Origin of the sequence: Clostridium beijerinckii (assembly GCA_003129525.1) — a bacterium.
GTDB lineage: Bacteria > Bacillota > Clostridia > Clostridiales > Clostridiaceae > Clostridium > Clostridium beijerinckii_D.
Map to the genome: position 1 here is coordinate 1,407,501 of CP029329.1, position 57,671 is coordinate 1,465,171.

Genomic DNA, 57,671 nt, shown 5'->3' on the forward strand with positions numbered 1-57,671 from the left:
CGATCAAAGCACCATATGTGTGTGATGATGTGCTTTTTGTAGAACGAGCCAACGAGTTACGGTATGTAGCGAGGTTAAGTACTTAAGGTACGGAGCCGAAGGGAAACCAAGTCTTAATAGGGCGACTAGTTGCATGCTGTAGACCCGAAACCGGGTGACCTATCCATGGCCAGGTTGAAGCGAGGGTAAAACCTCGTGGAGGACCGAACCACGTTGCTGTTGAAAAAGCATGGGATGAGCTGTGGATAGCGGAGAAATTCCAATCGAACTCGGATATAGCTGGTTCTCCTCGAAATAGCTTTAGGGCTAGCGTCGGAAAATGTGAGTAGTGGAGGTAGAGCACTGAATAGGCTAGGGGGCATAGCGCTTACCGAACCTTATCAAACTCCGAATGCCATATACTATCAGTCCGGCAGTCAGACTGTGAAAGATAAGTTCCATGGTCAAAAGGGAAACAGCCCAGATCGTCAGCTAAGGTCCCAAAGTGTAAGTTAAGTGGAAAAGGATGTGGGATTTCTAAGACAACTAGGATGTTGGCTTAGAAGCAGCCACTCATTAAAAGAGTGCGTAATAGCTCACTAGTCAAGAGATTCTGCGCCGAAAATGTCCGGGGCTCAAACTTACCACCGAAGCTACGGGTTCACAATTTATTGTGAGCGGTAGAGGAGCGTCGTAATCGGGCTGAAGTCGTACCGTAAGGAGCGGTGGACTGATTACGAGTGAGAATGTTGGCATTAGTAGCGAGATGTAAGTGAGAATCTTACAGGCCGAATATCTAAGGTTTCCTGAGTAAAGTTTGTCTTCTCAGGGTTAGTCGGGACCTAAGGCGAGGCCGAAAGGCGTAGTCGATGGACAATTGGTTGATATTCCAATACCACTACAATCGTTATTATCGATGGTGTGACGGAGAAGGATAGGATGTGCTAGCTATTGGATGCTAGTCTAAGCGTTTAGGGAGTTAGGATAGGCAAATCCGTTCTAACAATTCTGAGGCGTGATGGGGAAGGTTCTACGGAACCGAAGTATCTGATTCCATGCTTCCAAGAAAAGCATCTAGAAAGAGAAGTAGTGCCCGTACCGCAAACCGACACAGGTAGATGAGGAGAGAATCCTAAGGCCGACGGAAGAATTGCAGTTAAGGAACTAGGCAAATTGACCCCGTAACTTCGGGAGAAGGGGTGCCTGCAGCAATGCAGGCCGCAGAGAATAGGCACAAGCAACTGTTTAACAAAAACACAGGTCTCTGCTAAAGCGTAAGCTGATGTATAGGGGCTGACGCCTGCCCGGTGCTGGAAGGTTAAGGGGAATGCTTAGCGGTAACGCGAAGGTGTGAACTTAAGCCCCAGTAAACGGCGGCCGTAACTATAACGGTCCTAAGGTAGCGAAATTCCTTGTCAGGTAAGTTCTGACCCGCACGAATGGCGTAATGACTTGTGCACTGTCTCAACTGCAAATCCGGCGAAGTTGTAGTGCGAGTGAAGATGCTCGCTACCCGCGATTGGACGGAAAGACCCCGTAGAGCTTTACTGTAGCTTAGCATTGAATTTCGGTATTGTCTGTACAGGATAGGTGGGAGACTGGGAAACCAGAGCGTCAGCTTTGGTGGAGTCGTTGTTGGGATACCACCCTGATAGTATTGAAGTTCTAACTGGATGCCATGAAACTGGTGACAGGACATTGTTAGGTGGGCAGTTTGACTGGGGCGGTCGCCTCCTAAAATGTAACGGAGGCGCCCAAAGGTTCCCTCAGAACGGTCGGAAATCGTTCGAAGAGTGCAAAGGCAGAAGGGAGCCTGACTGCGACACCTACAAGTGGAGCAGGGACGAAAGTCGGGCTTAGTGATCCGGTGGTACCTCGTGGGAGGGCCATCGCTCAACGGATAAAAGCTACCTCGGGGATAACAGGCTGATCTCCCCCAAGAGTTCACATCGACGGGGAGGTTTGGCACCTCGATGTCGGCTCGTCGCATCCTGGGGCTGAAGTAGGTCCCAAGGGTTGGGCTGTTCGCCCATTAAAGCGGCACGCGAGCTGGGTTCAGAACGTCGTGAGACAGTTCGGTCCCTATCCGTCGCGGGCGTAGGAAATTTGAGAGGAGCTGTCCTTAGTACGAGAGGACCGGGATGGACTGACCTATGGTGTACCAGTTGTTTCGCCAGAAGCATAGCTGGGTAGCTAAGTCGGGAATGGATAAACGCTGAAAGCATCTAAGTGTGAAGCCAACCTCAAGATTAGATTTCCCATAGCGTAAGCTAGTAAGACCCCTTGAAGACTACAAGGTTGATAGGTCAGAGGTGTAAGTATGGTAACATATTTAGCTGACTGATACTAATAGGTCGAGGGCTTGACCAATATATAATCAAGTTGTAAAATATACATTAATATCTATATGCAATTTTGAAAGAATAATATTCTTTCAATGGTTACATTCCGCGATAGCTCAATGGTGGAGCACTCGGCTGTTAACCGATAGGTTGGAGGTTCGAGTCCTCTTCGCGGAGCCATTTACATTTTATAAAGAAATTTAATAATTAATATATAACAAATTTAATTTGAAAATTTCATATAATATAGTAACTATATTTCTAAAGATGAATATTTTTAGTCGAGAAATCGGCTTTTTTTTGTTGTAGAAAATTACTTAGAAACTTATACTATATATAGATGTGAAAAATATTCTTAATATAATTATATTTAAAAGGAAAGATAATAAAATTCATTGAAACATGAGGGGTATAAGAAATGAAGCATAATTATAGAGACAATAAAAATAAAATAAAGAATATTAAAATTACTAGAACTACGATTTTATTTATTATTATTGTTGCATTTGTAGTTGGAGGGAGTTCTCTAATGGCTGTAAAGTTATCAAAGGATAAACAAGCAGTACAAGCGCTTGAAGTTAATAAAGAAGTAAGCTCAGAGTCAAGTAGTAAAGATAATAAAAATCAATCAAATAGTGCTTTATCTTTATTAGAAAATGATCCTGCAGCTGATGATATAGCTTTTGTAGAAAAATATTTAGATCAACAAATGAAAGGACAAATGCCTGATGGAGCAGATGGTAAAAAGGTTGTTTATTTAACTTTTGATGATGGACCATCAGAAACTGTAACTCCACTTATATTAGATATTCTTAAGGCTGAAAATGTACATGCAACTTTTTTTGTTGTTGGAAAGGCAGTGGATGAAAGTAAAATTACTAAAGATTTAATAAAAAGAGAAGTTGAAGAAGGAAATGCTATAGGAAATCATACTTATTCACACAATTATAATTATTTATATCCAAATAAAACTGTAAATGTGGATAACTTTATGGCTGATGTTGATAAAACTAATCAATCTTTAAAAAATGTTTTAGGTGAAGGTTTTTCAACTAGAGCTATTAGATTTCCTGGTGGACATATGACCTGGAGCGGAATGGACACAATGGATGCTGTTATGAAGGAACAAGATTATCACCAAGTAGATTGGAATGCGTTATCTAGAGATGCCGAAGGAGCTCCTAAGAAGGCAGAACAGCTGAAAGAGCAACTTATAAAAACTATAACTGGTAGACAAAAAGCAGTAATATTAATGCATGATACTTATGGTAAAGAAGAAACAGCAAAATCCTTACCTGAAATAATAAAGTACTTAAAGGAACAAGGATATGAATTTAGAACTATGAAATAAATTGTTTTTAGTCTGGGTATATGACAGAGATAAGTATAATTCATAAATTGTGTATATATAATTGAAGAAAATAAAAAACTATGTTAGTTTTCAGTTGAGTATTAGTATACTAGTATAACGAGATTTATACTATACTAGCAACTTTACTTGAAAATAGCATAGTTTATTTTTTATTTAAGATTTATATATGTTGCGTTAATAAATTTACAACTGAAGCTCTGTGAAGATAATTACGTAAAAATTATCTAAATGTAGGACTTTAATTACAACATATATAATTAAAAAAATATTTGAACGACATTCAGATATAGTATAATTGAAATAGAAATTATTAATGGTAAACTATTAATATATATTAGGATTATTATTATAAATAATAGAATTATAATAATATGTATATATATAGATATTTAAAGTGAAAACTAGACGTATGTATAAAAATAAAGATATGTAAATTTTATCATTAAAAATAAGGAGGACTAAAATGTTAGCAAAAAGTATTGCGTGTGAGATATTGGCAAAGTGTTTAGTAACTGGAGGAGACTTTGCTGAAATATTTGAAGAAGATTCGATAAATAACTCTATATCATTAGTAGATGGCAAGGTTGATGATGCTATAGGTGGAAGAAGCTATGGTATAGGAATTAGAATTTTTAAGGGATTAAATAGTGTATATGCATATACAAATAATAATAGTTTAGATAGTCTCTTAGATACTGCATATAGAGCAGCTTTAGCATTAGGCGATGTAAAAGAAAATAATAATTCAATTATATTAAATGAAAGGAAAATAGCTACAATACATCCAATAATTTATTATCCTAAAGATGTAGCATATGATAAAAAAATATCTATTTTAAAGAGTGCCTATAGTGGGGCGAAGAGTTTTAGTGAGGATATTTCACAAGTCATTGCAAGCTATGCAGACAAAGAACAAAATGTTCTAATTGCAAATACTGAAGGGTTATATATTCAAGATACAAGAATAAGAACAAGGCTGGGAGTAAGTGCAATTGCATCAAAGGGTTCGGAAAATCAAACTGGTTTTGAAGGACCAGGAAGACATATGGGAATTGAAATGTTTGATAATGTTGATCCTGCATATCATGGAAGAGAAGCAGCAAGGGTAGCACATACTATGCTTCATGCAAAGAACTGTCCAGCAGGTAATATGACTGTAGCTATAGATAATGGATTTGGGGGAGTTATATTCCATGAAGCTTGTGGTCATGCATTAGAGGCGAGTGCTGTTGCCAAAGGAAATTCAGTATTTGCAAATAAGCTTGGAGAGCAAATAGCATCAACTAAGGTTACTGCAATAGATGATGGAACAATGGCAAATGCTTGGGGATCATTAAATATAGATGATGAAGGTAATAAGACTCGAAGAAACGTATTAATTGAAAATGGTATTTTAAAAGGACATATGATTGATAAATTAAATGGAAGACGTATGAATATGGAGGCTACTGGTAGCTCAAGAAGGCAAAGTTACAAGTTCCAACCGACTTCAAGGATGACTAATACTTATATAGCTGCTGGAGATGATAAGCCAGGTGATATTATTAAATCTATGGAAGATGGCTTATATGCTAAGAAACTAGGGGGCGGTTCTGTTAATCCTGTAACTGGTGAATTTAATTTTTCTGTTCAAGAAGGATATTTAGTTAAAAATGGAGAAATTCAAGAGCCAGTTAGAGGGGCAAGTCTTATTGGTAAGGGCAGTGAAGTTCTAATGGATATAGATATGGTTGGAGATAATTTTGAAGTAGCCCAAGGCATGTGTGGATCATCTTCAGGAAGTATTCCAACTAACGTAGGTCAACCTATGATTAGAGTAAAGAAAATGACAGTAGGAGGTAGATAAGATATGGATTTCAATTTATTTAAAGAAATATTATTTAAAAACGCTAAAAATTCAGGGTTTGAAGAATTTGAAATATATTATTCTGATGCTGAAAATTTAAGTTTAAATATTTATGAAGGTGAAGTTGAGAAGTATAAATTAACTAATGCTTTTGGACTTTCATTTAGAGGAAAGATAAATGGTAAAATGGGATATTCTTATACTGAAATATTAGATGAAGATGCAATAGATACCCTTATAAAAAACGCAAAAGGAGCAGCACTTGCCATAGAAAATGAGGATGTGCAATTTATTTATGAAGGGGATAAAGAGTATAAGGAGCTAGATTGTTATAAAAAACAATTGGATAATGTAAAACCTGATGAACTTATTTCCCTTGCCTTAGAAATGGAAAAAGAATGTAAGAAGCAATGTGATAAGGTTGTAAACTTTCAAGGCTGTGGGATTGGGTATGGAAAAGCTACTTATGGAATAATAAACTCAAAAGGACTTAATTTAAAGAATGAAAGAAATAGCTTAACGGCATATGTAGTGCCTATAGTAGAAGAAAATAATGAAAAATACGATGGCATGGGATATGTTATAGCTAATAGTGTAGGAGATATTAAACCAAGTGAGTTAGCTAAGCAAGGTCTTGAAGAAGCACTTTCTAAAGTTGGGGGAAAGAGTATTCCATCAGGAACGTATAAGATAATTATAAACAATGAGGCAATGGTATCATTGCTTGGTACATTCTCAGGAATCTTTGATGCAGAGCAAGCACAAAAGGGATTATCTTTACTTAAGGGAAAAGAAGGTGAAATCATAGCATCAGATATAATAACTTTAATTGATGATCCTCATTTAGAAGATGGACTTGGAACAACTTCTTTTGATGATGAGGGGGTTGCAACTTATAAAAAAGAGATTATAACTAATGGAAAATTAAATACACTTTTATATAACTTAAAAACTGCGTATAAAGCTCAAGTTAAGTCTACAGGAAATGGATTTAAAGGTTCATATGCATCAACTGTAGGAGTAAGTGCAACAAACTTTTATATTAAGCCAGGAGAAAAATCTTTTGAAGAACTTTGTAATGAAGTGAAAGAAGGGGTAATAATAACAGAATTTGCCGGGCTTCATTCAGGAGCAAGTGCAATAACAGGAGATTTTTCCTTAGCAGCGAAAGGTTTTATGATTGAAAATGGAAAGAAGAGTTTTCCAGTAGAGCAAATTACGGTAGCAGGGAACTTCTTTACATTATTGAAAGATATTGAAGAAGTAGGAAGTGACTTAAAATTCCCAATGAGTAGTATAGGATGCCCATCTGTAATTGTAAAAGAACTTTCTGTAGCAGGAAAATAGTTGAATGAATGATTAATGACTAAGAAGAAACATTTATAATTAGAGGTCTAATGTATGAAGACGTGTTTACAAAAGTTGATGAATAAATATAATTATATTACAGAACATTCTTAATTTGTATAAAAACAGGGATTCCAATTTAATTTTAAAATTGGAATCCCTGTTTTTAGTGTATTCATATAGACAATTTAAAGTAATATAGCCTAATTAAGAAAATTTAGCTAACAAAGAAATTTTATTTAGTAAGATAAGCAAAATTCTCAGTAACCGGAACAACATAGTACCATTTATTTCGGTGTGTTATGCCCTATTTATGAGTATAATTTGCACGTATCATTTTATCTGAAATATCTAATGATTTCTTATAAACTTCTTTTTCTTTATCAGTAAGATTTTCTCCACCTTTAAGAGTTCCATTAGTTATTACAGCAAATGATTTATTTGTATTTAATAGATTTCTACCCAAAGCAGTATTTTCGTATTGCTCATTAGGAACTCCAAGTACATAAAGTAGTGTTGGCATTACATCAATTTCTCCATTATATAATTTGTCAAATGTTTTTCCTTCTTTTAAAGATGGATCATAAACTATAAATGGAACAGTAGGATTTCCAGTGTTTAAATACCAATCTTGTTTATTGGATAATTGGTTAATACTAGAATCATAATATTTATGAATTCCAGTATGATCACCCATTATAGCTATAACACTATTTTCAAGTAATCCTTCTTTATCTAACATATCAAGAAAATATCCTATTTGTTTATCTGTATAGTGGACGCTTTCAAAATATCCTCCAAGTTTACTTTCATCTAATTCAGGATCGAGTCCAAGTTCTCTGTATTCTTGAGGAATATCAAAAGGACCATGACTGGTTAAAGTTATAGTTTCAGAATAAAATGGCTGAGCCTGTTCTTTTAACATAGGAATAACTTGTTCAAAATAACTTTTATCACTTATACCAAGTCCTATTTCTTCATCTACATTAAATGAATAGTAATCATTAAATTTATCAAATCCAATTCCAATTAAACCATTTTTATAGTTCCAAAATGAACCTTTATCAGGATGGATTGCAATAGTACTATAACCTTGATTTTCCAAGATAGTTGGTAATGAATTGTAAGTATTATTTGGATATCTAAAGAATGTACTACCACTTCTTAATGGAAGCATAGAAGTATTGACTATTAAATCAGAATCTGAGCTTGTCCCTTCATTAACTTGCTCAAAAGTATTTGGAAAGTATAATGAAGATTGTACTAATTTATTTAAGTTGGGAGTAATTTCTTTATCATTGATTTTCTGTCCAATAACAAAACTTTCTAGGGATTCAACTTGGATGTAAATTAGATTTTTACCTTTTGATCTAGCAAAATATTCATTGTTAGGTAAGTTTTCCCTTTTAATCTCAAATAAGTTATTGATATCAGCTTTATCCTGATCAGTTAATTTATAAGCTTTAGAATCACGGTATACTGTATAACAATCAATTATGTGATATCCAATAGGCGAAAAATATCTAGCTGTATTTGATTTGTCATAATTATCAAAAAAATAAGCATTATGAACGTCTTTATTATTAAAAACAGTTATACTGAAAGGAACATAAATTATAAATAATATTGATAAAATGAAAGTACATAAGAAAGTCTTAATAGCACGTTTATGTTTTTTTGTATAAGATTTTCTAGTTATGTATGCATATGCAGCTAGTATTATAAAATCAAATAAAAATATAACATCTAATTTGCTAGTCATTGATAATATACTACCACTCATATTATCTAAATTAGCGGTTTGAGTTAACGCTAATACAGATGGAACCGTTAAGAATCCTCTAAAGTACCATGCATCAATTAGCATTATTAGTGTTAAAATACCATCAATTGCAAAAGTAGATATTATTCTACCTCTACCTTTAAATAAAAGGGAAAAGCTCAAAAATATTAAAGCAAAAGCTATATAATAATTTAAGCAGGGGTTAGCAGATTTATAACCTGCAGAAAAATTAAAAACATAAGGGTTTTGACTTGTAACAAAACCTTGAAATATAATTCCCTTCAACACTATAGAAGCTAAAGGGATTAAGAAGAAAATTAATCTTATTAGTGTATCTTTTGTTAAGTTATTTTGCAAAAATTTATTAAGTTTTGAGTTAAAAGAACTCATTGCTTCACCTCTATTCAATATAATCACTACATTATAGTATACATAAATTTATTAATTAAACAAATAAAAATTAATTTCAATATTGGTAAAAAAATCAAGTGAAATATTTTTATATATAAAAACAATATATAATCTAACATGGTATACTATTAATACAAGAAAATTTGATATAATCAAAGTATAGTAAGTTAATAATTTATTAAAGCGTATTAAAAAAATAACAAGTTAGTATGTTCACCGAATAGCTAACTATGAGGCACCTTACTTCATTATCTATGCAAAATGTACAGAGCAGTTTTGACTTGTTATTTTATTTCATATATATAAAACATTGAAAAGGGGTTATAAGCATGAAAGAAATAGATTGTAGAGGACTCTCTTATTTAAGAAGTATAAGAGAAATAAAAAAATATTTTAATTCAATTGGTGAAGGAGAAGCAATTATAACAGTAAATAGTGAACTTGGACGATCTAATGTTATAAGATATGTAACCCATAAAGGGTATCAAGTAGACCAAGAAGATGAAGAAAATAGGTTTAACATAAAGGTAGAAAAAAGAGGCTGTTTAGGAGTTGAAGAAGAGGAAAATATATTTTCGGTTTTGATAACATGTGACAAAATCGGATGTGAAGATAAAGATTTAGGAGAAATTCTAATGAGTGAATATTTTGAAGCATTAAATGAATGCGAAAGGCTTCCTAGAGAGATTTTATTCTTAAATTCAAGTGTTAAGTTATTTAAGAACGAATCTAAATCATTAGAAGATATAAGAATGTTATATAAAAAGGGTGTAATAATTTTAATAAATGACACATCTTTAGATTATTATAATTTAAAAGAAGATATTACTTTTGGAGAAATAGCTAATATGTATGATATGGTTATTGCTATGAAAAAATCCCCAAAATTAATAAAGATATAGACTTAATAAAAGATAAATTAGGTTCGTTAATGTATGGAGGGTAGAAGAATGTCAAATTATGATTTAATTATTATTGGAGCCGGAATATCTGGAATGACAGCAGCAATAGGAGCTGCCAAAGAAGGAATAAAAAAAATACTTATTATTGAAAGGGAATCTAATTTAGGCGGAATAATTAATCAATGTATTCATAACGGATTTGGAGAAAAGTTTTTAGGCGAACCTGTAACAGGGCCAGAATATATTGATTTTATAGAAAGACAATTGGATAAATCATGTATACAAATTATTCTAAATACTACTGTATTAGATATTACTAGAGAAATGGTAGTTACATATGTAAATTCTAAAGATGGTGTTAAGGATGTGACGGCTAAGGCAATTATATTTGCTATGGGTGCCAAAGAACAATATTTAGGGAATATTGTAATTCCAACAAATGAACTTACAGGAATATTTACCGTTGGAGAAGCTCATAGAATAATTAATTTAGATGGATATCTGCCAGGAAGAAAGACTATAATTATAGCAAAAGATAAATGGGGATTTATAGTTGCTAGAAGATTAATAATAGAAGGTGGAAATGTAGAAGGTGTAGTACTCGAGAAAGCCTTTGAGGATATTACGGACACTGAAATAGATAATATTATTGATGGTTTCGATATACCTATAATTGAAAATTCTAGAGTAATGGAAATTGAAGGTGAAACCAGAATTCAAAAAGTTAAAATTATTAATATTAATAATAAAGTAATAGAAGAAAAAGAATGTGATTCTTTATTATTATCAGTTGGTTTTGTACCTGAAAATTCTATTGTTAAGAAATTAGAAATTAATATTAATAGTGAAATATTAGGTCCTGAAGTAGTAGAGTTTGAAACATCAGTAGGTGGTTTTTTTGCATGTGGAAATATTATATACGGAGAGAAAGCGCTACATATGAAAGAAACAGATGGAATTGAATGTGGAATAAAAGCAGCTAAATACATACACCGCGAAAAAGAATGTTAAGCATAACCAAGAACTTATAATACAAATTACCAAGTAATTTAATTATTGATTGTGAATTAGATTAAAAAAAGCGGAGGGCTTCTTCATACAAAAGTTCATGGCCTAAAGATGTTAAATGAATTCCATCTAAATAAATATCATTTTCATATAAGGTTAATTCATAGAAGTTAATAAATTGTATTCCATTGTTAATACATAATTTGATAATCTCATCTTTTAATGTTACGAGTTCACTTTCGGCATAATCATATAGGTGAGAAGGTGAAAAAAGCGAATTGGCCATTTTACCAATAATTTTAGGGGGGATACCTATAATTATTTCTGAATTAATATTACAACTTTCTTTAATCATTAATTCTAAATTATCAATTATTGAAGATACTGATCTTCCGAGAAGAAGATCATTGGTACCACCCATTATGAAAATTTTAGATGGACGATAGATTAAAACATCATTAGAGTAGCGAAAAAGCATGGAAGTGGTAGTGTCTCCATTACATGCTTTATTCAATGATGAAGCAGAAAAGTTTTGTGTGAGTTTATATACCCAAGAATTTTGTTTGGGTACTCCATATCCAAAAGTTAGACTGTCTCCAAAGAAAATAATATCAAAGTTATTATTCATAAGAAGTTCCTCCATTGCTTAAAATAATTTATTAAAACATTTTTTACATATTAAAGTTTTTCCATTATCAGCTTTTAAATAATCATCTGAAGTAATAAGTTTATTACATATACTACAGAACTTAGTTTCTTTGGATGTAGTAGTTTTAGAAACTTTATCAGATTGTTTTAAAGGACTGTGGTTATTGGTGGAGGTTGTTTTATTCTTAGAATTAGCACATAAAGAAACCTTATTAGATCTATTAGTTAATAAATTATTTTTTATTGGAGAATATAATTTTGATTGTGTAGGAATAATTTTTTTTGTAATAGTATAATTAAAATCATATTCACTTTCAGAAAACAGTTCTAATTCAAATCTAGGATTTTCTTTATCGTAATACTCTTCAGTAAAAATTCTAGTTATTTGAGCATCATTTATTATAATGCCACTTTTTTCTATACCGTCAAATATACTTTTAGTAATATTAATAGTATCGGGATGACGTTTTTCACTTTTATAATAAACTTTTAATAAAGCTATTAAGCTTTCAGAAAAAATAATATCTGGATTTTGACTTCTTGCAATCAATGCAATTTCTTGTTCATATAATGCGTATCTATCATGATATTTTCCAGAACTATGTGGTAAAATAGCACGTCCATTTATATTATGTAATTTAAAATTTGATTTAGTGATTGGTGATCCATTAATTACTATCTTAGCATAATTAGACATTTTAATTCTCCTTGAGTGAGGCATATTAAAAAGATAACAAGTTAGTATGATAGTCTACATATGTTGCAATTATCAATACTCAATACTCAATGCTAAACTATAACTAGAATTTTACATAATTTTTGAAATTGAAAATGAATAATTATTTTTGCAACATATATATTTTGTCTAACACAAAATGAAATAGCATCTTTACAGGTTATTTTATTTCATATGCCTGAAAATTTGATTATTACTTAAAATATACATCATATGTACTTCTTATACAACAATTACATGTTGATTGCTTTTGTAAGAAAGTCAATTTACCTTTTATATATTCATAAGGCATATTAAAACAACAACAAGTTAGTATACTAGTGTATATAAATTGTACTTTGATTATATTGTATATATAAAGTATAATATTTGAGTAATTCACATTGATAAACAATGTATTTTAAGTGTTTAATATATTATTAAATCTTAAGAATATATTAAACAATATAGATAATAGAGGAATTTATCGATATTATAAGCTAAAATAGAACTTGTCATAGAAGAAAATATTATACTTAGAAAGTATTTTAATTTATTTGTAATTATAAATTAACCTAAAGTATATTTAAAAAAATAAAAAAAGAGGTATTAATAGGAATGAGTAAAAAAATAATCTTAGCAATAGAATCAAGTTGTGATGAAACAGCAGCTGCAGTTGTGGTAGATGGTAGAGAAGTTTTATCAAATGTAATTGCATCACAAATAGATACGCATAAAAAGTTTGGTGGTGTAGTTCCTGAGGTTGCATCAAGAATGCATATTAAAGTAGTAGATAGTGTAGTAAAAGCGGCTCTTGCAGAGGCTGAAGTTTCATTAGATGATATTGATGCAATAGGTGTTACTTATGGACCTGGACTTGTTGGAGCACTTTTAGTTGGGCTTCAATATGCAAAGGGCCTTTCATTAGGTTCAAAAAAACCATTGATTGGGGTTAACCATATCCAAGGGCATATTAGTGCAAATTTTATTGAACACAAAGATTTAAAGCCTCCATTTGTATCATTGGTAGTTTCTGGTGGTCATACATTTATAGTACATGTAAAAGGATATAGAGATTTTGAAGTTATTGCTCAAACAAGGGATGATGCAGTAGGAGAAGCTTATGATAAGGTAGCAAGGTCACTCGGACTTGGATATCCAGGTGGACCTAAAATTGATAAACTAGCTAAAGAAGGAAATGAAAATGCAATAGAATTTCCAAGAGCTAAATTTCAAGATGATACATTAGATTTTTCATTTAGTGGAGTTAAATCTGCAGTATTAAATTATTTAAATAAAGCTAAAATGAAAGATATAGAGATAAATAAGGCTGATATTGCAGCATCATTTCAAAAAGCGGTTATTGATGCATTAAAAACTAATTTATTTCTAACTTGTGAAAGACGAGGAATTAAAAAGGTTGCAGTAGCAGGTGGGGTTGCATCTAATTCGTGTTTAAGAGAAACACTTTTAAATGAAGGTGCAAAAAGGGGAATTGAAATTTTATTTCCATCACCTATATTATGCACTGATAATGCAGCAATGATAGGGAGTGCAGCTTATTTCAATTATCAAGAAGGAATAAGATCAGATTTAGATATAAATGCAAAACCAAACTTAAAATTAATTGAAAGGTAGATTCTAATATGAGGTTATTATCACATTCTAATGGGATACATAAAGTTGAGAAAGATAAAGTTAGTAAGCGGAAATTTTTAGAAAGTTTTATTATTTTCGTTGTAGGACTATTAATTTTTGGGTTTGCAATACAAATGATAACTAATATTTTTGATAATGCAAGATTAAAATCAAGATTTAAATATATTAGAATAGATGGAAGTAAAATGGAATATAAGCTTAAGTCAAACGGAGATTATACTGTGGTGTTTGATGGAGCAATTGGAGCGAATATGTATGAATGGGATACGGTTTGCAGAGAATTAGAAGATAAAAAGATATCAACATTTATATACAATAGAAGAGGGTATGGATTTAATGATGGAGGAGAAAATAGAACACCAGAAGAGCAAGCAAAAGATTTGAAAGTTTTGCTTAAAAAATCAGGAGCACCAGAACCCTACATTTTAGTTGGAGAAGAATATGGTAGTTTAGTTACGACTAACTTCGTTAGTTTATATTCAGATTCAGTTGCAGGAGTTGTGTTAGTTAATCCAATATCAGAAGAAAAGATTAAAACTAATGAATTTAAGGAAAGCATTAAATTTGAATATTATAGAAGTCAATTTGAGAAAATAGGTACTAATATTAGTTTAACTTCATTATTGAGTAAGATGGGGTTAACTATGGAAAATGATATTTTTAAAGAGCATTTAACTGAAAGTGAATTAGCTGAATTTAATAGTTTTAAAAATAATAAGAAATATAAGGAAGCAGTCTCAAATGAATTAAAAAACTTATATAAAGATGTATCAAATAGTCAAATTGACGGGTTATTACATAATAAACCATTATATTTAATAACTGATAATGAAGAAGATCCTATAAAAAAAATAGGTGATGCAAGAGTTACGACAATATATAAAGAAGAAATAGAAGGTTCACCATTTTCATTATTAGATTCAAATACAATTGTTAATGGAGTAAATAACGTTATTAAAGATGCAAAAAAAATAGCTAAAAAGTCATAAGAAAGTAGGATTAACTATATATTATTGTCATTTGTTTGACACACAATAACTTTATACTAAGATTATAGAGTTATTACTAGTGGATGTAGCATAAAGTATTTTGATATATATAAATGCTTACTCCTCTGACTTTATGAAGATGAGTTTAAAATATATACGAGAACGTTACGGATACTAGCTATCGGGAATTGTGCCACTTGAGGGTATAAATTAATGATTGATATAGTTGATTGCAAAATAGAAAAATAAAATCTGTGGATAATTTTTTAAAATTAAGATCATATCCACATAAAAAAGAGCATAACAATAAAACCTTTAATAAAAGGTTTAAAAAATCATAAAAATATATTTTGATTTGTGGATATGTTATTAAGCTGCAATTGCAATAAGTTTTCTAATGCTCCTAATATATTCGGGGTTATTTAGAGAATGAGACAATATAACGTTTATTAGTTTTGATATAGCTGTTAAATAAAGGTCAGAGCGCATAGTGGTTGTATTTACTGTATTGGGTGACTGTATGCAAGGATTAAACTTAAAACAAGATATTTCTCTTTCAATAATAGTACGTATTTTGTAAGTTTTAGCCCATTCATCGGAATTCCTTTGTATACCTGGATAAAGTCTGAAATCTTTATCCGGATAGACGTAAGTCATTCGACCACTTTTATTATCAGTACATGGAGTTTCACATGTAAGATAGCATTTGCCTTTCTTATCCCTATAAGATTTAGGACAGGTGAATTTATAGCGTACGCTTCGGTTTTTACCACCACAACTACCTTCTGATTTAAATTGTTCTTTGGTTAGCGGACATAATGGAATTCCCGATGTATTAAATTCTAAATCATTAATTTTAGTATTTTTTTGATTACGAGAGTTTAAGGGAATAAATACTTTTTGAAAATTAAGTTGTTTTAAAAGTCCGAAATTTTCATAACTATCAAATTCTGAATCACCTAAAAAAGTTTTAAATTGAAAATTAGTTTTTGATTTTAGATTATTTATAAATGGCTTAACAACTGATTTTAATGAAGCATTATCATAAGCATATTTTTGTTCTTCAGGAGTTTCAAATTCTTGTTTTACAGAAGAATAAAAGTTTTCATCAAAGAAGTTTATTCCAAGTGGAATTCCTAATCCGTTAGTTAAAATACCAAATTTATAAAAATATCCAAAATGACCATTAACAAAATCTAATTTTATACTAGGATTAGCTTCTGAAAATTTAGGCATGTTTTTATATGCCGCAGCGTATGCATTGTAATCTTTCTTCTTAATGGCTTTCGCGTACGATTTTTGCTTATTAATTTCAGAAACAAGGGTCTTAGGATTGTTTTCTTTAACTTTTGGCTTTAAGCCAGAAGTATCATATATAAGCATAGAATTACGGTCTTTATAGGGTGAATTATCCGGCAATGAAAGATTAAATTCGTTACAAATATCAATTACATTAGGAACTAAAGAATTAAATAAATCTGCTATATCTTTTTCAAAATCGGTTTTAAATCTACTAAAGTATGATTCAGCAGGAACAGAATCATAGAATCCGCAGAATTCTCTTATTTCAGTAGAAAATATAAGAAAAAGATGTAATAAAACATTAGTAGGAATATGAAATATTTGCATTAGTATTAGTGCAGATAATATTGAAGATAATTTATAATCTCTATCCCGGCCTAATGTAGAGTAATAGTGATTTGAGAAGGATTCTGGAATAAAACTTTCCAGGTCGAAATTATCAGAAAGTAAGTTTAAAAAACCTACTGGTTGTTTAGTTGAAAGATAGTTTAATTCGGAAACTTGATCAAACAAATTTAATTGCTTAATTTTATTAAGTGAAAACATGTTATTTTACCTCCATTTGTTTTTTATTTTTGTTGTTATTAATATTTTGACATACTGGAGGAAAATATAAATACCTAACTTGAAAAAAGTTAGGTAAATCAATGCTTGCGGAATTCCGCAAGCAACTATAATGATTGATATATAAGGAGGAAAATCTTATGAATAATAATGAGAATAATGGGAAATTTATCGATGTAGAATCTTTACCAGTAGATGAAGGACAACAAGTTGCTTGGAAAAATTGTTTTCAAAATAATAATTCAGCACCAAAGAAAAGAAAGGGAAGAGGCATACGTATATTAGGAAAGATTGCAGGGATTTTGCTTATTACAATGACAGGTGGAGTATTTGGGAGTGTAATTACTTACTCATTAATCAAGTCTAATAATATTGTTACTACAAAACAAATAACAAGCTATGTTCCACAATCATTTACAGCAAGTACATCAGATGCAATGTCAGCAGCTGATGCATTTAATAAGGTGGCACCAGCTGTTGTTATTGTTTCAACTAAAAGTACAGCCAATAATGGATTTACAACTGGAGAAGTTGAGGGGATGGGTTCAGGTTTCATCATAAATGAAGAAGGATATATATTAACTAATTATCATGTAATTTCAAGTGCTAAGGAAATCACAGTTACATTAAGTGATAATACTGAAGTTAGTGCAACTGTAGTTAATTATGATGCAGAAAAAGATATTGCAATGATTAAATTAAAAGAAGGAACTAAAGTTCCAGCAATTTCAGAACTTGGTGATTCTGATGAAATATATCCAGGTGCAGAAGTTATAGCAATTGGAACACCTCTTTCAAAGAATTTTGCACAAACACTTACAAAAGGAGTTATAAGTGGTAGCAATAGAACAATAGAAGGGCAAAGCGGAACAAGTGTGAATCTAATTCAAACAGATGCAGCTATTAATCCAGGAAATAGTGGTGGTCCATTAGTAAATGCTAAGGGGCAAGTTATAGGAATAAATTCTATGAAGATTGGTACTGAATCAGTAGGAACAACTAGTATTGAAGGGATAGGTTTCGCAATTCCAATAAATGAAGTGAAAAATAAAATAGATGCTTTATCAAAGCCTATCTTAAATTTAGGAATTCAAATAAGAGAAATTAACAGTGATACTGCTAAGAAATATGATTTAGCAGAAGGAATATATGTATCTTCTGTTGATGAATTCTCACCAGCTGAAAAAGCCGGACTTAAGATTGGAGATATTATTGTTAAATGTGATGGAAAATCAGCTAAGACATTTGCAGAGCTTAAAACAATAAAAGAAGGTAAAAATGCTGGTGATACTATGAATATAGAAGTAGTAAGGGATAAGAAAAATATTAGTGTATCAGTTATATTAGAAGAAAAAACTAATTAAGGTATCTGAAAATAATATTCCAATATTCCTAAATATATATGGGATTGATAAATGTATATTATGCAATTATCAGTCCTGTTTTTTTTAGAATCTGTGAATGTAAATTATCAATACGTAATTTAAATTGCAGAACTAAATCTTAAGGATATTCAAAAAGATAACAAATCAGTATGCCTAAAATTAGATTGTATTCTAGTATAATAAAATTAGAGTATTCTAATAAAACTTATATGGAAAAAAGAAACTATTAGGTTATTCTTTTAAAGATTAAAAAAAAGTAGTAGAATATAATGAATAAGGTAAGGCGTAGTTAAATTGTTATTTAGATGACTAATGTGAAAAGGGGATAAATATGGAAGAAATAATATTAAATATAATAATGCATAGCGGGGAAGCACGAAGTTATTCTATAGAGGCAATTACTTTAGCTAAAGCCGGAAAATTTAATGATGCAAAAGAATTAATAGTAAAATCTGATGAGGCATTAGGATATGCACATAATTCACAAACCAGCTTGATTCAAGGCGAAGCTGCAAATGATAATATAGAATTTTCATTGCTTTTAGTACATGCTCAGGATCACTTAATGACAACAATGACGTTTAAAGATTTAGCAGTGGAATTAATAGAAGTATATGAAAAAATAGATTCTATTAATTGTAGGTAGAATATATGAAAAGTAAAATTAAATATGCTTTTGTGTTTTCTATTCTTTTAGTAATAGGCATAATAAGTATTAATCTATATCAACCTAATAAAGAGCAACAAGTTAAGGGTAGTATAGAACTTCTAGTAAATGAAAGTTCTTATGACTACTTAGTTGAGTGTGCAAATAATTTCATGAAATTAAATGATAAGACTTTTATTAGTATAAAGAAGTTAGATAGTTATGATCAGATTAAAAATGCAGTGAAGGATAATAATAAAATAAAATTTCCTAATGTTGCACAAATTGATAGGTTCAATTTTGAAGAATTAAAATTAGATAATTATGAATATTATAATAAGGATAATAAGCTTTTAAATAATTATGCTAATAATTTTTCTAAATATAGAGTTACTCAAGTTAAGTATGGTGACAACTCAATAGGTATACCACTAACATCCAGACCTTTAGCTTTTTATGTGAGAGAAGATATGCTGAGGGAATATGGATATAAACGAGACAGTATGAATACTTGGGATGATGTTATAAAAATTGGTAAGGATATTTATATAAAAAGCAATGGAAAAGTAAGTATAATAAATGCAACGGGACAAGACTATGAAGATTTATTAGACTTATTAACCATGGAGAGCTTTAATGATGATAAAAGTGTAGAGCAAATAAAATCAGAAGTTGAAACTATGATTAAAAATTTAAAGGATAATAACATTTTAAATTTACAAAATGAAGGAGAATTTTTAGGAAGAATATCTTCTTTTAATGCTATGAAAGAGATAATGAAAATTGAAGAAAAGTGTGAATGGAGCATAGGGAATGTACCTAGTATTAAACCAGGAGCAAATAAGTTTTTTGCATCAGAAGGAGATAATTTATTAATATTAAATCAAAATACTGATAATGAAAAGCTAATTGAAAAATTTATGACTTATTTAATAACTAATAACAAAGAAACTGTTAAATATGTGAAGCAAGGAAAATTCTTTTCAAGCTATTTGTATACATATAGCAGCAAAGAAATTGAAGAAGGTGTAAAAAACTTCGTTGGCAAGAGCCCCCTTGTAGTATTGAGTAATATAGAAGAAAAGACTCCAGAAATTAATGACTATGATAAATATATAAAAGTTAAGCAAGAACTTAGAGTACAGTAGTACTTTGAGTTCTTGTTTAATTTTTATACTAAGGATGGGTCTACTAATTTCTTATAAGCTTTCAATGTATTTTGAGCAGTTTTTGTCCAAGTGAATTCAAGGCTTCTTAAGTAGCCTCTTTCACTAAGGTTGGCTTTTAACGTTTCATCATTTAAAAGAGTTACTAGAGATTTTTCTAATTCGTTTATATTATACGGATTTATTAAAATTGCATCATCTCCTGTCACTTCTGGGATTGAGGTTAAGTTAGAGGTTATTACAGGTGCCTTGCAGCTCATGGCTTCTAATGGAGGTAGTCCAAACCCTTCATAAAATGATGGGTAAACAAAAGCATCACAGCCACTATAAAGAACCGGTAAAATTTTATCTTCTAAATATCCACAAAAAATAACTTTGTCTTGTAGATTATTTTCTTTTACAAAGGTAAGAAGTTTTTCACCTTCATCTCTTAATCCTCCACCAAGAAGCAATTTATAAGGCTTGTTTAAGTCTTTATAAACTTTACTAAACGCCTTAATTAGACCTAAAACATTCTTTCTTAAACTGAATCCACCAATATATAATATATATGGATCTTTTACACCAAAGGTATGTTCTACATATAATTTGCAATTATTTTTATCTAAAGGCTTAAAATTATTATTTGCAGCAAGAGGTGTTACAAATATCTTATCTTCAGGATAAAAACTGAAAAATTTTAAAATATCTTTTTTTGAGTATTCAGATACTGTCAAAATACCATAAGAATTAGAAATTATATTGGGCATATCACGTAAAAATCTTTCTAAGTAACCTTTGCCAACGGTTTCGGGCATAATATATGGAATTAAATCGTGTATTGTAACTATAGTTGGTATTTCTGTATCAAAATCGAACCCTATTCCATTTTGGGGAATATGATATAAATCAGTATGCAATTCATTTAATGTATTAGGAATATAATAATTTTCATAAAAACCACCATGTCTACCAGAAGAGTATACTATATTAGTATTTTTTTTATTAAATTCTTCATTAAATTTTCCAGAGCAAAATAAAGTGAATTCATCTTTTGAATCTATGGAAAGAATTTCTGACATAAGATTATTTGTATAAGTACCAATGCCAGTCCCTTGATGTAAAGTAGCACTACGAGCATCAATGGCAATTTTCATATGAACACCTCTATAATACATATTGGGCATATTTCAGAAAATAATAAGTCAGTATATATGCCTTTAGTATAAAGTATTAATTGATTTTAATTTTTGTGAATCTAAATCACAATAAATTATTTAATCACATATAATAAAAATAAATAATAGCTGGTAGGAAATTTCATGGAGAATAATAAAGAGATACTCAAAATTAAAAGCTATGTTGAGGAATATTATCAATTAAAAATAGATAATATAGAAAAGGTGAAAAATAGTTATAAAATTATTACTAAACATGGGGGATATTGTTTAAAAGTAATTAGATATCAATTCTCTCATTTTTATTTTATTTTGTGTGCAATGAAACATCTACAAAGAAATGGATTCAGTAATATTCCTAAGTTTATTATTAATAAAGAAAAAAAAGAATATGGGAGTATAGACGGAAAATATGTTTATTTAACTAAATGGATTCCATCAAGGACAAGTAATTACAATAATCCTATAGAATTGGCTATGGTATCAAGTGAACTTGCAAAGTTACATCAATGTAGTAAAGGTTTCACTTTAGAAAAAATAATGAAACCCAGGATTGGTTGGTTTTCTTGGATTGATGTATTTGAAACAAGAAAAAATGAAATACTTGATTTTAAAAATAGAATAAATCAAAAAGCAAATAAATCTAACTTCGACTTATTGTATTTAGAAAATATTGAACAGGAAGTAAAAAGAGCTGAGAAAAGTATATTAGGTCTTCAAAAAAATAATTATGTAAAGATTATGGAAAGAGAAGTTTTTAAAAGAGGTTTTTGTCATCATGATTATGCCCACCATAATATTTTAATAGATAATAATAAAAACATTAATATTATAGATTTTGATTATTGCATATTAGATTCTCATCTTCATGATGTATGTTCTTTATTAATAAGAAATATGAAAGATGGCAAATGGGAACCGAAAAAATCGGATTTAATATTAGATGCTTATAGGACAAATATGGAAATTAAACAAGATGAAATCCCTATAATAAGAGAATTTATAAGATTTCCTCAAGCTTTTTGGCAAACAGGACTACAAGTATATTGGGAACAGCAAACCTGGGGAGAAGATTTTTTTCTTAATAAGTTAGAAAAATATGTAGATGATTGTGAGTTCAGAGAAGAGTTTATTGATAGTTATTTTAATGGAGGAAATTAATATGGATAAATCGTGTGTTAATGAATATTTAAATATAAGGGAAATAACTATTATTGGACAGTATTTTAGTTATGATAGAAATACGGATAAGAAAGATATTATTTCTCAAATTAATTTAATAGTGGAGCTTCATAAAATTCTAATTGGTTGTAATTTTAATGGAATGAGTAGAATTAAAAGTACAATAGGTAAGGAAGTTGAAGATTATAAAGTTCAAATAAAGAAATTGCAAAAACATTATGACTATGTAGCTAATGAACATTGTCCAAATGAGGTGGATAAATTAATATTATCAAATGGTAAAACTATGCTAAACCAAGCTAAAGAAGCATTAGACTATATTTATGGACATGATTATTTTGGTGTTATAAAGCGTAGTATGAATAGAGAAGAGATTTGTATTGGCAAAGTTGATAGAAATAACTTGAGAAAAAATGAAGGGAAAATTGAAATAGGTACAATCAAAGGAATGACATATAATTTAGTAGAAGAAGATTTATATAATTATATTAAGAAATTGCAAAGAAAGCAATTTGATATAGATAAAGAGGAGTTAATAAAATTATTTGTACATGGGTCTCATTTATCATTTAATAGTTTTGATTATTTAAGAGGATTGTGCAGTTATCCAAGAGATTTTTTGAAAATATGGGAGAGATATAGAGATAGCAAAAAAGAAAATACTAATCAAATAGATAATGAGTTAGATATGCTTAATATAAAATACAAATATAACAAGATGAAGAAGGATAATGATGAAATATTATTAGAATTAAAAAGAAGCTTAAAATATGAAAGCAAAGGTTTTATCATATAGGTATCTTTCAAAAGTTAGTTTTCAATGGAACTAAAGCTTAGTAATTTTTTATTAGGAGGAAAAACATGAATAAAACTAGGTATTCAGAAAAAAATTATTTGTGTCATTATGATTTGAGTTTGAAATTTTTTAATGAGCTTGGAATAAAAGTGAATGATATTGTTCCACTTAGAAAAGTATTTGTAATATGTACAGATGAAGGAAATAAAATTTTGAAAAGAGTAAATTATGACGCAGATAGAATAAATTTAATAAGTGATTCTTTGGATTATGTGAAAAAAAGTTATAATAATATAATAACATATAACAAATTTGAGGATAATTTGAATTATAAGAAGTGGAAAGATGATATTTATATTGTTATGGATATTTTAGATGGAAGAGAAGTATCATTTTCAAATCCAGTGGAAATTAATCTTTGTGCAGAAAGTATAGCTTTAATGCACAAAGCATCTAATGGTTTGAGGGCATATTTAAAAAACAAATATAATAAGGATTTTTTAGATATATCTCTAAAAGATAAGTTTCAAAAAGCATATGATGAATTAATTTGGATGAAAAATCTAGTTAATAGTTATAAATATAAAAATGAGTTTGATGAATTATTCATTGAAAATGTGGATAAATATTTATTTGAGATTCAAGAGGTGCAAAAGGAGCTTGAAAAAAGTAAGTATGATGATTTAAGACAAGCAGGAGATACAATTTATCTTTGCCATAATGATTTAGCTTACCATAATTTCTTAATTAAAAATAATGAGATAAGTATAATAGATTTTGACTTTATGACTTTAGATTTAAGAATAATGGATATCGGGGATTTTATTTTAAAATCTATAAAAAACGTAGCTTTTGATATAGATAAAATGTTAGGTTGCATTGATGGATATGAAAATATTTCAATTTTAAAGCAAGAAGAAAAAGAATTATTATATATTCTTATAAAATTCCCAAAAGACTTTCACACTATTTCTAGGGATTACTATTATAAGAGAAAACAATGGGATTATGAAGTTTATTTAAATAGGTTTAAGGCAAAATTAAATAATGAAGAATTTAGATATGAATTTTTAAAAGTATATGAGAACAAATTTATCATATAAAGTTACAGGTAGTCCATTTGGACTACCTGTTTTTGATATTCATTTAACCACTTCATATGCTTTAAGATTTTAAAATAGATTCATAAGCAGATATTGTATTAAGAGCTGTTTTGTTCCAAGAAAAATCTTTACTACGGGTTAGACTCTTTTTAACCATTGTTAGTCTTAGCAAGCTGTTGCTTAATACTCTTTCTATATCGTAAGATAGTGAATCTATATCATTAGGGTCTATGAAAAGCGCAGATCCATAACACACTTCAGGTAACGACGTAACATTAGAAGCTATTACAGGAGTTCCACAAGCCATAGCTTCTATAGGTGGTAATCCAAAGCCTTCGTAAAAAGAAGGATAGACTAGGACTTCTGTAGCATTATAAAATAATGGCATATCTTCAATTGGAACAAAATCTGTAAAAATAACGTTATTAGAGACCTGTAGTTCCTCAGCTCTGCTTTTATATTTATAATAAGAAGGACCTTTTCTTCCTGTGATAACTAATTTGAAAGTCTCTCTTAACTTCGTTGGAAGATTTGAATATGCTTCAATTAAACCTAAAATGTTTTTTCTTGGACTAAATCCACCAACATAAAGTATGAAATCTTCTCGGATGCCATATTTTTTTGTGATTAAATCTTTGGATTTGCATTTACTCATAGGTTTATAAATATCTTCAGCAGCAAGTGGGGTTACGTAAATATTTTCAGAAGGAAAATTAAATTCTTTAGCAATGTCATTTTTAGAAAAGTTAGAGACAGTAATTATTCCATCACAATTATTTATAATTTTAGGCAATTCATCATTAAATATTTTAAGGTATCTATCACTAACAGTTTCAGGCATTCTTAAAGGAATTATATCATGTAGTGTAATAACTTTTTTACATTTGATATTTTCTGACAGTCCAACTCCATTTTGTGGCACGTGGTAAAGTTCTATATCAGTATTATTTAATATATTAGGAACATTTACATCATCCCAAAAACTATTAGAAGATGCTGATTCAACAAGTTCTGTTTTAAAGTTCCCTTTCAAATTATTTATAGAGTTGCATTGTGGCATGAAAATTAAATAGTCATTATTATAATCAGCCTTATTAAGACTAAGAATTAATTGATTAGTATATGTGCCTATTCCAGTACCTTGATACCACTTTGCAGCTCTACCATCTATTCCTATTTTCATTATTAAACCCTTTCATAGTAGTTATATTAATGTATTATATTAAAAGAATATAAAAAATGTTAATAAAAGAAGTAATCTCCTCATATAAATATACAGGAGGTGAGAACTATGATGAGAGAATTTGAAATTGAAAGACAATTTAACCTTAAGATAGAAAAAATTAAAGCTAATAAAGGTGTTTACTATCTTAAAACAGATAAGGGTGAAAGGTGTTTAAAGAAAATAAATTATGGGCCTCAAAAATTATTGTTTGTATATGGTGCTAAAGAGCACTTAAGAAAAAATGGTTTCAATAATTTAGACAAATACTATTTAAACATAAATGGAGAACCTTATGCATTAGTTAATGAAGATCTATACACTTTGTCAGAATGGTTAGAAGGACGGGAATGTGACTTTCATAATATAGATGAAGTAAAGATAGCAGCGAAGACTTTAGCTAATCTTCATGAAGCATCTAAAGGATATGATCCGCCAGAAAATTCTAAGCTTAAAAGTGACCTAGGAAGATGGCCTCATTTAATTGAGAAGAGAATTAAATCATTAGATAAAATGAGAGATATGGTAAGGAAAAAAAGTATAAAAAGTGATTTTGATTTGCTATATTTAAAATCCATGGAATTTTATAAAGAAATTGGGAATAAGGCTTTATCAACTTTAAAAGAATCAGATTATTACGAGTTATGCATGTTTGCAGAAAATGAAAAGAGCTTTTGTCATCATGATTTTACTTATCACAATATAATTTTAGGTGATAATATGGACATACATGTTATTGATTTTGATTATTGTAAAAGAGAAGTTAGAACCTTTGATATAAGCAATTTCATGATAAAAGTTTTAAAGAGAGTTGAATGGAATTTAGAATTTGCTATTGCTATTATAGAGTCATATAATTCAGTCTCTGAATTAAAACCTGAGGAATATAAAGTACTGTATGCTTATCTTCAATTTCCGCAAAGATATTGGAGACTCGCTAATAGATATTATTACAATGAAGTAAATTGGGCACAAAATACATTTGCAAGTAAATTAGAATCTATAATAAATGAACAAGACAAGTATTTAGATTTCTTAGACAGATTTAAGAATGAATATAAGATTTAATGAGTATAATTTAGAAGCAAGAAGAGCTGCTTGAAAATAATTAAAAGATTATTTTTAGGCAGCTCTTTGCTGTATATAAAGAATTAAGAAGAAACCTTTTATAATTTTTACCATATTATAAGGTGTAGAATAATGTGGATAGGTGAAATCAATGCGAATTGGAGATATAGTTGTAAGGAAGTCTTATGAGAAAGATATTACTTTTAAAATAATTGATATTAAAGAAAAGGATGGAAAAGAAAATATTATTTTAAAGGGAATTAATATAAGGATAATAGCAGATGCATACGCAGAAGACCTTGATATGGCTGAAGAAGATAGTGGTTCTCAAGATAGAATTTTAAATACAAGAGTTAATGAAGCTATAAAAAAAGTTATGGTACTACGAGGTGATCTTAGAGATAAAGTTGAAAAGGCTCCAAAGATAAAAGCAAAAAATGAATTGGTATTTGGTAGGCCTGGGAAAATACTTCATGTAGATGGAGATAGTGAATACATGGAAACTTGTTTGAAGGTGTATAAGCAATTATCATTGGATGCAGTTGGTAGAGCAATACCAGAAAGAGACCAACCTAATGTTATAGTGGATTTAGTCAAAGAAATAAAACCAGATATAGTAGTGTTAACAGGACACGATAGTGTAGTTAAAGATCCAAAGGATTATTTGAACTTAGATAATTACAGGAATTCAAGATATTATTTAGAATCAGTTAAAAATTTAAGAAATTATAATTCAAGCTATGATGAATTAGTAATATTTGCAGGTGCATGTCAAAGCTGTTATGAAATGATATTAGATGTAGGTGCTAACTTTGCATCATCGCCTAATAGAGTTTTAATCCATTGTTTAGATCCGGTTTTTGTATGTGAAAAGATTGCTTACACTAGAATAGACAAGGTAGTTTCAATTACTGATGTAATAGAAAATACAATAACAGGAATAAAGGGTGTTGGAGGATTACAGACTAGGGGAAAGTATAGAGAAGGATACCCTAAGTCTTCTTATATTTAATATGAGAAGCCTGAGAAGGCAAATATTTTTATATGGTAATATTCTAAAACATAAATATTCTGAAGAATATTACCATATATATGGTTCAAAGCATGTGAAAAATACGGGTTATGAGGGAAGTAGATTAAATAAAAGCCAATTAAGTTAATTATGTTACGAAATATTTAAACATAATGGATACTTTAGATAAAACTATTATTGAGAAAAATATTGATGGGTAACCGTTGGTAATTTTCTTAATAATACTTTTTCATTTAATTCAAGAATATAAAATTAATCTTTGACAAAAATAAAAACACAGGATATAATTATTTTAACAAATTTAATTGAGCAAAATTAAGTTTGGAGAAACCAAAATACGAAACAGATATAAAATTAAGAGGAGAGAATAAGAATGATATATGATTATATGGTAAAAGATGCAAAGGGAAATACAGTATCAATGGAGGAATATAAGGGGAAAGTACTTTTAGTTGTTAATACAGCTACAGGGTGTGGGTTTACTCCTCAATATGAAGGGCTCCAAAAAATATATGATAAATATAAAGATAGTGGATTTGAAATATTAGATTTTCCATCTAATCAATTCTTTGAACAAGCACCTGGAAGTAATGAAGAAATCGTGAATTTTTGTAAGTTAACATATGGAACAACTTTTAAGACTTTTGGGAAAATTGATGTAAACGGAGAAAATAGTGATCCTCTATATGCTTTATTGAAAAAAGAAGCTCCTTCTGCAATTGAAGATGAATCAGCAAAGGGATTATATAACTTACTATCAGATAAGGGATTCAATACAAGTGGAGATGATATTAAATGGAATTTTACAAAATTCCTTGTATCGAAGGAAGGAAAAGTAGTAGCTAGATTTGCACCAACTTTTGAACCTGAAAAAATAGAAGATAAAATTATAGAATTACTTAATGAAAAATAAAAATGAAGTTATTTGAAGTAGTCCATTTGGACTACTTTTTTGTATGTTGAGATTATAAAGTTCTGCTTGGAGTAATTTTATTAGTAAAAGCACTCAGGGTGTATGATGCCCAGGTCATTTTTAGAAATTGAAAGCAAAAAAAGTTTATAAAAATATAGTGAACATCTTAGCTGATAAAGATAGAATAACACTTATACTTCGTATCACGTCCAGAAAACACACCATAAAAGGAAGCTAAGAGAGTTTCAAGTGAATCTCAAGAAGCGCTCACAGCCGTAATAGGATCACTAATTGAGGTGACTGTGATGATAGGACTAGCAAATGTAGCATTGTAATTGGAGCATTTATAGAAGCTCCTATGATATAGCTTGTTAAGATTGTAAGAAATACTAGGGGTAGTGCTCTAAGAACTAAGAAATTATTAATAAATAATAGGATAATATTCAAGCTTATGAAGTTTAACAAAATAAAATTAATGTTAATTGGAATAATAATTAGAAAAATACAGATAATAAGATGAAATACCTTGAAAAAATATACATTTGGAAAAATGTTTACATTGACAAGATAGGGACATAAATGATAAAATAAATGTTTTGCTTGACAGATTTAACAATTTGAGATATAATTGAGTGAGAAAGAGGGTGTTTATATGGAAAAGGTTAAAACTATTGCTTCCATTAAAAATGACATAGAGAGACACGTAGGTCAAAAGGTCACTTTAAAAGCTAATGGTGGAAGGAAAAAGATTTTAGTTAATGATGGCATCATTGAAAGTGTATACCCAAGTATTTTTGTTATCAGATTAAAAAATGACACCCAAAGGACTGTGACATATAGCTATTCAGATGTATTGACAAAGACTGTACAATTGGTATTTCCAACTATAATATAAACTTCGATTTAATCGAAGTTTTTTTAGTTATTAAATAATAATATATTATCATTATAATTTAATATTTAAATGAATATTGAAAATTTCAAATGAATTTAGGTTTACGATGATTTTTAGAAAATCTCAAGATTTTTACTAATAACTTAGCATTCAGAATTGTAGAATGAAATGGGACAAGAAAATTTAATTATCTACATTGTTATAAATAAAAAAAAGAAAGATGGTGGGTTTCCATCTTTCAACTATGGTATAAAAGGGTATTGAGAATTTATGAGAGGTTATATGGTCAATAACCAATTACTATAATACGACAAAAAATAGTGTATGTCAATAAGAAAAAGTGAAAAAAGTTAAAATAATGATATTATAAGGCGAATTTAATAGGATTTTTGCTGAAAATTAATATTAGAATAGAAATATATCTATCATAAAATTCCATATATAAGTATATATATGATTAGTAGGAATTTTATGGAGGTATGAAATATGGCACATATAGATATTATAAAAGAAAATGTACAATTTGAACAATTACTTAGAGATAGCAATTCTAATACAGTATTAAAAGAAGAATATCTAATCCCAGATACTCATCCTGATGTACAAGAAATATTAACTGTTGAAGCTAGACCGCTGATAATTAACAAAGAGATAATTGGTGATAAAATAGTATTAGAAGGAAAAGTTGAATATACAGTAATATATTTGGCTAGAGAAGATGGACTTGTTGCAAATTCAGTTAACTACAATCAAAACTTTACAAATAATATTGATTTAAATCAAGGAGAAGATAAAGTTATTTGTGAGGCACAATGTAATGTTGAACATATTGAAGCTAATATAATGAATGAAAGGAAAATATCAATTCAAGGAATAATTACCATAGATTGGGAACTTTACAAGAGTAATGATTTTGAATTTGTAAAAGACATTGAAGGTAGTGACGAGGTAGAAGTCTTAAAGAAGACAGAAACAATAAATAAAATCAGTGCTAATGAAGATGTTGAACTGATGGGGAAATGTATTATTAGAGTTGGAATGGACAAACCGCAAATAAATAAAATTTTAAAATGTTCATTGCAATTGCATAAAAAAGAAGTAAAAATAGCGGATGATAAAATTTATCTTGGTTGTTACTGTAAATTAAATGTTTTATATAAGGGAGATGACTCTAAAGACATAATTCCTTTAGAAGAAGATATTTATTTATCGAAAGAGGAAGAAGTTAAAGGTGTTACATCAGATATGATTCCAACAGTTTGTTATGAAATATCAAATAATGATTTAATGTTAGAAGAAGATGATTTAGGTGAAGTAAGAATTATAAATGATGAATTTATAGTTAAAGCAAATGTTAAAGTATTCTCAAAAGAAAATATAGATATGATTAAAGATGCATATTCTAATAAATGCTTAATTGGGCTCAGAAAAGATGAACATGAAGTTGGTATTCTTCATGGAGCAAACAATTCTGAATCAATTGTTAAGTATAATATTCAACTAAAAGAGAAGGATTTTAAACCTGAACATATTATATCTGCTAATGCAGCCATAATATTAACTGATAAGCAAGTTATGAAAGACAGAGTCACTATAGAGGGGATTATTAAAGCAGATGTGTTATATAAAACAACTGATGATGAAAAATACTTAGCAAATGTTAAAGCTGAAATACCATTCTCAGCTATGATTGATATTTTTGGTGCTGATGAAAATATGAAATCTATAGTTAAAGCAAATTTGGAAAGTATAGATGCATCAATAGAAGGAAATAGTATAGCAATTAAAACAACTATAATATTATCCGGAAAGGTTTTGTATGAAATGAATAAAGAGTTCATTTCGGATATAGTTGAAGAAGAGGGAGATATGCCAGAAAAAAAGGCAAGTATAACTATTTATGTTGTAGGAACTGGGGACACTTTATGGGATTTAGCTAAAAAGTATAATACAACAGTTTACGATTTAACTAAAATAAATAAGGTTGAAGATTCAGAACATATTGAAGACGGACAAAAATTAATAATTCCAGGAAGAGCAATTTTTTAGGAACGTATATAAAGTTTGCATTTAATGAGATACCTCGAAATGATTTTAAATTGTTTTGAGGATCTCTTTTTTTATGCGATTTTTTTTTTGAATAATTATTTAATATGGTGGAAAGAATATTTAATACATGATATGAGGTGATAATATTTGAAAGATATTTTAAGTGGTAATTTAATAATAATAGGAGGAGCTGAAGACAAGGAAGGCAAAAAAGAAATTTTAAAGAGAGTATGTAATTCAATTGACAAAGATAAAGATATATTATTAATTGCAACCATTGCGACTGAATATCCTAAAGAAGCAGCGACTAAGTATAAAGAAGTTTTTGGATCACTTAAAGTGAAAAATATAAAAGTATTAGATATTAGCGAGCGAACTGATGCATTTGAAGAATCAAATGTTGAACTGATAAAAGAAGCATCACTAATATTTTTTACTGGTGGAGATCAATTAAGAATAACAAGTTTGATTGGTGGAACTTCAATTTATAATGCTTTAAAAGAAGCATGTGATAAAGGTGCCTTTATTGTAGGAACTTCTGCGGGAGCATCCGTAATGAGTGATACGATGATAGTTCAAGGAAAAGATGATGAATCACCAAGAAAATGTACATTAAAAATGTCTCCAGGATTAGGTCTAATTAAAGATGTTATAATTGATCAACATTTTGCTCAAAGAGGAAGGATTGGAAGATTATTAACAGGAATTGCACAAAATCCAGAAATTTTAGGAATAGGAATAGATGAAAATACTGGAATAGTAGTTAATAAATCTGGAGTAATAGAAGTAATAGGAGAAGGCGCAGTTTATTTTATTGATGGAAGCGCAATAACATACACCAATGTTTCAGAATTACGTTCAGAGGATATTTTAAGTATGCATAATGTGAAATTGCATATATTAACTGATGGAAATAAATTTAATCTTATAAAAAAGTCACCTTTTGAGGAGGAAAGATTTAATCATGAAGATAATACAAAAGAGAATATATGAAGGTCAAAATATTTATTCTCATAAAAAGTGCATAAAAATTGATGTTGATTTAGAAGGATATTGCGAGATACCTAGTAAAGAAATACCTAATTTTAATTTCAATCTTGTTAATATGATACCTGAATTAAAAAAACATAGATGTGGGATTGACGAAGAAGGAGGTTTTGTAAAAAGACTTCAAGAAGGAACTTATTTAGCACATATTTGTGAACATATAATGATAGCAATACAAAATAATTTAGGAATAGATGTTTCTTATGGAAAGGCAAGAGAAGTTTCAGGTGATAGATACTATATTATTGCACAATATGAATATAAAAATACTGTGAGTGAGGTAGCTAATGTAGCTGTTGATTTAATAGATTCTTTAATTAAACAACTTCCTATAAATTTTAAAGGAAGAATAGATATAATAAAAGGTATATTACAAAATGAAAAAATGGGTTGTACTACAAAAGCAATTTGTGATGCAGCAAAAGAATATAGTCTTCCAGTTATGCAACTTGGAGATAGTGATATATACCAAATAGGGTATGGGAAAATGAGTAGAGTTATAGAAGCTTCTATAGGAAATAAAACTAAATGCGTAGGTGTAGACATTTCTTGCGATAAGCTTTTAACAAAACAATTACTTCAAAATCAAAATATACCTGTAGCAGAAGGAAATAAGGTATTTAACATAATTGGTTTATTACAGGAAGCAGAAAGAATAGGATATCCAGTGGTACTAAAACCTCAATATGGAAGCAAGGGTAAAGGGGTAATACTAAATATAAAAAATCAAAAACAATTAGTTGAATCATATATTAATTTACGAAAAAATCAAAATGACATTATTATTGAAAAATATTTTCAAGGGCAAGATTATCGAGTTTGCGTAGTAAATTATAAAGTAGTAGCAGTATCTTTAAGGCTTGCGCCCTTTGTTATTGGTAATGGAACAGATAGCTTGAAAAAACTAATTGATATTCTTAATGAAGATCCATTAAGAGGAGATGATCATGAAAAGGCATTAACAAAAATAAAAATTGACTCAGAACTAACTGAAAGCCTTTCAAAACGGAAATTGAATTTAGATTATATACCACAAAAGGACGAACAAATATCATTAAGAGAAAATGCAAATATTTCAACTGGTGGTATTGCAATAGATTGTACAGACGAAATCTGCGAAGAAAATATAGATTGTTGTATAGATGCAGCTAAAACTTTGGGATTAGATATATGTGGAATTGATATTTGTACAAAAGATATAAAAAATCCTATTAAAGAAAGTAATGGAATTATAATGGAGATAAATGCTGCACCTGGAATAAGGATGCATCATTATCCTTCAAAGGGTAAAAAGCGTAATGTGGGAAAAGCAATACTTGAAATGCTCTATGATGAAAAGCCTGAAAATATACCTGTAGTATCTATTACTGGAACTAATGGGAAAACCACTACCACAAGATTAATAAGTCATGTACTAAAAAAGATGGGAAATACCGTAGGTATGACATGTACTGATGGTATATATTTAAATGATAAGTGTATACATAAAGGCGATGACTCAGGGTTTAATAGTGCAAAGACAATACTAATGAATAAAGATGTAGATGTGGCTGTATTAGAAACTGCTAGAGGTGGACTAATAAAAAAAGGTCTAGCATATGATTTTGCAGATGTAGCAATTATAACAAATATAACTAATGATCATTTAGGGTTAGATGGAATTAATTCTATTGAAGAGTTAAGCTTCACAAAGGCATTAGTTGGAGAAGCTGTAAAAAAAGATGGGTTTGTAGTTATAAATGCTGACGATGAATATAGTAAAACGGTAATTAATAGATTTGAAGCTGAAAAGATTTATTTTTCAAAATCTAAAGAAAATCAACTGATACAAGAAAATATTGCTAATGGTAAAATAGCAATATTTATTGAGAATAATATGATTTGTGTAATTAATAAAAATAAAAAATATGAAATTATTTCAACTAAAAAATTACCTATATCTTACGACGGAAAATTAGAATACAATATTGAAAATGCAATGGCGGCATGCGGAGGGTTAATAGGTTTAAAAGTTGATTATTGCATGATTACAAAAGGCTTTTTGGATTTTAAGTTAAATAACGAATATAATAATGGAAGATTTAATATATACAATTATTGTGACAGAAAAATTATTTTGGATTATGCTCATAATATTGAAGGGTATAAGGCAGTAATATCTTCACTAAAAAAGATAAAAGGGAAAAATGGCTTAATTGGTGTAATTGGTATACCTGGAGATAGAAAAAATGATGTGGGATATGAAATTGGAGAAATATGTGCAAATAATTTAGATAAAATAGTGATAAAAGAAGATAAAGACAGACGTGGCAGAAAAATTGGAGAAATTGCAGGATTGTTAGAAAAAGCTATATTAAAGATTAACAAAAATGCAAACTTAAAGATATGCTTAGATGAAGTAGAGGCATTAAAATATGCTATAGATATAAGTAATAAAGATGATATAATTGTAGTATTTTATGAAAAATTAGATTTACTTTTAGATTTCATAAAAGAAGAGCAAATAAATAAAACTGATACTATGAATGCAAATTATAAAACTGTATAGAAGTAAAATTAAGAATTTATGAAGAAAATAAAATTAGTTCATATTGAATTTAATATTAATTCCAACATTGAGAATAGCAAATATATTTTTTGTAGAAACTTAACTTAAATTAGACAAGATTTTTTACCTATGATAAAATATTGTTAAAATGCAAGGAAAGGATATACGAAAATGAAGATTAAGGCTTATGCAAAAATAAATATTGCCTTAGATGTTGTAGGAAAAAGATATGATGGATATCATTTGTTAAGAATGATAATGCAAACTATAGATTTATATGACACAATTGAAATTGAGAAAATCAATTTTGGCATAAAGTTAAATTGTAATAAACATTATGTTCCTACAGATGAAAGGAATTTAGCATATAAAGCAGCAAAGTTATTTAAGGAAACTTATTCTATTGATGATGGAGTTGATATTAAATTAATTAAAAACATACCAGTTTCAGCTGGATTAGCTGGTGGAAGTACTGATGCTGCTGGTGTTCTGAAACTTATGAACAAAATATTCAACGTAAATGCAGATGATGATGAATTAAAAGCTTTGGGATTAAAGTTAGGAGCAGATGTACCATATTGTATAAGTGGCGGTACAGCATTATGTGAAGGCATTGGAGAACAAATTACCCAATTGAAACAATTTAAAGATAAGATTTTAGTTTTAATAAAACCACCTTTTGGAGTATCAACTAAAGAGGTTTATAAAAATTTTGATTTATCAAAAGTGATTTTTCATCCAAGAATAGATGAATTAATAAAAAGAATGGAAAATGATGATATTCACTTTGTAGCAAATAATATGAAGAATTTATTGGAAAATGTAACTTTGAAAAAACATAGGGTTATTACAAATATTAAAGAAGAAGTCAAAGCAAATGGTGCTATTGGCACAATGATGAGTGGCAGTGGGCCTACTGTTTTTGCTTTTTTTGACGATATGCTAAAAGCTCAAATATGCTATGATAATATGAAGATAAAATATAAAGATGTATTTATAACAAGAACAATTTAATTTGAAGTAAATGCATAAAAAACCTCCAAGTGGTAATAATTCAACTACAAGGGGGTTTGTTTATGAAAAAATGTTTGAAAGTGAAAAAAATATTTTCTATAGTGTTGATATGTGTTAGCATAAATATATTCCAAGGATGTACAAGCATCCAAGAGCATGTTAGTAAAAGTATTGGAAGTAATTTAAGTGAATTAGGAAAAAATACTGAGAATGAAGATAAAATTAGAAATCTTAATTATGATGATGTGAAAGATTCATTAATAAGATTTCACGTTATTGCAAATAGCGATAATGAAGAGGACCAGAATTTAAAGTTAAAGGTTAAAAATAAAGTTATAGATTATTTATATCCTTATTTAAATGATTCACAATCGTTAGATGAATCCAGGCAAATCATAAAAGATAGGATGCAAGAAGTTAAAAAACTTGCAGAAGAAGTAATTAAGGATAATAATTATAAATATGGAATACAAGTTGAACTATCTAGGGAAAACTTTCCGGATAAGTCTTATGGGAATATAACTTTACCACAAGGTAATTATGAAGCATTTAGAATAATCATAGGAGATGGACAAGGTAAGAATTGGTGGTGTGTAATGTTTCCACCATTATGTTTTGTGGATGAATCTAAGGCAGAAGTAGAGTATGATAAAACAGAAGAAAAAATAAATTCAACAAAAAACAACTCAAATTTAGAAATGAAATTAAATTCTGATGAAAATAAATTAGAGAAATTAGATATACAAAATGATAAGAATGATAAACAAAATAACAAAAATAATATACAAATAAAATTTAAAATAGTGGAAATATTAAAGAGTATATTTAACTAGGAGGAACAAGATGACAAAAGCATTAGCCATGATTTCAGGCGGATTAGATAGTATTTTAGCAGCTAAACTAATTAAAGAACAGGGTATAGAGGTAATAGGAATTTGTTTTAGATCATATTTTTTTAATGAAGAAAATGCAAAAAGAATGACAAAGCAAATAGGAATAGAATTAGAAGTAATAGATTTCTCTAAGGAACATTTTGAGATGGTTAGAGATCCAAAGCATGGTTGGGGTAAAAATATGAATCCATGTATAGATTGTCATTCTATGATGATGAGATATTCGGGCGAATTACTTGAAAAATTTAATGCGGATTTTATTATTACAGGTGAAGTTTTAAATCAAAGACCTATGTCACAAAATAGATCTGCATTAGATGTAGTAAAAAAACAATCTGGATTTAGTGATAAAATTTTGAGACCATTATGCGCAAAAAATTTAAAAGAAACTCAAATGGAACTTGATGGACTAGTAGATAGAGAAAAATTGTTGGATTTTTCAGGAAGAAATAGAAAACCTCAAATGGCATTGGCTGAGAAGTGGGGTATAAAGGATTATCCATCTCCAGCAGGCGGATGTAAATTAACAGAACCTAATTATTCTATTAGATTAAAAGAAATTTTAGAAACCAAAAAAGATGTTACAGAAAAGGATATACACTTGTTAAAGTATGGACGACATTTTGCAAGTGAGAATAAGACTAAAATAATAGTATCAAGGACTGGAGAAGAAGGAGAACAAATAAAACAATTATTAAATAATAAAGATATGATGTTTTTTACTTCTAAGTTTAATGGTGCAATGGTCATAATACCAGAGGGTAATAATCCTACAGAAGATGACTTGATATTTGCCTGTAGACTAGCGACTAGATACAGTAAAGGAAAAGATGAAGAATTAGTTCGTGTTAAATTTGGAAAATTCTCAACTGAGTTTAATTCAACTAGAGATGTTAATGCTATGACTCAAGAAGAATTGGATAAATATATTATTAATTAAAGATTAGATGTTATTTCAATAAATAATATATAAAGTATTTACTATATATTAATTTGTATATTAATATATGTACAATATAAAATTTGATAAAAAATTAATATATTATGATGCTAAATTATTAAAATGAATATAAAACTTGGAGGTAATTATGGATAAAAAGGCGATTATCACTGTTGATAGTACTGTCTTAAATGAGGAAGAAGATATGATAGGCGTAGTAACGCCAGGTGATTTTTATAAAACAAAAGACGGGTTTAAAGCAGAATACAACGAAACGGAAATTTCAGGAATGGAAGGAACAAAAACTACTATAATAATAAGAAAAAATTCTTTTGATTTAATAAGAGAAGGAACTACTGAAACTAAGATGGAATTTGAAAATAATAAGAGCACAATATCCTTATATAAAACACCATATGGCGTATTGGATGTTAAGATAGATACTAAAAAGCTTGATATTAATATAAATGAAGATGGCGGAACTATAAATGCTACTTACTTATTAGAAATAGGAGAACAAACTACATTAAAAACCAAACTAACTATTGATATAAAAGTAAATTAAAACTAGACTTGAGCATATATCCCACTCAAATAAGAGGCGTGTATTTGTTGTGATTGCTGAGGATTTAGATGTGAATTTCTACTAAAGAAATATCTACATCTAAATTACTTCAACAATACTTTAGAAAAACAAGCCTCTTATTTCTAGTTTTCGAATATATCAAAAGTGTAAGAGTTTGGGCAGGTATTACAAAATACTTTATTTAGAAATCTATATTTCAATACATAATAAAAGCAGAGTGATTAAATTTTGAGGTGGTGGACATAATTTAAATAGGAGGAATAGATATGCAAACTAAATTAAAATATGTAAAAATATTAGAAAATATATGTAAGTATTATGGGATTGATGAAGATGGATTTATTGAATTATTAAAAAATAGAGATAATAAATATATATTACTACTAATTTTGAAAAATAATCATTGCTTAGAAGTTGATAAAATTAAAGAAATATTTAATGTAAAGACATCTAAAAGTATAAGCAGTAGCTTGAGATTAGCAGAAGAAAAATTATTAGTAAATAGATTTTTCAGACAAAAGTATTTTGAATTAGAAAATAATATAGAAAAAAGTGAAATGACTAATTTGTAAAAAAAGATAGATATTAAGGTAAAGATGTGATATTATAATATTTATGTTATTTAGAAACACAAATAACCCATAATATATTTTATGAGGTGATATATATCATATCATGATTTGATAATTAAGTCAATACTAATATTAAAAAATGCATAGGAGGATAAAAATGAGCGCTAAATACGTTTTTGTTACAGGTGGAGTTGTATCATCATTAGGTAAAGGAATAACAGCTGCATCACTTGGAAGATTATTAAAGAATAGAGGGGTAAAAGTTTCTATTCAAAAGTTTGATCCTTATATAAACGTTGATCCGGGTACTATGAGTCCTTATCAGCATGGAGAAGTTTTTGTAACTGATGATGGAGCAGAAACAGACTTAGATTTAGGTCATTATGAAAGATTTATAGATGAAAATTTAACTCAAAATTCAAATGTAACTACTGGTAAAATATATGGATCAGTTATAGCTAAAGAAAGAAGAGGGGAATATCTTGGTGGTACAGTTCAAGTAATTCCACATATAACGAATGCTATTAAAGATAAAGTATATAAGGTAGCTAAAGAAAGAGATGTTGATGTAGTAATAACTGAAATTGGTGGAACAGTGGGAGATATTGAATCACAACCATTTTTAGAAGCTATAAGACAAATAAAAAGTGATATAGGAAGCGAAAATGTATGCTTTATTCATGTAACTTTAGTGCCATTTTTAGGCAAAGCAGGAGAGCTTAAGACAAAACCTACTCAACATTCAGTAAAAGAATTAAGAAGTCTTGGTATTCAACCAGATATAATAGTTTGTAGAGCAGAAAAAGAAATATCAGAAGATCTAAAGGCTAAAATAGGATTATTTTGTAATATGGATGGAAAATCAGTAATTCAAAATCTTGATGCAGAAGATTTATATGAAGTACCGTTAATGTTGCATGATGAAGGCTTAGATAACTTAGTATGTGAAAAACTGAATTTAGGCTGTAGAGATATTGATAATTCAGAATGGATTGAAATGGTAAAGAAAATAAAGAACCTTAAGAATAATGTTAAAATCGCATTAGTTGGTAAATATGTTGAATTACATGATGCATACATATCAGTAGTTGAAGCATTAAGTCATGGTGGATATGCTAATGATTCTAATGTTGAAATTAAATGGATTAATGCTGAAAATCTTGAAAATGGTAATGTTAATGAATTACTTAAAGATGTAGATGGTATTTTAGTACCAGGTGGATTTGGAGACAGAGGAATAGAAGGTAAAATTACAGCGATAAAATGGGCAAGAGAAAATAAGAAACCTTTCTTAGGAATTTGCTTAGGAATGCAATGTTCTGTTATTGAATATGCAAGAAATGTATTAGGATATGAAGATGCAAATAGTTCGGAAATAAATCCAAATACAAAATATCCTGTAATAGATCTTATGTTAGATCAAAAGGATATAGAAAATCTTGGCGGTACAATGAGACTAGGATTATACCCTTGTAAATTAGACGAAAACAGTAATTCTTATGAAGTATATAAAGATGAAGTTATTTATGAAAGACATAGACATAGATATGAGTTCAATAATGATTTTAGAAAACAAATAACTGAAGCAGGAATGAAAATTGTGGGAACTAGTCCTGACGAAAAATTAGTCGAAATCGTTGAAGTTGAAAATCATCCATGGTATGTAGCAGTTCAATTCCATCCAGAATTGAAATCAAGGCCAAATAAGCCACATAAATTATTTGTGGGCTTTATTAAAGCTGCATTAGACGAAAATAAATCAAAATAAATTAAAATAAATTTGTCTTATGATGAAATTTAATATATAATAGGCTTGAATATAGCAATTCACATGAACTGGTAAGTTTATCTTAATGATTTACCAGTTCAAAATTATATGTAATTATAAAGAACAAATTATGACTTCTAGGTATATGATCAAATTAGACTAGAATCATACTTGTTATTTTAAAAATATATCTAATATCAATACTTAGGTATATGTTAAATTAAGTAAAAGGTAATAAGCTTATAAATAGCATTACTTAAGCATTCTGAAATATAATCTCACATCTAATTATCTTGCTATTAAAATTTCCGATATATATAGAAAAAATAATAAAAGAATTGATATTTATAGATATATAATCTATAAATTGGAGGTGCAAACTTGATAAAACAAGAATATGAAAGCATGACTTTAACGAGTTTAAAAGACATTGCTAAAAATTTAGGTGTTAAAAATATATCTAAATATAAAAAGAGTGAATTAATAGAAGAAATATTGAAGACTCCTGTTAATTTTGTGAAAAAAGATGGTGTGATATTAAAAGAAAATATAGCTCCTAAAATTGTAGAAAAACCTGAAAGAAAAGAATTGATACCTAATACAACAGTAAAACCTGAAAGAAAAGAACTGATACCAAATACAATTGTAAAAGCTGAAAGAAAAGAATTGATACCAAATACAACAGTAAAACCTGAAAGAAAAGAATTGATACCGAATACAACAGTAAAACCTGAAAGAAAAGAATTAATACCAAATACAACAGTAAAAAGAGATAGTAATGAATTTTCAAGACCAACTAATAATATAGACGGAAATACAGCAACTACTGATGCTGAAAACATAGAAAAAAAAGAACAATTAAAAGAAATGATAGATGAATCTGATGTTGAAAAAGGGATTTTAGAAATTTTAGAAAATAATAGTTTTGGTTTTTTAAGATGTAAAAATTACTTGACTAGCAGTGAAGATATTTATGTTTCTCCATCTCAAATTAGAAGGTTTAATTTAAGAACAGGGGATGAGGTCGAAGGTAAGGTAAGACGAGCAAAAGAAACTGAGAAATTTAAGGCACTTTTATTTGTTCAAAAAGTTAATGGAGAACATCCAGAAAAGGCAGCAGGTAGAAAATCATTTGAAACTTTAACACCTATATATCCTAAGGAAAGACTTAGATTAGAAACGTCTAATAGAAATGATTTATCATCTAGATTGATGGATATAATTTGTCCAATAGGTAAAGGACAAAGAGGGCTAATAGTAGCACCGCCTAAAGCAGGAAAAACCACTTTGTTAAAAAAGGTAGCTCAAAATATATCTATAAATTATCCTGATATTAAATTAATAGTATTACTTATAGACGAAAGACCAGAAGAAGTTACTGATATGAAGAGATCTATAAATGGAGATGTAGTTTATTCCACCTTTGATGAAGAACCACAAAACCATGCTAAGGTAGCTCAAATGGTTCTAGAAAGAGCTAAGAGAATGGTCGAACAAGGGAAAGATGTTTTCATTCTTATGGATAGTATAACTAGGTTATCAAGAGCTTATAACTTAACAATAAATCCAACCGGTAGAACATTATCTGGTGGACTTGATCCAGGTGCACTTATAATGCCTAAAAAGTTCTTTGGAGCAGCAAGAAATATTGAAGAAGGTGGAAGCTTGACAATACTTGCAACTGCACTTGTAGACACAGGTTCAAGAATGGATGATATGATATTTGAGGAATTTAAGGGAACAGGGAACATGGAAGTTCATTTAGATAGAAGATTACAAGAAAGAAGAATCTTCCCAGCTATAGATATATATAAATCAGGAACTAGAAAAGAAGACTTAATTGTATCTAAAGAAGAATTAGAAGTATCATTTGCCATCAGAAAAACAATGTATAGAGATGGAAATGGAGACAATGTTACAGAGAACCTTATTAATATGTTGTCTAAAAATATTGATAACAAAGAATTTATAAATACTTACTTGAAAAAATAGTATAAGAAATATAAAAGAAAATAACGAATCTAAGATGTAATGTATAGTATACTGATTTGTTATTTTTATTAAAATATGCTTTATATAATGAAAAGATGACCATTAAGAGTTTGTTGGTCATCTTTTCATTTTGGTGAGATTAAATTATTTGCTATATCAACAATCTTTGTTAACGAGTAGGTTGAAGATAATAATTTAAGGTTAAGTTTCATTTTAGATAATTCATCTGGATTTTTTATTAAATAATTTACTGTTTCATTAATTTTATTTAAATCTTTAACGTGTATAGAGTATCCTTTAGTAGTAAGAAAATCTATATTTTCATTTTCTTGACCAGGGATAGCAAAGGGAATAATCAATGGAATGTTTTTAACTATGGATTCTGTAACAGTTAAACCACCAGGCTTTGATATTATTACATCACAATAATCCATTAAATAAGATATATCTTTAGTGAAACCTAATATATGAAGTTTCTTATTTTTAAATTGATTATTATTACAATATTTTGTTAGCTTATTTTTTAAATGATCATTTTTACCACAAACTATTGTAATTCGCAGTTTATTTGGATTCTTTAATAACTCTTTTAGAACTATAAATATAGTATTTAATCCAAGACTTCCACTCATAAGTAACAAATTAAAATACTCATCATCCTTTAAACCATCAAGAGATGTAACTTCTGTATAAAATTTGCTGTTTATAGGAATACCTGCAGGATATATATTGTCAGGGTTAATATTTCTATCTATTAATGATTGTTTAGTGTAATCACTTCCGGTAATATAAGCATCAACATAAGAATCTACATATATATAATGAGCTTTAAAATCTGTAACTATTAAAATAAAAGGTATTTTTAATCCGTGTTTTTTTAAATCAGAAATTACACTAATGCTAAGAGCGTGGGTGGCAACAATTACATCAGGTTTAATTTCATCTATTAGCTTTGAAATTTTTTTCTTTGCAAGAAAAAAAGGAAGCTTCAATAAATTATTAGTTAATTTTATATCGGTTAGCTTATAAAACAATCCGTAAAACTTTGGAAATTTCGAAGCTAAAAGTTCATATCCAATTACAATTACATCATTAAGAATTTTACTATTTTTAGCTAGAAAATCAATTTTTATGATTTTATAACCATCATTTTCAAAAGATTCAGCTACCGAAGAAGCAGCTTGATTGTGTCCCTGTCCTGTAGATGTTGTTAAAATTAAAACTTTTTTCATGAAAGTCACTCATTTCCACTGTATTATACTAAATAGTTTATCATATTTAGCATATCATTTAAATATGATAAACTATTAATATTTAGCATATCATTTAAATATGATAAACTATTAATATTTAGTTAATTTAACCATTAATAAATTATTAATATATATATTGCAATTATCAATGTTCAATACTCAATTATAACTAGAATTATTATATTATTTTTGAAATTGACAAGAAATAATTATTTTTTCAACATATATAGCTAAATTAACTAAATAATTACCAAGAATAAAGGTTTAGTTATATTATTCTGAATTAAAAAATCATTGGAATTTTGACTACTTTAATAAATAAAGAAAAATTTTCATTTACACATCTATATATTCACAAATTCAAAGAAAAAGGGAAAGACAATGTCTTTCCCCAAATTTCTTACTTTTCATCAAGGTTGAATCTCTTTTTAAACTTATCAACTCTTCCGCCGATGTCAAGGATTTTTTGTTTACCAGTGAAGAATGGGTGGCATTTAGAGCATATTTCAACTTTTAGTTCTTCTTTAACAGAACCAGTAGTGAAAGTGTTTCCACATGCACACTTAACCACTGCGTCTGTGTGGTATTCAGGATGTATGCCTTCTCTCATTATTTTTCACCTCTTTCAATTATATAAACTTATGTTAATTATTCAATAACAACCATTAAATTATAGCATAGTCGATTTTTAGCGTCAATAATAAATTGTAGAATTTAAAGACTAAAGTATAATGTGTCTAAAATAGAATCAATAATATAAAAATATCTTTTTATGCTGAGTATTAAATGATATAATCGAATATGATACCTAAAAGGAGCGGATTTAGGAATGAGTAAATTATATTTTAGATACGGCGCTATGAATTCTGGTAAGTCAACTCATTTAATGCAAGTTGCTTATAATTATGAAGAGCGTGGAATGAAAGTGATTATTTTAAAACCTAAGGTTGACAATAAAGGTGGAGATACGCTTGTATCTAGGCTGGGGGTAAAAAGGCAAGCAGATTTGTTGATTTTAGAAGATGATAATATTTTTGAAATAATTGATAACTATGCAAAAGCAAATAAAAGAATAGATTGTATATTGGTGGATGAAGTTCAATTTATGAAAAGTACTCAAATAGATCAATTATTTGAAATTGCAGTTAAAATTAATATACCTATTATATGTTATGGACTTAGAACTGATTTTAAAAGAGATGGCTTTGAAGGTAGCACAAGGTTATTGTTATTAGCTCATAGTATAGAAGAAATGAAAACAATATGTTCATGTGGTAAAAAAGCTATATTTAATGGAAGAAAAATAAATGATAAGTTTGTATTTGAAGGAGAACAAATTGCAATTGACGAGCAAGATGATGTAAAATATGAATCATTATGTGGAGATTGTTATTACAAATATACAGAAAATAATATAAGAGAGTAAGTGATTTTATTAATGAAAAGATGTGATGTTGGAGGTCAAGCTGTTATAGAAGGCGTTATGATGCGAGGAAGTAAAAGTCTTGCAACAGCTGTTAGAACTCCCAAAGGGAATATAGAAATAGATTTCAAAGATAATAAATCTATAACAAAAAAATATCCAATATTAAATATACCTTTTCTTAGAGGCTTTTTTGTTTTGATAGATTCAATGAAAATTGGAATGGAATCATTAAATTATTCAGCTGCATTTCTAGATGAAGAAATAGAGGAACCTTCAAAATTTGAAGTATGGTTAGATAATAAATTTGGAGACAAAGTTAATGATATATTAATGGGTATAACTATGTTTTTTTCATTTATTTTTTCGATTGGACTTTTTGTTGCATTGCCAACAAGCATAGCATCAATTTTTAAGAATACTGGGGTTTCTAGTGTTATGTTAAATTTAATTGAGGCAGCTATAAGGATAACAATTCTTATATTATATATGTTTCTAATAAGCAAAATGAAAGATATATATAGGGTTTTTCAATATCATGGTGCTGAACATAAAACAATATTTTGTTATGAATCCATGGAAGAATTAACTGTAGAAAACGTGAAGAAGCAATCAAGATTACATCCGAGATGTGGAACAAACTTTTTATTCCTAGTAATGTTTGTTAGTATTGCAATATTTTCTTTTACTGGTTGGGGTGGAATTTTGGAAAGATTAGCACTTAGAATAATACTAATACCAGTAGTTACAGGGATTAGCTATGAACTTATAAAATGGCTTGGGAAAAATGATGGGATGTTAGCTAAAATAATAGCATATCCAGGGCTCAAATTACAATTGTTAACGACCAAAGAACCGGATGAGTCACAAATTGAAGTTGCTATTGCATCTTTAAAGGCAGCAGAAGGAATCGAAGATTCTAATAAGAAGATTGAAGAATTAATAAATACAGGTACAGCTACATTAAAAGAAAATGGAATTGATACAGCAAGATTAGATGCAGAACTATTATTAGGAAGTGTAATTGAAAAGAATAGAGTATATTTAATTACACATAGAGAAGAAGAAGTTAGCATGGAATGTACTAAAAAGTATTTTGACTTAATTGAAAAGAGAAGAAATAAAATGCCAGTTAAGTATATTTTAAATAAGTGCGAGTTTATGGGGATTGATTTCTATGTTGAGGAAGGTGTCTTAATTCCTAGAGGTGATACAGAAATATTAGTTGAAGAAGTGCTTAAAAATATACTGGAAGATGAAGAAAAACATATATGTGATTTGTGTTGTGGCTCAGGTGCTATTGGGATAGCATTAGCTCATTTAAGGAAGAATATAAAAGTTGATTTGATAGATAATTATCCTATTCCAGAAAAAGTTTCAATAATAAATATAAAAGAAAATAATTTGGAAAATAGAGTTTCATTTATAAAAAGTGATTTATTAGAAAAGGCTATAGAAAATAAAAATAGTTATGACATAATAGTTTCAAATCCTCCATATATAGAAGAAGAAGAAATAGAAAATCTTATGGATGATGTTAAAAAGTATGAACCTCATACAGCTCTAAATGGAGGAATAGACGGATTAGATTTTTATAAGAAAATAATTAAGCAAAGTCAAGCGACATTAAAGAATAATGGAATATTAGCATTTGAAATAGGATATAATCAAGCAGAAGAAGTAAGATTATTGATGAAAGAAAGTAATTTTACAAATGTAAAAGTAATTAAGGATTTTGCTAGCCTTGATAGAGTTGTAATTGGATTTAAGGCAGGATTTTTGTAGCTACTTAGAATAATGTTAGCAGTTAGATGTTTAATCTGACTTGTTATTTTTGAATATTACGCAAAATGTGATATAATGTAGAAATATGAAAAATGAAGTACGGAGTGATTAAATGTTATTAGATAGATTAGAATTTATAGAGAATAAATATGATGAATTATCAGTTAAAATTGGCGATCCATCAATTATGCAAAATCAAAATGAATGGAGAAAGCTTTGTAAAGAGCATTCTGATTTGGAAATTATAGTAAATAGCTATAGGGAGTATAAAAAAGTAACTGAAGATTTAAAAGCTAATAAGGAAATGTTAAATGGTGAAAATGACAGAGAAATGAGAGAAATGTTAAATGAAGAAATAACTGATCTCACAAATAGAGAAGCTGAACTAGAAAATGAAATACAAATTTTATTACTACCTAAAGATCCTAATGATGATAAGAATGTATTTGTTGAAATCAGAGGAGGTGCAGGTGGTGAAGAAGCAGCATTATTTGCATATAGTTTGTTTAGAATGTTTACAAGATATGCAGAAACTCAAAGGTGGGTTGTAGAGATCATGAGTTTGAATGAAACAGATCTTGGTGGATTTAAAGAAGTTGTATTTATGATTAAAGGTAATGGAGCTTATTCTAAATTAAAATATGAAAGTGGAGTTCATAGAGTTCAAAGAGTTCCGGATACTGAATCAAGTGGAAGAATTCATACATCAACAGTTACAGTAGCAGTGTTACCAGAAGTTGATGACGTTGAAATAGAAATTGCAGATAAGGATGTTAGAATAGATGTATTTAGAGCTTCAGGAAATGGAGGACAATGCGTTAATACTACAGATTCAGCTGTTAGAATTACTCATTTACCTACAGGACTTGTAGTTTCATGTCAAGATGAAAAATCACAATTAAAAAATAAAGAAAAAGCTATGAAAGTTTTAAAATCAAGGCTTTATGAAGCAGCAGAAAAAGAAAGATCAGCAGGAATAGCTGAAGATAGAAAGAGTCAAGTTGGAACTGGAGACAGAAGTGAAAGAATTAGAACATACAATTATCCACAAGGAAGAGTTACTGACCATAGAATAGGATTAACTTTATATAAGCTAGAATCATTTTTAAGTGGAGATCTTGATGAGATGATAAATTCACTTATAACATCAGATCAAGCTGAGAAAATGAAACTTATGGGAAATACACAAATGTAATAAAATACTCAAGAAAGCCTTGCATTAATTATGTAAGGCTTTAGGCATATTCAAAATAACAAGTCAATATACTAGTCTATTTTATGAGGTATTATAATATCATGTTCTCACAATAGATAAACTATTAAATATATTGAATTGATATTTTAAAATATACATTATATCTTTAGATCGATATTTTCTTTCATATTTCTTAAAAGTAATTGGGGGATTGAATATGGATATATATATGGCTATAAAAAGAGAAAAATCACATTTCAAAATATTCTTAATTATGATGGTTATGATCTTGATTACGCTTCCCATAGTAGTAATAGCAACTGGATTGACAACAATATTTTATATGAGTTATATGATTTTTATTCATTTGTTAATAGTATTAGCTATTGTAATTAAAATAAATTCTTATAAGGTGGAATATAGGTGTTGGAACAATAAATTAATATTCAAAACAGGTATTTTCGTTAAGGAACATTTGATTATGTGTGATAAAGTTGTGTTAGTACATACTAATAAATCTGAGTATGATTTAGAAATAGTTTTAGTAACAAGTATGATTTTTAAAAACAAAGTATTAAGACCAATAGATAAAAACTTTTTAAAGAGGTATCCACAAATTGCCAAGGAATATAATGACATTAAACAACAAAATCCTAAAAGAGATTATTATTTTCAAATAATCAAAAGAGGGGGCTTGAAAAAATATTTATTATTAGACTTAATATATAAAAATTGTGTTAAAGCTATATATACTGATGAAAGCATACAGAATATAAAGATAGCAAGAGGACAACTTATAGTTTAGTAAGCATTTGAAGAAAGTGAACTAGTTGAATAGGTTAGGAAACTCGACTCACATTCGTTCACTAAGTACTCACAGAGTAAGCAACCATCATCAAATCATAGATACCCACAGGGAAAGTTCGAGAAACCAAATACAAGATTTGGATTCTCACTTATCTCACTTATCTACTTAAGAAAGGAGGAAAATATTTGAAAACTAAGGTTAGTATAATTAAAAATATTAAAGAAGATGAAGATAAAATAAAAGAAGCAGCAGAAATTATTAAAAATGGAGGAACTGTAGTGTTCCCAACAGAAACTGTTTATGGATTGGGGGCTGATGCTCTTAATGAAAAGGCAGTCGAGAAAATATTCAAAGCAAAAGGGAGACCACAAGATAATCCGTTAATTATTCATGTTTCATCAAAAAACATAGAGGCATATGCAAAAGAAATTCCTGAAATAGCCAATAAACTTATAAGCAAATTTTGGCCGGGGCCACTTACAATAATTCTAAGAAAAAAGGATATAATACCAAATGTAACAAGTGCTAATCTGGATTCTGTTGGAATTAGAATGCCTGATAATGAAATAGCAAGAAAATTGATTGAATTATCAAATACAACTATTGCAGCACCATCTGCCAATATAAGTGGAAGGCCGAGTCCGACAGATTTTCAACGGTGCATAGAAGATTTAGATGGAAAAGTGGATTGTATTTTAGGCGGAGAGAAAAGTGATATAGGAGTAGAATCGACAATCGTTGACTGTACTGTAACTCCACCAATAGTTTTACGACCAGGTGGCATTACATTAGATATGCTTAGGGAGGTAGATTCAAGAATTGAAATAGATAATGCTATAATGCAAAAACCAAAGGAAAATCTTAAACCAAAAGCTCCAGGTATGAAGTATAAACATTATGCACCTAATGCCAAGGTTACAATAATTTCTGGAGAAAGAAAAAAAACTGTTGAAAAAATAAGAGAAATAGTACACTATAATATAGAAAAAGGTAAAAAGGTATGCATCCTTACTGTTGAAGAAAATGCTAAAGAATATATAGAAGGTATAAGCATAGTTTTAGGAAGTGCATTAGATTTAACAACAGTTGCTAAAAGTTTGTTTGAGGCTTTAAGAAAATGCGATGATTTAGGAGCTGATTTAATTTTAGCAGAAGGGTATAAAGAAGAAGGTGTTGGGGTAGCTATTATGAATAGATTAAATAAGGCTGCTGGGTTTGATATTATAGAGGTTTGATTTTTAACGAGATAATATTGAAATAAATATTCTATAGAATATTAGAATGTTTATTATAAACAATATTTATTCTGAACAATATTACCATATATATTCTTCAGAATAGACATATATATATAAAAACACGCACTTATAAAAAAGCACGCACTTATAAAAAGTGTGAAGTGCAATTAAGAACTTAACACTTATAAAATGATTGTTAAGACTAAATTATAATTCGGAGGAGGATTTAATTATGAAAATTGCAATTGGATGTGATCATGGTGGATTTGAATTAAAAAATGAAATTATTAAATTTTTAGAAAATGAAAACCATGAAGTGAAGGACTTTGGTACATATTCAACTAGTTCTTGCGATTATCCTGATGTTGCTTTACCAGTGGCAGAAGCTGTAGTAGCAAAAGACTATGAATTCGGAATATTAATTTGTGGTACTGGAATAGGAATTGGTATTGCAGCTAATAAAGTTCCAGGAATTAGAGCTGCATTATGTTCAGATACTTTTAGTGCACATGCAACTAGAGAACATAATAATGCCAATATACTAACAATGGGGCAAAGAGTTGTTGGAACAGGCCTTGCTTTAGATATAGTAAAAACTTTTATAACTTCAAAATTTGAAGGGGATAGACATCAAAATAGAATAAATAAAATTTCAGAAATTGAAGAAAAGTATACACATTAGAAAAAGTGCGAAGCACAATCAAGAACATTTCACATTAGAAAAGGTGCGCTAGCACAACCAAGAACAATTCACATTAGAAAAAGTGCGAAGCACAACCATAAATAACTGATTGAAAGTTATTAAATTTTATAGATAATTGTTCATTGCTAATTGAAATAAAAAATAAGCGTGAAACATAAGTTAAAATTAAATATATAGATTCATAAATATAAAAAGTGAAATTTGGAGGAATAAATAATGAGTAAAGTTATAGAAATAAAACATCCATTAATATTACATAAGTTGGCATTTTTGAGAAATGAAAAAACAGGTTCAAAAGATTTTAGAGAATTAGTAGAAGAAATTTCTATGTTAATGGCATATGAAGTTACAAGAGATTTAAATATGGAAGAAGTTGAAGTTAAGACTCCTGTAGCTGTAGCTAAATGTATGATGCTTGCAGGTAAGAAAATGGCAGTTGTTCCTATTTTAAGAGCAGGGCTTGGAATGGTTGATGGAGTACTTAATTTAATTCCAGCAGCTAAGGTTGGACATATTGGATTATATAGAGATGAAAAAACACTTCAACCAGTAGAATACTTCTGCAAATTACCACAAGACATTGCAGAAAGAGATATAATAGTTGTTGATCCAATGCTTGCAACAGGCGGATCAGCAATAGATGCTTTAACTATGTTGAAAACTAGAGGTGCTAAAAATTTAAAATTAATGTGTTTAGTAGGAGCACCAGAAGGAATAGAAGCTGTACGAAAAGTTCATGATGATGTTGATATTTATCTAGCTTCAATAGATGAAAAATTAAATGAACATGGATACATAGTACCAGGTCTTGGTGATGCTGGAGATAGATTGTTTGGAACTAAATAAAGCATGTTAAAGTAATGGAATGCTTAAAGTTAGAAATATAGGTATATTTATCTGGGTGAGGCACATTAAAAAATAACCAATATATGAACGTATCTGTTATACATCATACTAATTGGTGAAATGTGTCAATACCCAGATATACAGAAAATACTCCATTTTTCTTTGAAACAAAAGACAGGTTACATATTCGAATGTAATTTTATTTGATGTACCTAACTTAAAATAATTTAATTTGGGGGAATATAAAAATGGATAGACGTGATAAACAAAACTATTATTTAGATATTGCAGAAACAGTTCTAGAGCGAGGAACTTGTTTAAGGAGAAACTATGGTTCGATAATAGTTAAAAATGATGAAATAATTTCTACCGGGTATACAGGAGCACCTAGAGGTAGGAAAAATTGTATAGACTTGAATAGCTGTATAAGAGAAAAACTTCAAGTCCCAAGAGGAACACATTATGAACTTTGTAGAAGCGTGCATAGTGAAGCTAATGCAATAATAAGTGCTTCGAGAAAAGATATGATTGGGGCTACATTATACTTGGTTGGAAAAGATGCAAAAACGAAGCAATATGTTAGGGATGCTAATTCCTGTTCAATGTGTAAGCGATTAATCATTAATGCAGGTATTGCATATGTAGTTATAAGGGACTCTAAAGAAGAATATAGGGAAATAATTGTAGATTCATGGATAGAAGATGATGATTCACTGAAAATTATGAAGGATGCAGGATACTAATCTATAATAGCTTAAATTAGGAGGATGTAAATTGAGTAAAAAGAAGATTATTACTATTTTTGGAACTAGACCAGAAGCTATAAAAATGGCACCTTTAATAAAGGAATTAGAAAAAAGAGAAGAAATTGAATCTAAAGTTTGTGTAACAGCTCAACATAGAGAAATGCTAGATCAAGTTTTAGAGCTATTTAATATTAAACCAGATTTTGATTTGAACATAATGGAAACAAAGCAAACCTTAACGGGTATTACCAATAAAGTTTTAGAGGGTTTGGAAGAAGTATTTAAAGAAGAAAAACCAGATATGATATTGGTACATGGAGATACAACAACTACATTTGCAGGCTCATTAGCTGCGTTTTATCAACAAATCAAGGTTGGCCATGTAGAAGCGGGCCTTAGAACCTTCAATAAGTATTTTCCTTTTCCTGAAGAAATGAATAGAAAATTAACAGGTAGTTTGACAGATTTGCACTTTTCACCAACTAAAGGATCAAAGGAAAACTTGTTGAGAGAAGGTATAAAAGAAAGTGATATATATATTACAGGAAATACTGTAATTGATGCTATGAAACATACTGTTGAAGAAGATTATATTTTTGAAAATGATGAGTTGAATAATATAGACTTCAATAAGAAAGTAATAATGATTACTGCTCACAGAAGAGAAAACTGGGGAGAAGGAATTCAAAATATTTGTATAGCATTAAATAAGATAGTTGAAGAAAATAGTGATGTAGAATTAGTATACTTAGTTCATTTGAATCCTGTTGTCAAAGATGTAGTATTTGAAAGACTTGGAGGAAAAGATAGAATCCATTTATTATCTCCATTAGATACTAAAGAAACTCATAATTTGATGAATAAATCATTTATGGTAATGACAGATTCAGGTGGATTACAAGAAGAAGCTCCTCATTTAGGAAAGCCAGTACTAGTGTTAAGAGATGTTACAGAAAGACCAGAAGCGGTTGAAGCTGGAACTGTTAAGTTAGTAGGAACTGATATAGATCAAATCGTAAACGAAGCAAATGAATTGCTAAGAAATCCAGAATCTTATTCTAAAATGAGTAAATCTATTAACCCATATGGTGATGGCATAGCATCTAAAAGGATAGTAGAAGCTATATTAAAGTATTTTAATTTGAGTTCAAGGGAAGTAGAGGAATTTAAAAGATAATTTAAATAGAATAATAACTTATTAAAATGACTATATATTTAAGAAGCAAGTGTATAGTCATTTTAATTTTATCATATTTTGCAATAAGAAAGAAAATATAGCATTTTATAATCTTATATGTAAACAATTACTAATAATATAAGTTTTTTAATTTTTAGATAGTGATATTAAAAGTTTTAAATATATAGTGTAAAGCTATATATAATCACATTTTTAGAGAATTATTAAATTTTAGAAATTGAAAGAAGAGAAAAAAATTAAAAAGTTTGTTTAGAATTTAACGAAATCTCTTGATAAAAAGAAGCATAATGGTTATAATTAGTATATGTTAATAATTTAACAAAAGAAAAATAAAAAGAAAAAATAAATAATAAAGTAATATATAAGATTTTAGGAGGTAAAAAAATGAGAGACGTAGTTATTGTAAGTGCAGTAAGAACAGCAGTAGGTAGTTTTGGTGGGGCATTGAAAGATGTACCAGCAGTAGATTTAGGAGCTTTAGTAATTAAAGAAGCAGTAAGTAAAGCTGGTGTTAAACCAGAACTAGTTGAAGAAGTTATTATGGGAAATGTAATTCAAGCAGGTCTTGGACAAAATACAGCAAGACAAGCAACAATTAAATCAGGATTACCACAAGAAGTTTCAGCTATGACAATAAACAAAGTTTGTGGATCTGGACTTAGAGCAGTTAGTTTAGCAGCTCAAATGATTAAAGCAGGAGATGCTGATGTTATTGTTGCAGGTGGTATGGAAAACATGTCTGCTGCACCATATGCTTTAAAAACAGCTAGATTTGGTCAAAGAATGGGCGACGGTAAAATGGTTGATACAATGATAAATGATGCATTATGGGATGCATTTAATAACTATCATATGGGTAAAACTGCTGAAAACATAGCAGAACAATGGGGAATAACAAGAGAAGAACAAGATGAATTTTCAGCAGCATCACAACAAAAAGCAGAAGCAGCTGTTAAATCAGGAAGATTTAAAGATGAAATAGTTCCAGTTGTTATTCCACAAAGAAAAGGAGATCCAAAGGTATTTGATACAGATGAATTTCCAAGATTCGGAACAACTGCAGAAACTTTAGCAAAATTAAAACCAGCTTTCGTTAAAGATGGTACAGTAACTGCAGGTAATGCTTCAGGAATTAATGATGGAGCAGCAGCATTTGTTGTTATGAGTGCAGAAAAAGCAGCAGAATTAGGAATTAAACCATTAGCTAAGATTCTTTCTTATGGATCAAAGGGATTAGATCCAACAATAATGGGTTATGGACCATTCCATGCAACTAAAAAAGCTTTAGAAAAAGCTAACATAACAGTTGATGATTTAGATTTAATCGAAGCTAATGAAGCTTTTGCAGCTCAAAGTTTAGCAGTTGCTAAAGATTTGAAATTTGATATGTCAAAAGTAAATGTAAATGGTGGAGCAATTGCTTTAGGTCATCCAGTTGGAGCATCAGGAGCAAGAATCTTAGTTACTCTTCTTCATGAAATGGAAAAGAGAGATGCTAAAAAGGGATTAGCAACACTTTGTATCGGTGGAGGAATGGGAACAGCTATTATAGTTGAAAGAGTTTAATAGAAGTTTGAATTTCTTTGAAAGAAAGGTTACTATGATGGATAATCATAGTAACCTTTTTCTTAATTAGAAATTCATATACACTAAATATAAGATTAAAAAAAGAGGAATATATAATGCAAGTTTGAAGAAAAATAGTTTTAATTATGATATAACACGGTCTAAATAAGAAGTTAATGATATGAATAATAACAATATATAATATTGATAGGGTTATAAAAAAATAAATATTGAATAACAATTAATTTTTATATTCACTAATACAAAAAAGATATGAGTAAACGTATTACTGAAAAAATCAAAAAACAGTAGTATTTATCCTAAAATTATAGTATTATTAAAGTTTAATAGCAAATAATGGAATGAAAATGTTAACATGGATAAAATAAACTTTATTCATAATTTAGAATATTCAGAAAATTGAATGATAACAAAATGAAATATTCATAAATGAAGAAAAATGGAGAAATTCCTAATATTAGTTGAGTATTTGATAGCATATGAAAGATATATTGATTTTAAACAGAAAAATAGCTAATTTTACCTTTAAATAGTATTTTATTAAAGATAAAGATAAAGATATAATAATTCAAATGAAGGTAAGGTGGTTATATATGAATAAAGAGATGAATAAACTACTTCTACAAATGGTACAATATGATTTGGTATGTGGATTATGTATATCTTTAATTATAATAATAATTTCTACTTTCGCAAATGCAGGAAACTATTTATTAGGTATAAGTGTATCAGCAATAAATTTTTTTGTTAGTGGATATGTTATTTCAAAACATCTAGGAAACGGAAAAAAACAATTATTTATTATTGCTAGTTATTTTTTTAGATTGGGATTTATAATAATTACTATATTGCCTTTCGTAAAAAATATGAATTTTATGATATTTTATGTTATAGGATTTATTACACACTACATAATAATGCTTATAGTTTTTGGCACAAAAAATAGGAAAGGAAGTGTTTAGGTTGGAGACGATTATACCTATATTTTCCCTTGAATTTGGTAACTTTACATTAAATATTACAGCAAGCGTAATAACACAATGGATTGTTATTTTAATTTTAGGAATAGGTGCTTTTCTATTAACAAGAAATCTAAAGTTAAAACCTAGTAAAAAACAAGCAGCTTTAGAAAAAATTTATCAATCCATAAGAAACCTAGTAGTTGATACTATGGGAGAAGAGTATGAATCATTTTTACCTTACATAGGAACACTAATGATTTATTTACTAGTGTTGAATTTTCTTGGATTAATAGGCATTAAACCACCAACACGAGATATAAGTGTAACAGTATCATTGGCAATTGTTTCTTTCTTAGTTATAAATCTAAATGCTATTAAGAAAAATGGCATTATGGGTTATGGAAAGGGATTGACACATCCGTTTGCAGTAATGTTACCAATCAATATAATGGAGAGATTTATAGTGCCATTATCATTGACACTTCGACTTATGGGTAATATGGTTGCAGCTACAGTTGTATTAGAATTGGTATATGAAGCATTAGGACATGTAGGAATGCTTGCTCAATTCGGTTTGCCAGTTTTTGTGCATGGATATTTTGACTTGTTTGATGGAACAATTCAAATGATCGTATTTGCAATGTTAACCATGATTAACATTAAAGTAACAGCCGAACATTAAAAATTTACACAAAATCATTTATTATTATTTTATAGGAGGAATCACAATGAGTTTAGGAGTTCTAGCAGCTGGAATAGCTGTATTGTCAGGAATAGGAGCAGGAGTAGGTATAGGTATAGCAACAGGTAAGGCAACAGAAGCTGTTGGTAGACAACCAGAAGCATCTGGAAAGATCATGACTTTATTAATATTAGGAGCAGGACTTTCAGAAGCAACAGCAATCTATGGATTAGTAATTGCATTTATGGTAATGGGCAAATAATGAATTCGATGAGTTAATATTATTGACTCCGAAGGGAGGATATAGGTAGAATATGGAAATTGAGTATTCAACAACGATAATGACTTGGATTAACTTTGCTGTTTTAATTCTGATTATGAAACATTTCTTTTGGGATAAGCT

Annotated in this window: 49 protein-coding genes, 1 tRNA gene and 1 rRNA gene (2 of these 51 cut by a window edge); 43 read left to right on the forward strand and 8 right to left on the reverse strand. The window is 28.9% G+C overall.

Annotated features, from left to right (window positions below):
* The 5 genes from DIC82_06145 to DIC82_06165 form a co-directional block, all read left to right on the forward strand.
* Positions 1–2,350 (forward strand): 23S ribosomal RNA (locus tag DIC82_06145) (it extends 564 nt beyond the left edge of the window).
* Between the two features lie 76 nt (positions 2,351–2,426).
* Positions 2,427–2,501: transfer RNA gene (locus tag DIC82_06150), tRNA-Asn, on the forward strand.
* Between the two features lie 238 nt (positions 2,502–2,739).
* Entirely contained in the window at positions 2,740–3,672 is a 933-nt protein-coding gene (locus DIC82_06155) for a polysaccharide deacetylase (protein AWK50623.1), read from the forward strand.
* A 484-nt stretch (positions 3,673–4,156) separates the two neighbouring features.
* Positions 4,157–5,539 carry a peptidase C69 gene (locus tag DIC82_06160; GenBank protein ID AWK50624.1) on the forward strand — a complete coding sequence of 461 codons (1,383 nt, stop codon included), beginning with the start codon at positions 4,157–4,159 and terminating at the stop codon, positions 5,537–5,539.
* A gap of 3 nt (positions 5,540–5,542) precedes the next feature.
* Positions 5,543–6,886 carry a TldD/PmbA family protein gene (locus tag DIC82_06165; protein AWK50625.1) on the forward strand — a complete coding sequence of 448 codons (1,344 nt, stop codon included), beginning with the start codon at positions 5,543–5,545 and terminating at the stop codon, positions 6,884–6,886.
* 307 nt (positions 6,887–7,193) lie between these two features.
* Here DIC82_06165 and DIC82_06170 read toward each other — a convergent pair whose 3' ends face one another.
* The gene (locus tag DIC82_06170; GenBank protein ID AWK50626.1) at positions 7,194–9,059 is read right to left on the reverse strand and encodes an LTA synthase family protein; all 1,866 of its coding nucleotides are present in this window, start codon (positions 9,057–9,059) and stop codon (positions 7,194–7,196) included.
* A gap of 350 nt (positions 9,060–9,409) precedes the next feature.
* Between DIC82_06170 and yedF the strand changes: the two genes are divergently transcribed.
* Positions 9,410–9,982, forward strand: a complete 573-nt coding sequence (yedF, locus tag DIC82_06175; GenBank protein ID AWK50627.1) for a sulfurtransferase-like selenium metabolism protein YedF — start codon at positions 9,410–9,412, stop codon at positions 9,980–9,982.
* A gap of 48 nt (positions 9,983–10,030) precedes the next feature.
* Positions 10,031–10,993, forward strand: a complete 963-nt coding sequence (locus DIC82_06180) for a pyridine nucleotide-disulfide oxidoreductase (GenBank protein AWK50628.1) — start codon at positions 10,031–10,033, stop codon at positions 10,991–10,993.
* 61 nt (positions 10,994–11,054) lie between these two features.
* On the opposite strand, the gene DIC82_06185 is transcribed toward DIC82_06180, so the two are convergent.
* Both DIC82_06185 and DIC82_06190 read right to left on the reverse strand, forming a co-directional pair.
* Complete coding sequence (locus DIC82_06185) at positions 11,055–11,618, reverse strand: GDSL family lipase (GenBank protein AWK50629.1); 564 nt, start codon at positions 11,616–11,618, stop codon at positions 11,055–11,057.
* Positions 11,619–11,636: 18 nt separating this feature from the next.
* Positions 11,637–12,335 (reverse strand): RusA family crossover junction endodeoxyribonuclease, encoded by a 699-nt coding sequence (locus tag DIC82_06190; protein AWK50630.1) that lies wholly within the window; start codon positions 12,333–12,335, stop codon positions 11,637–11,639.
* Between the two features lie 636 nt (positions 12,336–12,971).
* Here DIC82_06190 and tsaD point away from each other — a divergent pair.
* Positions 12,972–13,991, forward strand: a complete 1,020-nt coding sequence (gene tsaD, locus DIC82_06195) for a tRNA (adenosine(37)-N6)-threonylcarbamoyltransferase complex transferase subunit TsaD (GenBank protein AWK50631.1) — start codon at positions 12,972–12,974, stop codon at positions 13,989–13,991.
* Between the two features lie 8 nt (positions 13,992–13,999).
* On the forward strand, positions 14,000–15,001 hold the full coding sequence (locus DIC82_06200) for an alpha/beta hydrolase (GenBank protein AWK50632.1): 1,002 nt from the start codon (positions 14,000–14,002) through the stop codon (positions 14,999–15,001).
* Positions 15,002–15,370: 369 nt separating this feature from the next.
* Here the strand turns inward: DIC82_06200 and DIC82_06205 are convergent, their stop codons facing one another.
* Positions 15,371–16,849 carry an ISNCY family transposase gene (locus tag DIC82_06205; protein ID AWK50633.1) on the reverse strand — a complete coding sequence of 493 codons (1,479 nt, stop codon included), beginning with the start codon at positions 16,847–16,849 and terminating at the stop codon, positions 15,371–15,373.
* Positions 16,850–17,007: 158 nt separating this feature from the next.
* Here DIC82_06205 and DIC82_06210 point away from each other — a divergent pair, with 158 nt between their 5' ends.
* From DIC82_06210 to DIC82_06220, 3 genes are all read left to right on the forward strand, one after another.
* Complete coding sequence (locus tag DIC82_06210) at positions 17,008–18,231, forward strand: serine protease (protein AWK50634.1); 1,224 nt, start codon at positions 17,008–17,010, stop codon at positions 18,229–18,231.
* A 352-nt stretch (positions 18,232–18,583) separates the two neighbouring features.
* Positions 18,584–18,898: a PTS lactose/cellobiose transporter subunit IIA gene (locus DIC82_06215; protein AWK50635.1), complete on the forward strand. Its 315-nt coding sequence runs from the start codon at positions 18,584–18,586 to the stop codon at positions 18,896–18,898.
* Positions 18,899–18,903: 5 nt separating this feature from the next.
* Complete coding sequence (locus DIC82_06220) at positions 18,904–20,046, forward strand: sugar ABC transporter substrate-binding protein (GenBank protein AWK50636.1); 1,143 nt, start codon at positions 18,904–18,906, stop codon at positions 20,044–20,046.
* Between the two features lie 23 nt (positions 20,047–20,069).
* Here DIC82_06220 and DIC82_06225 read toward each other — a convergent pair whose 3' ends face one another.
* Entirely contained in the window at positions 20,070–21,200 is a 1,131-nt protein-coding gene (locus DIC82_06225; protein AWK50637.1) for a glycosyltransferase family 1 protein, read from the reverse strand.
* Positions 21,201–21,365: 165 nt separating this feature from the next.
* Here DIC82_06225 and DIC82_06230 point away from each other — a divergent pair, with 165 nt between their 5' ends.
* The 3 genes from DIC82_06230 to DIC82_06240 all read left to right on the forward strand — a co-directional run bounded on the left by DIC82_06230 (position 21,366) and on the right by DIC82_06240 (position 24,302).
* Complete coding sequence (locus tag DIC82_06230; GenBank protein ID AWK50638.1) at positions 21,366–22,382, forward strand: CotS family spore coat protein; 1,017 nt, start codon at positions 21,366–21,368, stop codon at positions 22,380–22,382.
* On the forward strand, positions 22,369–23,199 hold the full coding sequence (locus DIC82_06235; GenBank protein AWK53039.1) for a spore coat protein: 831 nt from the start codon (positions 22,369–22,371) through the stop codon (positions 23,197–23,199). Before DIC82_06230 ends, DIC82_06235 begins: the two co-directional genes overlap by 14 nt.
* A gap of 65 nt (positions 23,200–23,264) precedes the next feature.
* Positions 23,265–24,302 carry a CotS family spore coat protein gene (locus DIC82_06240; GenBank protein ID AWK50639.1) on the forward strand — a complete coding sequence of 346 codons (1,038 nt, stop codon included), beginning with the start codon at positions 23,265–23,267 and terminating at the stop codon, positions 24,300–24,302.
* Positions 24,303–24,363: 61 nt separating this feature from the next.
* Here the strand turns inward: DIC82_06240 and DIC82_06245 are convergent, their stop codons facing one another.
* Positions 24,364–25,485: a glycosyltransferase family 1 protein gene (locus tag DIC82_06245; GenBank protein AWK50640.1), complete on the reverse strand. Its 1,122-nt coding sequence runs from the start codon at positions 25,483–25,485 to the stop codon at positions 24,364–24,366.
* Positions 25,486–25,593: 108 nt separating this feature from the next.
* Between DIC82_06245 and DIC82_06250 the strand changes: the two genes are divergently transcribed.
* The 14 genes from DIC82_06250 to DIC82_06315 all read left to right on the forward strand — a co-directional run bounded on the left by DIC82_06250 (position 25,594) and on the right by DIC82_06315 (position 42,842).
* A complete protein-coding gene (locus tag DIC82_06250; protein AWK50641.1) occupies positions 25,594–26,592 on the forward strand; it encodes a CotS family spore coat protein in 999 nt (332 codons plus the stop codon).
* A gap of 151 nt (positions 26,593–26,743) precedes the next feature.
* Complete coding sequence (yabG, locus tag DIC82_06255) at positions 26,744–27,604, forward strand: sporulation peptidase YabG (GenBank protein AWK50642.1); 861 nt, start codon at positions 26,744–26,746, stop codon at positions 27,602–27,604.
* Between the two features lie 394 nt (positions 27,605–27,998).
* On the forward strand, positions 27,999–28,538 hold the full coding sequence (locus tag DIC82_06260; protein AWK50643.1) for a glutathione peroxidase: 540 nt from the start codon (positions 27,999–28,001) through the stop codon (positions 28,536–28,538).
* A gap of 652 nt (positions 28,539–29,190) precedes the next feature.
* Positions 29,191–29,433 (forward strand): hypothetical protein, encoded by a 243-nt coding sequence (locus DIC82_06265; GenBank protein AWK50644.1) that lies wholly within the window; start codon positions 29,191–29,193, stop codon positions 29,431–29,433.
* Positions 29,434–29,919: 486 nt separating this feature from the next.
* A complete protein-coding gene (locus DIC82_06270) occupies positions 29,920–31,482 on the forward strand; it encodes a peptidoglycan-binding protein (protein ID AWK50645.1) in 1,563 nt (520 codons plus the stop codon).
* A 147-nt stretch (positions 31,483–31,629) separates the two neighbouring features.
* On the forward strand, positions 31,630–32,475 hold the full coding sequence (locus tag DIC82_06275) for a cyanophycinase (GenBank protein ID AWK50646.1): 846 nt from the start codon (positions 31,630–31,632) through the stop codon (positions 32,473–32,475).
* A complete protein-coding gene (gene cphA / locus DIC82_06280) occupies positions 32,447–35,077 on the forward strand; it encodes a cyanophycin synthetase (protein ID AWK50647.1) in 2,631 nt (876 codons plus the stop codon). The genes DIC82_06275 and cphA overlap by 29 nt, the downstream gene beginning before the upstream one ends.
* A 171-nt stretch (positions 35,078–35,248) precedes the next feature.
* Positions 35,249–36,091 (forward strand): 4-(cytidine 5'-diphospho)-2-C-methyl-D-erythritol kinase, encoded by an 843-nt coding sequence (locus DIC82_06285; GenBank protein AWK50648.1) that lies wholly within the window; start codon positions 35,249–35,251, stop codon positions 36,089–36,091.
* A gap of 62 nt (positions 36,092–36,153) precedes the next feature.
* Positions 36,154–36,924 carry a stage II sporulation protein R gene (spoIIR, locus tag DIC82_06290; GenBank protein AWK50649.1) on the forward strand — a complete coding sequence of 257 codons (771 nt, stop codon included), beginning with the start codon at positions 36,154–36,156 and terminating at the stop codon, positions 36,922–36,924.
* 10 nt (positions 36,925–36,934) lie between these two features.
* Positions 36,935–37,924 (forward strand): tRNA 4-thiouridine(8) synthase ThiI, encoded by a 990-nt coding sequence (locus tag DIC82_06295; GenBank protein ID AWK50650.1) that lies wholly within the window; start codon positions 36,935–36,937, stop codon positions 37,922–37,924.
* A 148-nt stretch (positions 37,925–38,072) separates the two neighbouring features.
* Entirely contained in the window at positions 38,073–38,489 is a 417-nt protein-coding gene (locus DIC82_06300; protein AWK50651.1) for a DUF1934 domain-containing protein, read from the forward strand.
* A 287-nt stretch (positions 38,490–38,776) separates the two neighbouring features.
* The gene (locus tag DIC82_06305) at positions 38,777–39,082 is read left to right on the forward strand and encodes a hypothetical protein (protein AWK50652.1); all 306 of its coding nucleotides are present in this window, start codon (positions 38,777–38,779) and stop codon (positions 39,080–39,082) included.
* 157 nt (positions 39,083–39,239) lie between these two features.
* Positions 39,240–40,850, forward strand: a complete 1,611-nt coding sequence (locus DIC82_06310) for a CTP synthase (protein ID AWK50653.1) — start codon at positions 39,240–39,242, stop codon at positions 40,848–40,850.
* Between the two features lie 381 nt (positions 40,851–41,231).
* Positions 41,232–42,842, forward strand: a complete 1,611-nt coding sequence (locus tag DIC82_06315; protein AWK50654.1) for a transcription termination factor Rho — start codon at positions 41,232–41,234, stop codon at positions 42,840–42,842.
* Between the two features lie 125 nt (positions 42,843–42,967).
* Here DIC82_06315 and DIC82_06320 read toward each other — a convergent pair whose 3' ends face one another.
* Together DIC82_06320 and DIC82_06325 are read right to left on the reverse strand one after the other, a co-directional pair.
* Positions 42,968–44,074: a UDP-N-acetylglucosamine--LPS N-acetylglucosamine transferase gene (locus DIC82_06320; GenBank protein AWK50655.1), complete on the reverse strand. Its 1,107-nt coding sequence runs from the start codon at positions 44,072–44,074 to the stop codon at positions 42,968–42,970.
* A 421-nt stretch (positions 44,075–44,495) separates the two neighbouring features.
* Positions 44,496–44,705 (reverse strand): 50S ribosomal protein L31, encoded by a 210-nt coding sequence (locus DIC82_06325; protein AWK50656.1) that lies wholly within the window; start codon positions 44,703–44,705, stop codon positions 44,496–44,498.
* Positions 44,706–44,924: 219 nt separating this feature from the next.
* Between DIC82_06325 and DIC82_06330 the strand changes: the two genes are divergently transcribed.
* The 14 genes from DIC82_06330 to atpF form a co-directional block, all read left to right on the forward strand.
* Positions 44,925–45,521: a thymidine kinase gene (locus tag DIC82_06330; GenBank protein AWK50657.1), complete on the forward strand. Its 597-nt coding sequence runs from the start codon at positions 44,925–44,927 to the stop codon at positions 45,519–45,521.
* Between the two features lie 12 nt (positions 45,522–45,533).
* Positions 45,534–47,303: a peptide chain release factor N(5)-glutamine methyltransferase gene (prmC, locus tag DIC82_06335; protein ID AWK53040.1), complete on the forward strand. Its 1,770-nt coding sequence runs from the start codon at positions 45,534–45,536 to the stop codon at positions 47,301–47,303.
* A gap of 112 nt (positions 47,304–47,415) precedes the next feature.
* Positions 47,416–48,498, forward strand: a complete 1,083-nt coding sequence (locus tag DIC82_06340; GenBank protein ID AWK50658.1) for a peptide chain release factor 1 — start codon at positions 47,416–47,418, stop codon at positions 48,496–48,498.
* Between the two features lie 217 nt (positions 48,499–48,715).
* Positions 48,716–49,303 (forward strand): hypothetical protein, encoded by a 588-nt coding sequence (locus DIC82_06345; protein AWK50659.1) that lies wholly within the window; start codon positions 48,716–48,718, stop codon positions 49,301–49,303.
* A 188-nt stretch (positions 49,304–49,491) separates the two neighbouring features.
* Positions 49,492–50,541, forward strand: a complete 1,050-nt coding sequence (locus tag DIC82_06350) for a threonylcarbamoyl-AMP synthase (GenBank protein AWK50660.1) — start codon at positions 49,492–49,494, stop codon at positions 50,539–50,541.
* 235 nt (positions 50,542–50,776) lie between these two features.
* Entirely contained in the window at positions 50,777–51,226 is a 450-nt protein-coding gene (rpiB, locus tag DIC82_06355; protein AWK50661.1) for a ribose 5-phosphate isomerase B, read from the forward strand.
* 237 nt (positions 51,227–51,463) lie between these two features.
* The gene (locus DIC82_06360) at positions 51,464–52,093 is read left to right on the forward strand and encodes a uracil phosphoribosyltransferase (protein AWK50662.1); all 630 of its coding nucleotides are present in this window, start codon (positions 51,464–51,466) and stop codon (positions 52,091–52,093) included.
* Between the two features lie 248 nt (positions 52,094–52,341).
* On the forward strand, positions 52,342–52,836 hold the full coding sequence (locus tag DIC82_06365; GenBank protein ID AWK50663.1) for a cytidine deaminase: 495 nt from the start codon (positions 52,342–52,344) through the stop codon (positions 52,834–52,836).
* A 31-nt stretch (positions 52,837–52,867) separates the two neighbouring features.
* Positions 52,868–54,016 (forward strand): UDP-N-acetylglucosamine 2-epimerase (non-hydrolyzing), encoded by a 1,149-nt coding sequence (locus DIC82_06370; protein AWK50664.1) that lies wholly within the window; start codon positions 52,868–52,870, stop codon positions 54,014–54,016.
* A 405-nt stretch (positions 54,017–54,421) separates the two neighbouring features.
* On the forward strand, positions 54,422–55,603 hold the full coding sequence (locus tag DIC82_06375) for an acetyl-CoA C-acyltransferase (GenBank protein AWK50665.1): 1,182 nt from the start codon (positions 54,422–54,424) through the stop codon (positions 55,601–55,603).
* 614 nt (positions 55,604–56,217) lie between these two features.
* Positions 56,218–56,586, forward strand: a complete 369-nt coding sequence (locus DIC82_06380; protein AWK50666.1) for a hypothetical protein — start codon at positions 56,218–56,220, stop codon at positions 56,584–56,586.
* A 1-nt stretch (position 56,587) separates the two neighbouring features.
* Positions 56,588–57,268, forward strand: coding sequence for a F0F1 ATP synthase subunit A (locus tag DIC82_06385; protein ID AWK50667.1), 681 nt, complete (start codon positions 56,588–56,590; stop codon positions 57,266–57,268).
* A 46-nt stretch (positions 57,269–57,314) separates the two neighbouring features.
* On the forward strand, positions 57,315–57,530 hold the full coding sequence (gene atpE / locus DIC82_06390; protein AWK50668.1) for an ATP synthase F0 subunit C: 216 nt from the start codon (positions 57,315–57,317) through the stop codon (positions 57,528–57,530).
* A gap of 52 nt (positions 57,531–57,582) precedes the next feature.
* Positions 57,583–57,671 carry the 5' end (the start) of an ATP synthase F0 subunit B gene (atpF, locus tag DIC82_06395; protein ID AWK50669.1) on the forward strand. Its footprint extends 391 nt past the window's final position, so the window shows 89 of its 480 coding nt (coding positions 1–89); it begins with the start codon at positions 57,583–57,585; its stop codon lies off the right edge, out of view.

What these genes read in the sequence shown, in the direction of transcription:
- DIC82_06380 (AWK50666.1), top strand. Translation starts at nt 56,218, where the DNA reads ATGAATAAAGAGATGAATAAACTACTTCTACAAATGGTACAATATGAT.
- DIC82_06325 (AWK50656.1), bottom strand. Translation starts at nt 44,705, where the DNA reads ATGAGAGAAGGCATACATCCTGAATACCACACAGACGCAGTGGTTAAG.
- DIC82_06235 (AWK53039.1), top strand. Translation starts at nt 22,369, where the DNA reads ATGGAGGAAATTAATATGGATAAATCGTGTGTTAATGAATATTTAAAT.
- DIC82_06265 (AWK50644.1), top strand. Translation starts at nt 29,191, where the DNA reads ATGGAAAAGGTTAAAACTATTGCTTCCATTAAAAATGACATAGAGAGA.
- DIC82_06260 (AWK50643.1), top strand. Translation starts at nt 27,999, where the DNA reads ATGATATATGATTATATGGTAAAAGATGCAAAGGGAAATACAGTATCA.
- DIC82_06300 (AWK50651.1), top strand. Translation starts at nt 38,073, where the DNA reads ATGGATAAAAAGGCGATTATCACTGTTGATAGTACTGTCTTAAATGAG.
- DIC82_06215 (AWK50635.1), top strand. Translation starts at nt 18,584, where the DNA reads ATGGAAGAAATAATATTAAATATAATAATGCATAGCGGGGAAGCACGA.
- DIC82_06240 (AWK50639.1), top strand. Translation starts at nt 23,265, where the DNA reads ATGAATAAAACTAGGTATTCAGAAAAAAATTATTTGTGTCATTATGAT.
- DIC82_06230 (AWK50638.1), top strand. Translation starts at nt 21,366, where the DNA reads ATGGAGAATAATAAAGAGATACTCAAAATTAAAAGCTATGTTGAGGAA.
- DIC82_06185 (AWK50629.1), bottom strand. Translation starts at nt 11,618, where the DNA reads ATGAATAATAACTTTGATATTATTTTCTTTGGAGACAGTCTAACTTTT.
- DIC82_06165 (AWK50625.1), top strand. Translation starts at nt 5,543, where the DNA reads ATGGATTTCAATTTATTTAAAGAAATATTATTTAAAAACGCTAAAAAT.
- DIC82_06285 (AWK50648.1), top strand. Translation starts at nt 35,249, where the DNA reads ATGAAGATTAAGGCTTATGCAAAAATAAATATTGCCTTAGATGTTGTA.
- DIC82_06155 (AWK50623.1), top strand. Translation starts at nt 2,740, where the DNA reads ATGAAGCATAATTATAGAGACAATAAAAATAAAATAAAGAATATTAAA.
- yabG (AWK50642.1), top strand. Translation starts at nt 26,744, where the DNA reads ATGCGAATTGGAGATATAGTTGTAAGGAAGTCTTATGAGAAAGATATT.
- DIC82_06250 (AWK50641.1), top strand. Translation starts at nt 25,594, where the DNA reads ATGATGAGAGAATTTGAAATTGAAAGACAATTTAACCTTAAGATAGAA.
- DIC82_06190 (AWK50630.1), bottom strand. Translation starts at nt 12,335, where the DNA reads ATGTCTAATTATGCTAAGATAGTAATTAATGGATCACCAATCACTAAA.
- DIC82_06245 (AWK50640.1), bottom strand. Translation starts at nt 25,485, where the DNA reads ATGAAAATAGGAATAGATGGTAGAGCTGCAAAGTGGTATCAAGGTACT.
- cphA (AWK50647.1), top strand. Translation starts at nt 32,447, where the DNA reads ATGAAGATAATACAAAAGAGAATATATGAAGGTCAAAATATTTATTCT.
- DIC82_06170 (AWK50626.1), bottom strand. Translation starts at nt 9,059, where the DNA reads ATGAGTTCTTTTAACTCAAAACTTAATAAATTTTTGCAAAATAACTTA.
- spoIIR (AWK50649.1), top strand. Translation starts at nt 36,154, where the DNA reads ATGAAAAAATGTTTGAAAGTGAAAAAAATATTTTCTATAGTGTTGATA.
- DIC82_06160 (AWK50624.1), top strand. Translation starts at nt 4,157, where the DNA reads ATGTTAGCAAAAAGTATTGCGTGTGAGATATTGGCAAAGTGTTTAGTA.
- DIC82_06270 (AWK50645.1), top strand. Translation starts at nt 29,920, where the DNA reads ATGGCACATATAGATATTATAAAAGAAAATGTACAATTTGAACAATTA.
- DIC82_06330 (AWK50657.1), top strand. Translation starts at nt 44,925, where the DNA reads ATGAGTAAATTATATTTTAGATACGGCGCTATGAATTCTGGTAAGTCA.
- DIC82_06365 (AWK50663.1), top strand. Translation starts at nt 52,342, where the DNA reads ATGGATAGACGTGATAAACAAAACTATTATTTAGATATTGCAGAAACA.
- DIC82_06320 (AWK50655.1), bottom strand. Translation starts at nt 44,074, where the DNA reads ATGAAAAAAGTTTTAATTTTAACAACATCTACAGGACAGGGACACAAT.
- rpiB (AWK50661.1), top strand. Translation starts at nt 50,777, where the DNA reads ATGAAAATTGCAATTGGATGTGATCATGGTGGATTTGAATTAAAAAAT.
- DIC82_06305 (AWK50652.1), top strand. Translation starts at nt 38,777, where the DNA reads ATGCAAACTAAATTAAAATATGTAAAAATATTAGAAAATATATGTAAG.
- DIC82_06225 (AWK50637.1), bottom strand. Translation starts at nt 21,200, where the DNA reads ATGAAAATTGCCATTGATGCTCGTAGTGCTACTTTACATCAAGGGACT.
- yedF (AWK50627.1), top strand. Translation starts at nt 9,410, where the DNA reads ATGAAAGAAATAGATTGTAGAGGACTCTCTTATTTAAGAAGTATAAGA.
- DIC82_06210 (AWK50634.1), top strand. Translation starts at nt 17,008, where the DNA reads ATGAATAATAATGAGAATAATGGGAAATTTATCGATGTAGAATCTTTA.
- DIC82_06200 (AWK50632.1), top strand. Translation starts at nt 14,000, where the DNA reads ATGAGGTTATTATCACATTCTAATGGGATACATAAAGTTGAGAAAGAT.
- tsaD (AWK50631.1), top strand. Translation starts at nt 12,972, where the DNA reads ATGAGTAAAAAAATAATCTTAGCAATAGAATCAAGTTGTGATGAAACA.
- DIC82_06360 (AWK50662.1), top strand. Translation starts at nt 51,464, where the DNA reads ATGAGTAAAGTTATAGAAATAAAACATCCATTAATATTACATAAGTTG.
- DIC82_06375 (AWK50665.1), top strand. Translation starts at nt 54,422, where the DNA reads ATGAGAGACGTAGTTATTGTAAGTGCAGTAAGAACAGCAGTAGGTAGT.
- DIC82_06220 (AWK50636.1), top strand. Translation starts at nt 18,904, where the DNA reads ATGAAAAGTAAAATTAAATATGCTTTTGTGTTTTCTATTCTTTTAGTA.
- DIC82_06295 (AWK50650.1), top strand. Translation starts at nt 36,935, where the DNA reads ATGACAAAAGCATTAGCCATGATTTCAGGCGGATTAGATAGTATTTTA.
- DIC82_06180 (AWK50628.1), top strand. Translation starts at nt 10,031, where the DNA reads ATGTCAAATTATGATTTAATTATTATTGGAGCCGGAATATCTGGAATG.
- DIC82_06205 (AWK50633.1), bottom strand. Translation starts at nt 16,849, where the DNA reads ATGTTTTCACTTAATAAAATTAAGCAATTAAATTTGTTTGATCAAGTT.
- DIC82_06310 (AWK50653.1), top strand. Translation starts at nt 39,240, where the DNA reads ATGAGCGCTAAATACGTTTTTGTTACAGGTGGAGTTGTATCATCATTA.
- DIC82_06345 (AWK50659.1), top strand. Translation starts at nt 48,716, where the DNA reads ATGGATATATATATGGCTATAAAAAGAGAAAAATCACATTTCAAAATA.
- atpE (AWK50668.1), top strand. Translation starts at nt 57,315, where the DNA reads ATGAGTTTAGGAGTTCTAGCAGCTGGAATAGCTGTATTGTCAGGAATA.
- DIC82_06340 (AWK50658.1), top strand. Translation starts at nt 47,416, where the DNA reads ATGTTATTAGATAGATTAGAATTTATAGAGAATAAATATGATGAATTA.
- prmC (AWK53040.1), top strand. Translation starts at nt 45,534, where the DNA reads ATGAAAAGATGTGATGTTGGAGGTCAAGCTGTTATAGAAGGCGTTATG.